This is a genomic window from Brachybacterium sp. 107 (assembly GCF_052379725.1).
Classification (GTDB): Bacteria; Actinomycetota; Actinomycetes; order Actinomycetales; family Dermabacteraceae; genus Brachybacterium.
Window position 1 is genome coordinate 172,644 of the sequence record NZ_JBQSYW010000001.1, and the last position, 56,528, is coordinate 229,171.

Genomic DNA, 56,528 nt, shown 5'->3' on the forward strand with positions numbered 1-56,528 from the left:
GAGCTTCGAGGTGAAGGTGGTGGTCTCCTCGGCGGAGAGGCCGATGAGCGCCTCGTCCAGACCCTCGAGCATGTTGCCCTCGCCGATCTGGTAGGACGTGCCCTCGACGGACTCGATCTCCTCGTCGCCGATCGTGGCGACGAGATCGAGGGAGACGAAGTCACCGTTCTGGGCGGGACGGTCGACGCCCACGAGGGTGCCGAAGCGCTCGCGCAGCTCGGTCAGGCGCACCTCGACGGCGTCGTCGTCGACGGTGGGCTCCTCGATCTCGACCTCGTAGGTCGAGAAGTCGGGCAGCTCGATCTCGGGGCGCACGTCCTGCTCGACGACGAACACGAGGTTGCCGTCCTCGGAGCCGTCCAGGCCCGGGATCTCGCTGACCTCGACCTCGGGGCGGCCGACGGGCTTGATCGCCGCTTCGGCAGCTGCCTGCTGGTAGAAGTCGGGAAGCGCGTCGTTGACGGCCTCCTGCATGATCGCGGGGCGGCCGAAGCGCTGCTCGACGAGGGTGGCGGGAACCTTGCCCTTGCGGAAGCCGGGGATCTCCACCTGCTCGGAGATCTTCGTGGTGGCGGCCGCGACGGCCGGCTTGAGCTCGTCGAAAGGCACCTCGACGGTGAGCTTCACCCGGGTGGGGCTGAGCTTCTCGGACTCGGTCTTCACTGGTCAGGTCTCCCTGTGGATCGTCGGTCTAGTGGTCAGTTCTCACGGTGCTCCGGAGCACGCACGCGGCGGCCACCCGAAGCGGAGTCGGGGTGACAGGATTTGAACCTGCGACTTCCCGCTCCCAAAGCGGGTGCTCTACCAAGCTGAGCTACACCCCGGAGGGCAACCCATGGGATATTACCCGGTACTGCTGGGGAGCGCTCGAATCATCCCGGCGCGCTGTGAGGAGATGCATGTCGCGTCCTCGGTCCTCCGATGTGCGACCGCACCGTTCATCTGATTCAATGGTGCAGTCCAGCGGGCGTAGCTCAATGGTAGAGCCTCAGTCTTCCAAACTGATTACGCGGGTTCGATTCCCGTCGCCCGCTCCAACCGCTGCAGAGCCGTGGTCCCCTCCGGGACCGCGGCTCTCTGCTTGCCGGCGTCCCGCCGCACCCTCACCACAGCGGTCTCCCCATCTCCCGCCACCTGATGACCGACAGCATCGAAGCACCCCTGCTCGCGGGCCTGCGCGAGGACGCCCGGCACCTGGTCCCGATGCATCTCCAGGAGCAGCACGCCACCGGGGGCGAGCCACCGCGGGGCCTCCCGGAGCAGCCGTCTCACCTCGTCGAGGCCGTCCGCCCCGGCGACCAGGGCGACTTCAGGTTCCTGCTCCCGGGCGTCCCGCGGCATCAGCTCCAGCTGCGCGGAGGGCACATACGGGGGTACCGCTGCGAGGAGATCGACGGCGCCTGCCAGCTGCGCCGGCAGGGCGTCGAGGCCGGACCCGCGATGCACCCCGGAACCGGCGGGAAGATTCGTGCGGGCATGGACCAGAGGCCGTTCGTCCCGGTCCGTGGCATGCACTCGGACCCCCGGCACCCGCCGGCCGACGAGCGCGGCGATGGGAGCCACCCCGCAGTACGCCTCGACCATCACGGGTGACCTCCGCGACCGGGCTTCCTGGACGGCCGCGTCGATGAGGGCGAGGGTGCGCTGGCGGGGCACGAAGCAGCCCGGGCCGACGGCCAGCAGCTCGCCGCCGATCTCGACCCTGCCGACCAGGTGCTCGAGGGCCTCGCCCGCCTCCCGACGCGCACACAGCTGCTCGAGCTCCGCCCCGTCCGACGCCTCGAGGAGGATGCGGGCCTCCTGCTCGGCGAACACGCATCCGGCGCGCCGGAGCCGCTCCACCAGGGCTCGGAGCCGGGGATCGTCCGTGGGGACCTGCTGGTCGGCCGGGTGGTCCGGCGGCATCGTCGTCATCACCGCCATTCTCCCCCGCGACCTCGGCGGGCACCAGAGGTCAGCAGTGCCGGACGGTACCTGCCCCGGACTGGACCGCCCCGATCCGACCACAGCCGAGCCGGGCCGACCACGCTGTCCGATTCCCGCTGGTGCCGCAGGCCCAAGCGCGGTTCACTGGAGTCATGACACGGACCGCGATGACCGACGACGAGCGCTATGCGGCGATCCGCGCCCGCGACACCCGGTTCGACGGCATGTTCTTCACCTGCGTGCGCTCCACCGGGATCTTCTGCCGGCCCTCGTGCCCGGCCCGCACCCCGCAGCGCGGCGGCGTCGACTTCGCCCCGTCGGCCGCAGCCGCCGTGGCCGGCGGTTTCCGTGCCTGCAAGCGCTGCGGGCCGACGGCCCCGCCGGGCAGCCCGGACGACGATCCGATGGGGTCGCTGTCGGGACGGGCGCTGCGACTGATCGACGAGGGGGCGCTGGACGAGGAGGGCACGGTCCCCGACCTCGCACGGCGGCTGGCCGTCTCCGAGCGCACCCTGCACCGTGCGCTCGTGGCGGTCACCGGGGCAGGAGCCCTCGCCCATGCGCGGATGCGCCGCGCCCGACGGGCTCATGAGCTGGTGATCGGGTCCGATCTGCCGCTGGCGCTGATCGCCCACGTCTCCGGGTTCGGCAGCGAGCGTCAGTTCCACGAGACGTTCACCCAGCTCTTCGGCCACTCCCCCTCGGCGGTCCGGGAGCGCTCGCACGGCCGCCCGGGAGGACCCTCCCGGGCGGCCGACGGAGGCTCCGTGGTGACCGCGCGGCTCGCGGTGCGCCGCCCCTTCGACGGCGCAGGGCTCGCCGCCTGGTTCGCGCATCGCGCCGTACCCGGCGTCGAGGACCTCTCGGGCTCGGTCTGGACCCGCGCGGTGCGACTGCCGCACGGACCGGGAGTGCTGCAGATCGACCTCGGCGCCGCCGGCGCGCTTCCGGTGAGCATGAGGCTGGCGGATCTGCGCGACCACGCGGCCGCGATCTCCCTGGCCCGACGGCTGCTGGACCTCGACGCGGACCCGGTGGGGATCGATGGCGGGCTCTCGACCTCGGTGCCCGCGCTCGCCCCGCTGGTCGACGCCCGGCCCGGGGTGCGGCTGCCGGGGACACCGAGCCTCGCGGAGGCCCTGCTGTGGGCGGTCACGGGGCAGCAGATCACCACGTCGCAGGCACGCGAGCAGATCACTCGGGCCACGGATCTGCTCACCGAGGAGCTGCCTGCTGATCTCCACCTGTCGGGGGTGCATCGCGCCCCCGTGGATCCCGGTATCGCCGCCGTTCACGCCGAGGAATGGTTCCGCGGGCCGGCGGCTCGGCGCAGAACCCTGATCTCCGCGATCGGCACGATCTCCACCGATCTGGATCTCGACGTCTCCAGGCCGGTCGACGAGCTCCGGGCCGACCTGCTCGCCCTGCGCGGCATCGGCCCCTGGACGGCCGATTACGTGCTGCTGCGCGGAGTGCGCGCCATCGACGTGGCCCCGGCGCGCGATGTCGCCCTGCTCGGTGCGGCGCGCGACCTCGGCCTCGCCGAGGACCACGCCTCCCTCCAGCAGGAGCTGGTCGCCGCGGCTCCCTGGCGCTCCTACGCCTCGATGCACCTGTGGCACCACCAGGCCTCGCTCCGTCGGGCCTCGCCCCGTCGGGCCTCCGCCCGCACCCGTCGCGGATCGACCGCGGCCGCGCCGCCCTCCGTCCACTCATCCCATTCCGCTCCGGAAGGACACCCGTCATGACCGACCACCGTCCCACGCACGCCGCTCCGACCACCACGCCAGCGTCTGCTCGTGCCGCGACACCTGCACCTGCACCTGCACCTGCACCTGCACCTGCGACGGTCGAGCCCCGGCACCGTCGGGTGGCCACCCCCCTGGGCACCTATCTGCTCGCCGCGGAGGCGGAGTCGCTCACCGGGGTCTGGCGCGAGGAGCAGAGCCACTTCCCCCGCCCGGAACGGCTCGGGCCGGCGGCTGCCGGCGACGACGCCCTCCTGGACGCCGCCGAGACACAGCTGCTCGCCTACCTGGCCGGGGAGCGCATGAGCTTCGACCTGCCGATCTCTCCGCGGGGCACCGAGTTCCAGCACGCCGTCTGGGACCGCCTGCAGGAGATCCCGCGGGGCGCGACGACGACCTACGGGACGATCGCCCAGGAGCTCGGGCGGCCCCGCGCCGCCCAGGCCGTCGGGGCCGCCGTCGGCTCGAACCCGATCTCGATCGTCGTCCCCTGTCATCGGGTGCTGGCCGGGAACGGCGCCCTCACCGGATACGCCGGCGGGATCGAGACGAAACAGGCATTGCTGGTCCTCGAGGGTGCTCTGCTCGCGTGACACGATAGAGCGATGAGCCTCCCCTCGTCGTCCGAGCCGTATCGCTTCCCCGTCGCCGCCCGCTACGCGGGCATGGAGTCCTCCCCGCTGAAGGACATCTTCGCGCTCGCAGCCCGCGAGGACGTCGTGTCCTTCGCCGGAGGCATCCCCGACCCGGAGCTGTTCGACTTCGAGGACATCGCCGCCAGCTACGAGTGGGTGCTGGCGAACCAGGGCCACCGCGCACTGCAGTACGGCGTGAGCGAGGGCGAGGTCGAGCTGCGCGAGCAGGCCGCCCGTCGCCTGTCGCGTGACCTGCCCACGGACGCCTCCCAGATCCGGGTCACCTCCGGTTCGCAGGAAGGGCTCTTCGTGGTGGCGCAGGCGATGCTCGAGCCGGGTGACGTCGTGCTCGTGGAATCCCCCACCTATCTCGCGGCCGTGCAGGCCTTCGCCGTGCACGGGGCGCGGATGATCGGGGTGGAGACCGACGACGACGGCGTGGTCCCCGAGGCGCTCGAGGAGGCGATCCGTACGCATCATCCGCGGATGGTCTACCTGATCCCGACCTTCCAGAACCCCACCGGGCGCACCATGCCGGTCGCCCGCCGGCAGGCCGTCGCCGACGTGCTGCTGCGCACGGACGTCCCCCTCATCGAGGACGACCCCTATGGTGCGCTGAACTTCACCGGGGGCACCTGGGCGCCGATAGCCGCCCTGCCGGGGATGAGCGAGCGCACCCTGCTGCTGAACTCGATGAGCAAGCTCATGAGCCCGGGCGTGCGCATCGGCTGGATGCGCGCCGAGGGCCCGATCCTGAACACCCTCGCCGTCGCCAAGGCCGCCATCTCGATGCAGTCCTCCGTGGTCGATCAGCTGACGGTCGCCCGCTACCTGGCCTCCGTCGATCTCGACGCCCACGTGGCCCGGGTCAGCGCCGTCTACCGCGAGCGGCGTGACGCGATGGCCGCCGCGATCGCTCCGGTGCTGCCGGCGGGCGCGCAGGTGACCCATCCTGACGGCGGCATGTTCCTGTGGGCCGCGCTCGGCGAGGGCTACGACGCGCAGGTCATGCTCGCCGACGCCGTCTCGGCCGGGGTCGCCTACCTGCCGGGGTGGTCGTTCTTCGCCGACGACCCCGATCGGTCCACGATGCGCTTGAGCTTCGTGACCCATGCCCCCGCCGTCATCGAGGACGCCATCGGCCGTCTCGGCGAGGTCATCGCACAGCACCCCCGGCGCTGACCTCCGCCGGCGCGCTGCCGGGCTTGCGCCAGCGCAGCGTCACGCGGAAGCCCTCCCGCCGACGGATCACCGCGCCGGGCAGGATCCTCGCGGCCTCCTGACGCAGCGTGTCGATCGGCCAGGCGGGGTCCTTCACCGGGATCGGACGCTCTTCCGGCGCCTCGCGCACCGGGCGCGGGTGCTTGACGAGACCGATCAGCGGATTGCTGAGCACACTGAGCACATCCCAGATCTGGTCGGCGGTGCTCACCGGGTCCGTGAGGGTGACGACGAGGAGCCGCCCGCCGGGGCGGAGCAGGGTCCGTGCGTCGAGGAGCGCCTCGGCGAGATCCATGTGGTGCAGCGAGGCGACCATCGTGAGGGCGTCATAGGTGCCATGGCGGCGCGGCTCGGCGACATGCTCGGAGAGCGTGCGGCGCCCGATCTGCACGGCCGGATCGTGCGCGAAACGTGTGGCGGCGAGATAGGCCATCTCCTGGTCGGGGTCGATCCCGTCGACCCGGCCCGCGAACCCGGCGAGCGCCGCGACGAGGTCCCCGCGGCCGCAGCCGACGTCGAGCGCACGACCGGTGCTCGGAGGCAGGGATCGCAGGATCCACGGATGGAAGTGGTTGTTGTGGCTCCACGGGTGACGGTCGTTGAACCGCGTCAGCCGCAGCCCGATCCAGCGGATCAGCGGATTCGGCGTGGTCCGGATGTTCATGAAGCGCTCCCTTCCTCGGTCATGAGACGAGTGCTCGCAGCCGCACCCGGGCCATCAGCCCCATCAGCGCCGACGCCACCGTGGCGACGACGACCATCCAGAGGGCTCCTGACGACGCAGTCGCCAGCAGGAGAGCCCCGACGACCAGGGCGAGCAGGATCGCGTCGGAGAGCCACAGGAGCATCGGCAGCACGGAGATGTCCCCCTGCGGGGTCGGCATCGGCGTGCTGAGCGAGAGCGGCATGGGGCCCTTCGCGGCATCCCGGGCCCGGCCGATGATCAGCACGGGGGCCAGGACAGCGGGCAGGAGCACCTCCAGGAGGACCGCCCCGGGCACGGCACCGGCGGCGATCCACGCGCCGAGCCCGCCGAGGGCTCCGAGCGCCGTGAGCAGGACCACCGGAGCGGTCAGGTGCAGGAGCACCTGGACGGCGGCGGACTGCCCGAACAGCTGAGGTGCACCCAGCGTGTGCACGCCGTGCCGGATGCCATCCACGAAGGTGCCGCTCGCGAGCCACAGGCCGAGCGTGCCCAGGAGCAGCACGAACCACGCCAGAGGCCCCGTGAAGAGCGTGGAGCCGGCCACCGCCGCGGCGGAGAGCAGGGAGGCGATGACGCCGACAACGGTCCGTTCCGGGCTCCGCAGCCACGCGACGAGATCGCGTCGCGCATAGAGCACGGCGAGCGGACCGGCCCCGATCGCCGGGAGGCGGCGGCCCGCTGCGGGAGCGGGCTGGAAGAAGCCCGCCGCCCCGGACAGGTCCATCGTGGTGGCGCTGATGGTGGCGGATTCCCAGCGCGCGGCCTGCTCCTGGAGCACGGCGCCCCGCAGGCGGTCCAGCAGCAGCATGACCGCACCGACCGCGAGGATCCCGGCGACGCACAGGACGACCGCCGAGAGGCCCGGTCGCTGCCCGCCCACCGGGTACGCCCCGCCGAGCCCGATCCCCCCGGGCAGCATCAGGGCGCCGACCCCGAGGAGGACGAGTGCGACGGCGAGCAGTCGGCGCCCGGCGGAGCCGAGCAGCTGACCCGCGAACCATGCCGCACACAGCAGCGATCCTGCCCCCGCGGCGGCGAGCGCGAACCAGCCCACGGCCCCCATCTCGACATGGCCCGCAGACTCCAGGGTGGCCGCGATCAGCACCGCGGGGATCACCGCGACCAGCACCGTCACCGCCAGCGACCGCAGGAGCGGCCTCCAGAGCACGGACCGGCGCGGGATCGCGCTGGAGGCGAGGCTCGCGGTGAAGAACGGGGAGAGCAGGGCCGGGCCGCGCACCGCCCCGAGCAGCACCAGGCCAGCACCTCCGACGAGGGTGATCGCCGTGCTGGTCTGCGGCGCCCCGGAGGCGATCAGGAACGGCACGACGTCGGGCCGGGACAGGGCGGTGCCCGCCGCCCGGATGACGGGCGCCCCGAAGATCAGCACGCTCAGCGCCAGGACGTACACCAGGTACAGGACATCGCCGCGGGTGCGGGCCTGCGACCTCTGCGCCCAGACCTCCCGGACCGCCGTGAGGGATCCGGACGCCGCCGCCGGGGCCGCGCTCACCGCTGCTCCTCGAGGTGCAGCCGCACATCGGCGAGCTCCTCGAGGAGTCGGGGGCTGTGGCTCGCCAGGATCACCGCACTGCCTGCCTCTGCCCGGGCCCGGACCGCGTCGATCACCAGTCCCAGCCGGTCGGCGTCCAGACGCTGCTCGGGCTCGTCCAGCAGCAGCACCTCGCTGGGGCGGGCGAGGGTGAGCGCGAGGGCGACCAGCTGGGACTGTCCGCTGGAGAGCTCGTGCGGGAATCGGTGGCCCAGGGTGCCGATCTGCAGCTCGTCCAGCAGCTCCTCTGCCTGGACGCGGGCAGCCTTCGCCCCGGTCCCCCAGGTGGCGGCGATGAATTGGAGGTGCTCGACGATGGTGAGGTCCCGCGCGGTCTGCGGGGGCCCGATGAGGGCGGCGAGCGCGGCGCGGAAGGTCCGGTCCCGGTCATCCGGGCGCCGACCCGCGATGAGCACGGTCCCCGCGGTCGGATCGGTCAGTCCGGCCAGCACGCGCAGAAGGGTGGTCTTCCCGGAGCCGTTGGCGCCGGTGAGGGCGAGGATCTCACCGGCCCGAGCACGGCCCGTGGCGTCCAGCAGCAGCACGTTGTCGTCGGAGACGACGCCGACGCCCTCGAACCGGACCATTTCGTCGGGTCGATCACCCTGATCGGTGTGCTGCGTCGCGTCTCGTCCCATGGACTCCATGAAACAGCATCGGTCCCGGGGACCGCGTCCGACTTCGGTCTGCACTCGGGCCCGCAGCCCTCGCGGTGTGACACAACCGGAAACGTCAACCTCTGGATATCGTGTCAGATCCATGAGACCATGGGGGTGCGCTGCCGTAGGCGCCGCCACCCTGTTCCTGCAGGTCGAGCGGCGCTCGAGCTGCCTCGATGTCCCCCGTCGCACTGCCCTGACCAGGCTCTGCGCGATGACCGAGCGCGGCCGCCCGGACCTTGGCCGGTCTTCGGTACCGACGGCGCACAGGCCCACCGAGGAGGTATCCCCTTGTCCGTTGCCACTCCGCCCGTCGACACCGCTGCTCCGAAGCCCGGCGACGTGCTCACCCACCCGGTCCATGGACCGGTGCGCATCGTCTCCACCTGCACCCGCAGCGTCCGCGGGACCGACCGCGAATACGTCGACATGGAGGTCATCGGCGACGAGATGCGGATCTCCGTGCCGTCCGACGGCAAGGACGTCATCGGACTGCGCGCGCTTCTCGAGGAGAAGGAGATCGCCGAGCTCATCGATCAGCTCTCGCAGCCGATCGAGCCGCCGGAGAAGAAGGCCTCCTGGGCCCACCGGATCAAGTCGCTCACGATGCAGCTGCAGTCCGGCCGCCTCACCGACCGCATCGACGTCATCCGTGGCATCCTCGGCGATTCCGGCGGCGCCCCGTCGAGCCTCGCGGAGCGCAACCTGCTCAAGCAGGCGATCGCACCGCTCGCCGCCGAGATCGCCATCGCCCGGGAGATCCCGCGCGACGATGCGGATCAGCTGCTGCAGGAGACCGCCGCGAGCGCGGTCGCAGCAGGTGCTGACACCGCCGCCTGACACCGGCTGACTCTCCGCCGCAGTCCCGCCCCCGCGCGGACAGCGCGGATCCACTGCCCCGCCTCACCTCCTCCGGGTACTCCCGGAGGGCGTGACGCGGGGCAGTGTGCGTGCCAGCCACGCTCCCCCGACCAGGCACAGCCCCCCGGTGGCCGCACCGGCGAGGGCGATCGGTGCCACCAGGGCGATGGCCGTGACCACCAGGGGCGCCGCCAGACGACCCGAACCGAGCATCGTGTTCCACCAGGCCAGGTACCGGGTGCGGTCGTGCACCGGGGACACGTCGATGCCCAGCGTCATGACGATCCCGGCCCCCATCCCGTTCCCCAGACCGATGAGCAGACTGGGCACCAGCAGAGCGACCACGGCGAGCGTGGTCCCCTGCCCGGCCAGGGTGGTCCCCAGGACCGCCAGCAGGATGAATCCGGCCCCCATGAGGAGAGCGCAGGGGACGGCGACGGCGGCGCGCCCGTAGCGGTCCATCAGCGTTCCGGCCGGGATCACCAACAGGATCTCGAGGGCCGCGCAGACCCCGAAGACGAGGGATATCCAGACCGAGTCGAGGCCGAGCGATGCGCCGAGGAGCGGCACGATCACCGGACGGTTCACACGGGCCATCATCACCGGGGCGATCCCGAGGCCGACCATCGCCATCCTGCTCAGCACGGCGCGGTCCAGCCGGGAGCGGGCGGTGCTGCGGGGGATCCGTTCACCGCGCGGACGCTTCGGGGAGGGCCGGACCTCCCCCGGCGGCAGGAAGATCGCGATCATCACGGTGCCGGCGGCAGCGGTCACCGCGAACAGGATGAACACCCCGGTGTCGGATCCCAGGGTCATCACGAGAGCGCCCAGCAGCGGGCCGATCACCTCTCCCAGACGGATCACGCCGCCGAACATGGTCATGCCGCGCGCCCGCATCGCGGGCGGCAGGGCAGTGCCCAGGTAGGCCTGCCTCCCCAGCTGCCAGACCTGTGTGCTGATCGCCATCACGAGCAGCAGCCCCAGGAAGGTGACCTGATGGCGCGGCCCGGGGTTCCCGTGGACTCCCGGGGTGAGCACCATGAAGGCGACGAGGTTGGAGAGCACCAGCAGGACCCCGGTGCTCACGAGCGCGCGGCGTGCCCCCACGCGGGAGATGAATCGACCGGCGGGGATGGGCCCGAGGAACGAGGTGAGCCCGAAGATGGTGGTGAGCGCGGCCGCCTGCCAGGCGGCGAACCCGAGGTCCAGAGCCAGCAGCGGGATCACCGGCATCAGTGCCGCGAGGCCGGAGAACTCCAGCAGGGTCGGGGCGTACACCGACGGGGCCAGCGACCACAGGACCTGCTTGGACGACTGCGCCCTGCTTCCCGAGGGGCTTCCCGGGGGGAGGCGCGCAGGGGTGGTCACCGAGGAAGTCTGTCACCCGATCGTGAGCCTGGGCAAACAGTTCCAGAGGGCGGACGCCCGAGTCGACGCCGTCCGCTCAGGTGCCGTAGGCGGCGTTCGTCTCGATCTCGGCGCGCCGCGCCGCGTCCTCGTCGACCCCTGCCGCGATCGCCTCCGCGGCCCAGCGCACGGACCACGCCCGGATGTAGGCGGCGCCTTCCTCGCCGGCGAGCCATGCCGAGGAGGGCCGTGGGACATCGTGCAGGCAGCTCGTGCGCCAGCCATCGGTCACCGCGGCGAGCGCGAGCAGGGCGATCTCCCAGTCCACGGCGCCGAGACCGGGCCCCACCAGGTCGAACTCGTCCTGGGGGATCAAGCGGGTATGGCGCAGGCGCAGCAGGGTGGTGCCGTCGTCCTCCGGGTCCAGACGGATCGACAGCGGATCCTCGGACCCGTCGTCCTCCCAGGTCAAGGAGATCTTGTGGGGTGCCTCCACCTGGAGGACGTGTCCGCGCGCCCCGCGGGGCGCCTCGAACCGTCCGCCCTCGCGGAGGTCACCGCAGATCGGTCCGAACCAGCGGGCCAGCTGATCCGGGCGCGTCAGCAGGGGCCAGAGCTGGGCCGGCGATCGGTCGATGTTGGTGGTGAGCGTCGCCGTGGTGCGCACCTGGGTGCGTCCATCATGGATCTGCTCGTCGATCTCGAGTTCGCGTCGCACCGCGTCGACCACGGGCAGCGACTCCGTGACAGCCATCTTCTCCTCGAAAAGGGTCGGAACCGCTCCGTGCCGGCGCGATTGCGCGGGCACGGACCCTCGCAGAGTATCCGACCCTCGTGCGGCGCGCCACGGCACATCACGGCACGCCGTCCGCTGTGAGCCGATGCTCCACGAGCATGCCCCCTCAGGGCACTGCCCGTAGCATGTGCCGCGTGACTGCCGAGACTCCTTTCCGACCGTCTGATTTCACGGTCCACCTCTTCGACCTCGACGGCGTGATCACGCCGACGGCCGAGGTCCACATGAGGGCCTGGGCCCGCATGTTCAGCGACTTCCTCGCGGGGCGGGGCATCGCCGAGCCCTATACCGACGAGGACTACTTCGCCCATGTCGACGGGCGCCCCCGCTATGACGGCGTGCGGGCCTTCCTCACCGCGCGCGGCATCTCGCTGCCGGAGGGCGAGGATGCGGACCCCGTCGACCAGTCCGCGGGGGCCGAGACCGTCCGCGGGCTCGGGACCCGGAAGAACCAACTCGTCCTGAGGATGATCCGTGAGGAGGGCGTCGTCCCGTACCCGGGGACGGTCACCTATCTGGACACGCTGCCCGCAGGAGCACGCCCGGCCATCGTCTCCTCCTCGCGCAACGCCGAGGAGGTGCTGCGCGGTGCCGGTCTGCTCGAGCGCTTCGAGCACATCGTCGACGGCAACGTCGCGGCGCGCGAGGGGCTCCCGGGCAAGCCCGCCCCGGACACCTTTCTCCACGCCGCCCGCCTGATGGGCGTCGACCCTTCCGACGCCGTGGTCTACGAGGACGCCGTCTCGGGCGTCCGGGCCGGGGCCGACGGCGCCTTCGGCGCGGTCATCGGCGTGGATCGTGGAGCGGGCGCGGAGGCCCTCGCGGCCGCCGGCGCCACCCTCGTCGTCCAGGATCTGGAGGAGCTCGCATGACCCGCCTGCGCTCCGTGCCCGAGGATCCCGTCGACCGCACCCATCTGCCCCTGGACGAATGGCGGCTCGTCGAGTCCCGTCCCGGCGGGGATCTGGGGCACCTCGAGACCCTGTTCGCGACCGCCAACGGTTACCTGGGGATGCGGGGGACGCCCTCCGAGGGCCGGGACGTGGACAGTCACGGGACCTTCCTCAACGGCTTCCACGAGACCTGGCGGATCAACCACGCCGAATCGGCCTTCGGCTTCGCCCGGACCGGCCAGACCATGATCTCGGTGCCCGATTCCACCGTCATGAAGCTGTACGTGGACGACGAGCCCCTGCTCCTGTCGATCGCGGACCTCCTGGAGTACGAGCGCTGGATCGACTTCCGCGAGGGCGTGCTGCGGCGCGAGCTGATCTGGCGCACGCCGTCGGGCAAGCGGGTGAAGGTGGCCACCTCCCGCATGGTGTCCTTCACGCAGCGCCATCTCGCCCTGATGACGCTCGAGGTCACGATGCTCGACGGGGCCGCACCCGTCGCCGTGTCCTCCCAGATCATCAACCGGCAGGACATCGCCGACGACTACGGCAAGGGGGTCGACGGCGGTCCGATCACGGACAAGGACGACCCCCGGCAGACCACCGCCTTCACGCATCGCGTGCTCGAGCCGCAGCAGGACTGGCACAGCGAGCGGCGCATGCTCCTGGGATACCGCGTGGCGAGCTCGGGCATGACCCTGGCCGTCGGTGCCGATCACACCGTCGAGTGCGACGCGGAGGTCGAGCAGCTGGTCGACACCAGTGCGGATCGCGGTCGCCAGGTGGTGCGCGCCCACCTCGAGGAGGGCAACACGCTGACCGTGCGCAAGGCGGTGGCGTACCACTCCTCCCGCTCGGTCCCCCACCGGGAGCTGTTCGACCGCTGCCGCCGCACGCTGGACCGGGTCCGGGCCGAGGGCTTCGAGGCGCAGCACCAGGACCAGCGCGACTACCTCGACGACTTCTGGACGCGCTCCGATGTCGAGCTGCCGGGGCAGCCCGCCGCCCAGCAGGCCACCCGCTGGTGCCTGTTCCAGCTCGCCCAGGCCGCGGCACGCTCGGACCAGTGGGGCATCCCGGCCAAGGGCCTGACCGGGTCCGGCTACGAGGGCCATTACTTCTGGGACACCGAGGTGTACGTCGTCCCCTTCCTGACGTTCACCGAGCCCCGCTGGGCCCGCAACGCCCTGCGATTCCGCAGCAACCTGCTGCCCAAGGCCCGCGAGCGCGCCCGCGAGCTGAATCAGCGGGGGGCGCTGTTCCCCTGGCGCACCATCAACGGCGACGAGGCCTCGGCCTATTACGCCGCCGGGACCGCGCAGTACCACATCAATGCCGACGTGGCCTATGCGTTCGCGCAGTACGTGGACGTCACGGGCGACCTGGACTTCCAGCACCGCGATGGCGTGCGGGTGCTGGTCGAGACCGCCCGTATGTGGGCCGATCTCGGTTTCTGGCGCACCACCGCCGACGGGACGGCGAGCTTCCACGTCCACGGCGTGACCGGCCCCGATGAGTACACGACGGTGGTCAACAACAACATGTTCACCAACGTCATGGCCCGCTTCAACCTGCGTCGCGCCGCCCGCGCCGTGCGGGAGCTGCACGACGCCGACGACGCCGCCTACCGGACCCTGCTGGTCGAGCTCGACCTGGATGAGCTGGAGCTCGAGCAGTGGGACGAATGCGCCGACGGGATGTACGTCGCCAAGGACGAGGCCCTGGGGATCCATCTGCAGGAGGATCGCTTCCTCGAGCGCGAGGTCTGGGATCTCGCGAGCACGCCGGCCGACGCCTTCCCCCTGCTGCTGAACTTCCACCCGCTGGTGATCTATCGCTTCCAGGTGCTCAAGCAGGCCGACGTGGTGCTCGCGCTGTTCCTGCGCGGCAGCGAGTTCACCGCCGCCGAGAAGCGCGCCGATTTCGAGTACTACGACCCGATCACCACCGGCGACTCCTCGCTGTCCGCCGTCGTCCAGTCGATCATGGCGGCCGAGGTCGGGCATCAGAAGGCCGCCCTGGACTACTTCCGGGCCGGGCTGTTCGTGGATCTGGGCAACCTGCACCACAACACCGCTGACGGCGCGCACATCGCCTCCGCCGGCGGCGTCTGGAACGCTCTGGTCCACGGCTTCGGGGGGATGCGCCATGACGACGGGCGTCTCTCCTTCGATCCGCGCCTCCCGGTCGACTGGCCGGAGCTGGTCTTCCCCCTGACGATGCGGGGCTCCCGGATCCGGGTGCGGCTGCGGCGCGAGGAGATCTCCTTCACGCTCGAGACCGGCCCCGAGATCGACGTCACCGTGCGCGGGACCACCGTGACGGTGACGGTGCTCGGTACCGTCGTGCCCCTCCCCGATCAGGGCCCCGTCCTCGATGACGCCGTGCTGGCCACGCCCGTCGGCCTCGGGGACCCCCGTGCGGACGGATCGATCGTGACCTCGCACGTTCCCAAGGATCCGGACGATCCGTGGGAATACCCGATCACGACGGATCCCGACGACCTCATCGAGGAGGGCTGACCTGCCCTGAGACGGCCGAGCCGGCTCCGGTGGCATAGGCTCCAGCCGCGCCCTCCTGGGCGTCCTCCCCCTGTCCCCTCCCCCGGAGCACGAGCACACGGTGTCCGCATCCCGCCCCCGTCGGCCGAAGCCGATGGTCGAGTACGCCCGACCACGGCTGAGCGTCCTGCATGTCCTGAACCGGGTGCGGATGCGCCTGCTGGACATCCAGGTCTGGGACGTCGCGGGCACCATGACGTTCTATCTGCTGCTCTCGGTGTTCCCGGGCGCGGTCGCCGCCGTCTCGATGCTGTCCCTGATCGGGGTCGAGGCCACGACCCTCAAGGCGTTCACCTCGATGACCGCCGAGATCTTCCCGACGCTGGATCCCCGCCCCTTCCTCTCGGCGATCCGCGCGGTCTCCTCCACGAGCGGCGGGCTGCTGGGGCTGACGCTGGGCACGATCGGTTCGCTGGTCTCCGCCTCCAACGGGGTCGCGGCCTTCCATCGGGCCATGCACCGCGTCTACGACACCCGCGAGGGCCGCCCCTTCCTGTGGTTCCGCACGATCGTCTTCGGCGAGACCGTGCTGATCGTCGCCGTGGTGCTGCTCGCGATCGGCATGATCGTCGTCGGCGGCGAGGCCTCGCAGCGGATCGGCGAGTTCATCGGCATCCCGCGGATCGCCTTCCTCGCCTGGAACCTCGTGAAGTGGCCGATCCTCCTGGTCATCCTGATCATCGGGGTGTCCCTGGCCTATTACTCGTTCCCGAACGTGCGCCTCCCCCGCTACCGGCTGATGACCCTCGGCTCGACGGTCACGGTGCTGGTGCTCTTCAGTGCCGCGCTCCTCACCGGCCGCCTGCTGGTGTACGCGACGCGCTTCGCCGAGGTGCTCACGGTGCTCAACGGACTGATCGCGATCCTGCTGCTGCTGTGGCTGGCCAACATCGTGGTCGTCTCCGGTGCCGCTCTCGATGCCGAGTTCCTGCGCGCGCGGCAGATCGCGAGCGGCCTCGACGCCTGGGACAGCATCGTGCTGGATCCCCACGCCACCCACACCCTGAACTTCCTCGCTGATGACGCCGCCGGAGCCGAGGAGATCGGGCGCGCTGTCGCGGGCTCCGCTCGCACCGGGGAGCCGCTGCGCCGCGCGCGCGGGCCCTGGATCGTCGATGCCGGCAACCTGCTCGCGGTGAACCCGCCGACGAAGTACAGCGTCGTCACCCGCTCCGACAACACCGATCACACCGGTCCCGCCGAGCCATCCGACCCCGCCGAGAACACCGACCCGCCCCACTCAGGAGATACCCCCGCATGAGCGTCCGCCCGATCACGATCGTCGGCCATCGCGCACTCGAGCAGCGCACCCGTCGGGTCCGCGAGATCACCGACGACATCCGCACCCTGGTCGCGGACATGTTCGAGACGAACGACGCCGCCGACGGTGCCGGGCTCGCCGCGCCACAGGTCGGTTCGCGCTGGCGCCTGTTCGTCTATTCCTGCGCCGACGCAGACGGCACCGTGCAGCGCGGCGTGGTCCTCAACCCGCGCCTGGAACGCTTCGGCGGGATCGAGCTCGACGAGGAGACCATCGAAGGCTGCCTCTCGGTGCCCGGCGAGGGATTCCCGACCGCCCGCCACCGTGGTGCCCGCGTCACCGGCATCGACCTCGAGGGAGAGCCCGTCGTCGTCGAGGACGAGGGCGGGGTGCTGGCCCGCGCCCTGCAGCACGAGGTCGACCATCTCGACGGCTCCCTGTACCTCGACCGCCTCTCCCCCGCCCGCAAGCGCGAGGCGCTGGACGCCGTGACCGACCGCGGCTGGCGCGCCCAGGGGATCCGCACCTGGGATCCCCGGGAGCTCGAGGCCGCCGACGTCTGACCCGCTGCCCGGCCCGGCCGCGGTCCTCCGGTGGTCCGGCGCGTCACAGCGGCGGTCCCCGCATCGCCCACGCCCAGCAACGCTGGCTATCCTGAGGCCATGGAACGCCCGTGCCTCTCCCGCCGTCATGCCCTCCTGCTGCCCGCCTCCGCCGCCGCGCTCGGCGGCCTCGCCGCCTGCGGCCCCCAGGACGAAGGCTTCGGCACGGCGGCACCGGTGCGGGCCGACGACGGCGCGATCTCCCTGGACGACGTCCCGGAGAACGAGAGCACGCTGGTGAACTTCGGCGGTGAGCAGCCCTTCGTGCTGCTGGTCCGCGGTGCCGGCGACGACCTCGCCGCCTACTCGGGGTACTGCACCCACAACGGCTGCGCCCTCGCCCAGAAGGAGGCCGAGCTCGACTGCCCGTGCCACGGCTCCAAGTTCGATGCGGCCACCGGTGAGGTCCTCGTGGGCCCTGCGACCCGGCAGCTCCCCGAGGTGTCCGTGGTCGTCGAGGACGGCCTCGTCCGTCGTGCGGGCTGAGCGCGCCATGGCGTCCGAGCCGTCCGAGCCCGAGCAGCCCGATCTCGAGCAGCCCGATCCCGAGCAGATCGATCCGGAGGAGAAGTCCCCGCGCGAGATCGTCTCCTTCGTGCGTCGTGGCGAGCGGCTGACCGCGAGCCGTCAGAGCGCCTGGGATCGCCTCTCGGACGACTACGTCCTGGATCCCTCCCGCGGCGATCGCGACACCGTCCCGGGCCCCGATGCGACCCTCGACCTCCTCGAGGTCTTCGGCCGGCGCGCCGAGCTCGTCGTCGAGGTGGGCAGCGGTCTGGGCGAGAACATCGTCGCCGCCGCCGCTGCGGATCCGGACCGTGATTTCCTCGCGGTCGAGGTGTACCGCCCCGGCCTCGCCCAGACCCTGAACCGGATCGACCGGGCCGGGCGTCCCCGGAACCTCCGTCTCCTGCCGCTCGATGCGCAGCGCAGCCTTCCCGTGCTGCTGTCCGAGGCGTCGATCCAGGAGCTCTGGGTCTATTTCGCCGATCCGTGGCCCAAGGCCCGCCACCACAAGCGCCGCCTCATCAACCCGCCGTTCCTGGACGCCGTGCTGCCGCTGCTCGCCGACGGCGCCGCGTTCCGACTGGCCACCGACTGGGCGCAGTACGCCCATCACATGCGTCACCATCTCGATGCTCGTCCCGAGCTCGAGAACCTCCATCCCGACGGTGCCCGGCCCGGGGAGGAGAGCAGCGACGCCATCTCCGAGAGCATGGCGCGCACAGGATGGGCACCTCGATTCGAGGGTCGTGTGAAGACCAGCTTCGAGAACAAGGGACGGGCCGCCGGACGCTTAGTATGGGATCTCGCGTACGTCAGGGTGCCTCGGCATTCGGGCGATGCCCCCGCCTAGACCCTCAGGACCTCCGTCGCGACCAGTGACGCCTGTTTGAGAGCGAGCCCCTATGAACGCCCCTGACGACGTCGAACTGCCCTCCGACTGGGAGGACGACGACCAGCCAGACCCTCGCCAGCGGCGCGGGCGCCGCATGGCCCTGATCGCTCTCGGACTCGTCGCCGTCCTGGTGCTCGGCGTCGGCCTCGTGGTCGCGAACTACCTGCGTGGCATCAACGACTCCTACGAGAAGCGCACGGTCGTGCAGATCACCCGCGGCGCCTCCGACGGCGAGCGCCCCGAGGCCGGAGCAGGCCGCAACTTCCTGCTGCTCGGCTCGGACAAGCGATCGGCCGAGGACGCGAAGGCGCAGGGCGTCAGCGGTCAGCGCTCGGACGTCATGATGCTGGTCCACGTCTCCGATGACAACAAGGAGGTCTACGTCACCTCCTTCCCGCGCGACCTCTACGTCGAGATCCCCGGCTACGGCAAGGACCGCATCAATGCCGCCCTCGCCTTCGGTGGGGTGGGCCTCGCGGTGACGACGGTCGAGAACTACGTCGGCGTCCCCATCGACCATGTCGCCCTCATCGACTTCGAGGGCATCCAAGGGCTGGTAGACACGCTCGGCGGCATCGACGTGAAGATCCCGCAGGACTTCGAGGCCGGCGGCCACCAGTTCACCGAGGGCGTCCAGACCCTGAACGGCGAGGAGGCACTCACCTTCGTGCGCGAGCGCAAGCAGTTCTCCGACGGCGACTTCCAGCGCAACCGGAACCAGCAGGCCGTGCTGGGCGGGATCGCGGCCAAGCTGATCAGCGCGGACACCCTCAGCGATCCGGGGAAGCTCGCGAGCACGGTCGAGTCGATCTCCCCGTTCCTCACCACCGACGAGGGCCTCAGCGGCACCGCGATGGTCCAGCTCGGGCTGTCGATGCGCTCGGTGCGCAGCAGCGACATCTACTACCTCTCGGTCCCCCATTCCGGACCCACCACCACCAGCGGTGGCGCGAGCGTCGTGGGCACCGACGAGGACGGGATGGACATCCTGCGCGATGCCCTGCGCACGGACGGCATGGGGACCTATTACGCTCAGTACGCAGGGGCCTACTGACCCGGGGCCCCGCCCAGTCCGCCGCATCACCCATCGCCTGGAGGAACCTCGTGGCCAATCCACTCGTCAAGATCGCCGTGCCGCTCGCCGGAATCGTCGCCTCCATCCTCGGCAACAAGGCTGCCTCCGCCGGCTGGGGCGCCGTGTTCGGGGAGGAAGCCCCGACCGTCAAGGCGACCAAGGCCGCGCAGAAGGACGCCCAGAAGCGCCGCAAGCAGGCCAAGAAGGAGGGGCAGTCGAAGGCGGAGATCGAGGCGATCAAGGACCCCGCCGACGATCAGCCGATCTGGAAGATGCTGCTGTGGGCAACAGTCTCCGGTGTGCTCCTGCAGGGCCTGAAGATGATGGCCAGGCGAGGAGCTCAGACGGGCGCCGAGCGCGTGGTCTCACGTCGGCCCCGCAGCAACCGCGGCTGATCCGGCCACCGCGCACAGCTCGCAGCACGCAGAGAAGGCCTCTCACGGAGTTCCGTGAGAGGCCTTCTCCGCATCGTCCGTGCCCCGGGACGCCGGGGCGGCGGCATGTCGGGACGGCGGCACGCCGGGGCTGCGGGATATCAGTACGGCAGGAGCGCGCTCAGAACTCGCTGACGTCGACGCGCTCGTTGAGCGTGTCCAGCGAGTCCCCGGTGACCAGGAACCCGACCCGGCGCACGAGGGACACGGCGTGGTCGCCGATCCGCTCGTAGAAGCGGATCAGCAGGGTGAGGTCGACGACCTGGCCGTTGGAGTAGCCCTCGCCGCGGGAGATCTCGCGGGAGACCTCGAGCATCAGGTCGTCGAGCTCCTCGTCGTCCTTCTCCACCTGGGCGGCCAGGGCGAGATCGCGATCGGCGATGACCTGGGCGGCCTCCTGCAGCGCGGCCCGACCCAGCTCGGACATCCGCGCGATCTGCTCGCGATGCCGCGCAGGGACGGCGAGCTCGGGATGGGAGCGGCGGGCGATCAGCGCCACGTGGGCGCACAGGTCGCCCATGCGCTCGAGCGAGGAGCTCATGCGCAGAGCCGCGACGAGCAGCCGCAGATCGCCCGCGACGGGTGCCTGGCGGGCGAGCAGCTCGACGGCCTTGGAATCGAGCTCGACCTGCCGCTCGTCGATGTGCGGGTCCGCCGCGATGACACGCTCGGCGAGGCCGAGATCGCCCTCGAGGAGAGAGCGCGTCGCCGCCTCCAGGGCGGTCCCGACAAGTTCTGCCATGTCCAGCAGGTCGTCGACGATATGACGCAGGTCGCTCTGGTACGCCTCGCGCATGGGTGTGCTCCTCAATCCGACGTGGGTGTTCTCCTCGAGTGTCGCAATCCCGGATGAACTTCGCCCGTCGGACGGTGAACTCCCGGAGACGTCGGCATGAACTCCTGCCTGCCCGGGTGCTCCACACCCTGGCCGCGGGCAGGACCGCAGAGCCCGGAGGCCTAGGCTGTCCCCGTGCCCCTGACTGTCCTCCTCCTGCTCGCCGGCGCGATCGGACTCGTGATCGGATGCGCCGCGACGCTGGCGTTCCTCCGCTCCGACCGTCGCCGCACGGCCGCGCCCGTGGCGACGCAGCAGGGCATCCCCGAGGCCACCGCCGAGGTGCTGGCGATCCTGTCGTCGGCGTACGTCGTGCTCGACGGCAGCGGCGACGTGCTGCGTGCCTCCCCTCTCGCCTACTCCTACGGCATCGTGCGAGCCGCCGAGGGCGACTACCCGCGCCTGGCCAACACCGAGCTCCTGGATCTCGCGGCGGACGTCGGCCGCAACGGCGGCTTCCGCGACGAGCGGCTTTCCCTGAAGCGCTCGAGCCAGGCCGCCACCGACACCGACGCCGTGATCGACGTGCGCATCGGTGCCCTCGGCGAGCACGGCGCCCTGCTCCTGGCCGACGACCTCACCCGCGCGGTGCGGGTCGAGGAGACCCGCCGGGACTTCGTCGCCAACGTGTCCCACGAGCTCAAGACTCCGGTCGGGGCGATCATCCTGCTGGCGGAGACCATGGAGGACGCGGCCGAGGACCCCGACGCGGTGCGTCGCTTCGCGGGGCGCATGCAGAGCGAATCACAGCGGCTCTCGCACTTGGTGCAGGAGATCATCGAGCTCTCCCGCGTGCAGGGGAACTCCTCGCTGCCCGACGCCGAACCCGTGGAGATCGACGATGTGGTCGACGACGCCGTGGCCCTGAACCACAACGTCGCGCTCGGCTCCCAGATCGAGGTCGCCGTGGGCGGGGCGAGCGGGCTGCGGGTCTACGGCTCCTCCTCGATGCTGACCACGGCGCTGTCGAACCTGATCTCCAACGCGATCTCCTACTCCGATCCGCAGACCCGCATCGGCATCTCGGTGCGGCGCGAGGGAGGCATGGTCGAGCTGTCCGTCAAGGACCAGGGCATCGGGATCTCGAAGGAGAACCTGGAACGGGTCTTCGAGCGGTTCTTCCGGGTGGACCGGGCGAGGTCTCGCAGCACCGGCGGCTCCGGCCTGGGGCTCGCGATCGTGAAGCACATCGCCACCGATCACGGCGGCGAGGTCACGGCCTGGTCGATGCGGGGCCAGGGCTCGACCTTCACGCTCCGTCTGCCGGAGATGGGCGAGACCGAGACGATATCCGCGCCATCGCCCCGTGCCCCGGAGCGCACGGGCTCGACGACTTCTGCCGGGGAGGGCCGCATCTCGTCGGCCGCCGGCACGACAGGGCCCACCGGGCCCGGAACCATCTCACGGACCGTGGCGAACGACCACCGGTCGGGAAAGGGAACCTGATATGACGCGCATCCTGATCGTGGAGGACGAGGAATCGTTCTCCGACCCGCTGTCCTACTCGCTCCGCAAGGAGGGCTACGAGGTCGCCGTGGCGGACAACGGCACGGACGGTCTGCGGATCTTCGCCACCCATGGCGCGGACCTGGTGCTCCTGGATCTCATGCTGCCCGGGATGAGCGGCACCGAGGTGTGCCGGGAGATCCGACGCACCTCGAGCGTCCCGGTCATCATGCTCACCGCGAAGGACGACGAGTTCGACAAGGTGCTGGGCCTCGAGCTCGGTGCCGACGACTACGTCACCAAGCCCTACTCCTCCCGCGAGCTGCTCGCCCGCATCAAGGCCGTGCTCCGGCGCGGGCAGGATTCGGCCGACGCCGACGAGGACGCGACCCTGCAGGCCGGCCACATCGTGATGGATGTGGAGCGCCATGTCGTGCAGGTCCGCGGCCAGGACGTCGCCCTGCCGCTCAAGGAGTTCGAGCTGCTGGAGATCCTGCTGCGCAACGTCGACCGGGTGCTCACCCGCGGCCAGCTCATCGATCGGGTGTGGGGGGCGAACTACGTGGGCGACACCAAGACCCTCGACGTCCACGTCAAGCGCCTGCGCGCCAAGATCGAGGACGACCCGAAGAACCCCGTGCAGCTGGTGACCGTGCGCGGCCTCGGCTACAAGTTCGAATCCGCGGGCGGATCCGGCAGCTGACCTGCCCGTGGTCATCGCCCGACGACGAACGCCCCGCAGCCTGGCTGCGGGGCGTTCGTCATGATGCGCTCGTGCGGAGCGGTCAGCCCTGGGCGGACGTGCTCAGGTGCCCGACGGATCCTTCGAGAACGGGGAGCGTGATCGTCGTGCTCTCGCCGCTGACGGAGACGTCGAGATCGATGAGGGCGCCGGGCTTGACCGGGACCTCCTCGAGGGGGACCTGCTGCTGCCCTTCATCGGGGCCGAGCGCCACCGTCTCGTGCGCGGGGACGGAGACGCTGGTCGAGAAGACGGCGGTGCCGTCGGCGGTTCCTTCGAGGTCGATCGAGATGGTCTCGTCGGAGTAGTTCACGGCCGTTCCGTAGAAGGTCGCAGACCCGTCCTCGCCCACCACGATGAGAGTGTTGCGCATGCCTGCATAGAGGGCGCCGGACTGCTCGAGGTTCGCGTTGGTGCCATCAGCGGCCTCATAGAAGTCGTGCGTCTGCACCGGACTGAGGTACGAGCAGCCGGATGCGGCGAGGGCGAGGCCCACGGCGGCTGCGGAGAGCACAAGACGGCGAGGACGGCGCACGGAGGACTCCTGTTCGATGCCGCTGAGGACGGCGGAAAGTTCTGGGACAGCCCTGACAGGTTACCTCATCGCGAGCACGGATCCGCTCCGCCCGGCGCGGGCTCGGGGCGAGCGTGCCGAACCATGGCCGGACGTCGCGCTCCTCACGTGCGCCACCCCGTCACCGACCCGGGTCATCCGGCCGCACACAACGGTGCGCACGGCACCCGGATTCTCGTCCCCGCACTCGGTGAACCGCCCGTGAACTGCACATTCGCAGAGGATCGCGGATCCTATCACGGCTCAGCGATGCTAGACTGGTCGGCGGAAAGGGGACCCACCACATGAATTTTGCCGTCGGCGAGACAGTCGTCTACCCGCACCATGGGGCCGCACTCATCGAAGAGGTCAAGACCCGCACCATCAAGGGCGAGGACCGCACCTACCTCAAGCTCAAGGTCGCTCAAGGCGATCTGACCATCGAGGTCCCCGCCGACAACGTCGACCTCGTCGGCGTGCGGGACGTGGTGGACAAGGAGGGCCTCGAGGAGGTCTTCGAGGTGCTTCGACTGCCCTACACCGAAGAGCCCACCAACTGGTCGCGCCGCTACAAGGCGAACGTCGAGAAGCTCGCGTCCGGTGACGTCAAGAAAGTCGCCGAGGTCGTCCGCGACCTGTGGCGGCGGGACCAGGACCGCGGCCTCTCGGCCGGGGAGAAGCGCATGCTCGCGAAGGCGCGCCAGATCCTGGTCTCCGAGCTCGCACTCGCGGAGAAGACCGACGAGGCCAACGCCGAGTCGATCCTCGACGAGGTCCTCGCGTCCTGACGCACGGACGAGACATGACAGCTCTCCCGGCCCGGCCGTCCGTCGCCTCCGTGCGACCGGTCGTCCTCGCCCTCGCGCCGCCCGCACCGGGCGTCTCCCACGGGACCACCCTTCCGTGCCTGGAGACGCTCGGCGGTTCGCGGCTCATCGAACGCCTCCTCGGCACGCTGGCCGAGGTCGGCCTGCCGAGCACGGTCGTCGTCGCCCCCCATGACGCCGTCACGGCGCTGCGCCTCCTCCTGGGCGATCGGTGCCGGGTGATCGGCAGCTCAGGCGATCGTCGCGAGGCGCTGACCGCCGCCCTGGGCGCCGCCGATGACGACCTCCTGCTCCTCCACGACGCCGAGCGCGCCCTCACCCCGGCCTCCACCGTCTCCGAGGTCCTCGCCGCCCTCGATGCGCAGACCGATGCCGTGCTCCCGGTCGTGGCGATGACCGATTCCGTGAAGGATGTCCGTCCGGACGGGCTGCGCAACATCGATCGCTCCACCGTGGTCGGTATGCAGAGCCCCCGGCTCCTGCGGCGCGAGGTGCTCGAGAGTGCTCTGGCCCGGCCGATGCCCGATCCCGGCTCCGACGCTCCGGGGACTCCGGGAGCTCCGCGTCCCACGGACACGGTCGCGGACTCACCCGGTATCAGTGGCGGTGTCGGTGGAGGTGGCGGCCAGCGCTTCGACGAGATCCTGGCGGCCCTCGGCAACGGAGCCGCCGTGCGCACGGTGCACGGATCGCACTCGGGTTTCGCCGTGGTGGATCGGCTCAGCCTCTGGCAGGCGCAGATCTCCCTCGGGCTGGCCCGGGACACCTCGCACTGTTACGGCCTCGCCCGCCGGGCCTGAGCCCCGCAGGCCGCGCGCCGGACCTCGCTCGCCTCAGCCCTCCCGGCCTCAGTCCTCCCGGTCTCAGTCCTCCCGGTCTCAGTCCTCCCGGCCTCAGTCCTCCCGGCGGCTGCGCCAGACCGTCCGGAACTCCTCGACCATCCGCAGAGGCTTCGACAGCGTCCGCTGCGGAAGACTGGTGGCGAGCTCGCCAGGGTCACGACGGAACCTGCGCATCAGCCGACCGGGCTTGCTGGAGATCCGCTGGCGGAGATCCGGGAGGTACTCGTCGGAGACGTCCAGACGGGTCACCGCCCCACAGCCGGTGCACTGGATCTCCGAGACGAACCGCCCCGCATACACGACCACGTGCTCCGCCTCCTGATCACAGGCGGTGCATCGCAGGAAGCTCTCCTCGACAGCCATCAGTTCCTCCTCACCCTGTCCTCAAACCTAGCGCGGTCACCACGTCCTGGGCCAGGAGCAGATCCTGCGCATAGGTGATCTTGAAGTTGGTCTCCTCGCCGCGCACCCAGGTCACCGGGATCGTCGTGTACTCCTCGGCGCACGAGGCGGTGTCGGTGCCGACGAATCCGTCGCGGGCCGCGGCCTCGTAGGCGTCCAGGATCGTCGCGGCGTCGAACCCCTGCGGGGTCTGCACCCTGACCAGCGTGTCCAGCGTGCTCGCCCCCTCCGCGGCGAGCTCGCCCGTCCCGGCGACCGGAGCGATCTCGGTGGCCGGGATCCCCGGCACCGCTCCCCCGGTCTCGCGGGCGGCATGCAGCACGGCGGCCGCCAGCCCATGGGAGACCAGGGGCCGCGCGGCATCGTGGATGAGCACGGTGTCGATCACCCCGGCATCGATGCGGTCGGCCAGGTGCCGCAGGGCGAGCAGCTCCGACTCCTGCCGGGTGTCGCCGCCGGTGATGATCTCGAGGCGGAGGTCCGTCTCGCGGCCGGCGAGGAAGCGCGCATGCTCGAGATCCTCAGGGCGCACGACGAAGACGAGGATGCCCACCCCTTCGACGGTGCCGAGGGTGTTGATCCCCCAGCTGGCGATGCTGCGTCCCGCCAGAGGCAGGAAAGCCTTGTTGATCCCGGCCCCTACACGGGTCCCCGATCCACCGGCCAGCACCACACCTGCGGCGCGGCCGCGGCGGCGGGAGGCACGGAGTCGACGGGTCTGGGTCACGCAGGCATCGTAGACGGCTGGGAGTCCCCCGTGCGCCGCCCGCCCTACTCGTGACAGAATCGACTGTTGCCGAGTGCGCTCACGATCCCTTGCTCCCGTCCGTCACGGAGCCGGTGACCGCCTCCCACCATCGACCTTCCAGGAGTCCGAATGCTGACCATCGCCATCGTGTGCGGCGCGGGGATCGCGACCTCCGCGCTGGTCGCGGAGCATGTGCGCGATCACATCGCCTCCCGCAGCCGCGAAGCCCATGTCGTGCAGGCCACCGTGATGGACCTGCTCTCGCCCGATTTCCACGCCGACCTCGTCGTCAGCACCGTCGACCTCCCCGCCGCCCTCGGCATCCCGCAGATCTCCGGGATGCCCCTGCTGCTGGGGACCAACCCCCAGGTGACCTACGACGACATCGATCGTCTGCTGGCACGGATCGACGAGCAGGGTACCGCTTGATGACGGCCCGATCCGGGCTGCCGCGCGTCGGTCTCGGAGTGGATGTCCACGCCTTCGCCGCCGAGGACGCCCCCCGCGAGCTCTGGGTCGCGGGGCTGCGATGGGAGGGCGAGCGCGGTCTGGCCGGGCACTCCGATGCGGACGTCGCCTGCCATGCGGCCTGCGATGCCCTGTTCTCGGCTGCGGGCCTCGGCGACCTCGGCACGCACTTCGGGGTCGACCGTCCGGAATGGGCCGGCGCCTCGGGGACGAGACTCCTGGAAGAGGCCGCACGGTCCGTCCGTGAGGCCGGATTCACCATCGGCAACATCTCGGTCCAGGTGATCGGCAACCGCCCCCGGCTGTCCGCCCGCCGCGACGAGGCCTGCGCCGCGATGTCCGCGGCCGTCGGCGCCCCGGTGTCGGTCTCCGGCAGCACGACGGACGCGCTCGGCCTGACCGGACGCGGCGAAGGTGTCGCCGCGATGGCGACCGCCCTGATCATCGCCGAGGAGGAGTGATGTCGATGCCCCTGGCCGATCTGTCGCTGCCCGACCTGCCCGTGACCGCCGCCGAGGTGGAGGCCGCTGCCGAGCGCCTCGCCCCGGTGCTCCGGCGCACCCCGTTGGAGTACAGCGAGCGGCTGAGCGCGCGTGCCGGGGTCCCCGTCTGGCTCAAGCGCGAGGATCTGCAATCGGTGCGCTCCTACAAGCTGCGCGGCGCGCACCTTTTCCTCGATTCCCTCGACGCGCAGGCCAGGGAGGCCGGTGTGGTCGCCGCGAGCGCCGGCAACCATGCCCAGGGTGTCGCCCGGGCCTGCCGAGCCCTCGGGATCCAGGGCCGCATCTACGTGCCGAGCACCACGCCGCGCCAGAAGCGCGAGCGGATCACCGCGATCGGCGCAGACCTCGTGCAGCTGATCCTCGTCGGGGACACCTTCGACGACGCGGCCGAGGCCGCGGCCGCGGATGCGGAGCGCACAGGGGCCACCCTGGTGCCGCCCTTCGATCATCCTCTGATCATGGCCGGTCAGGGCACCGTGGCGCTGGAGGCGGTGGACCAGCTGCGCAGCGAGCACGGCCGGGAGCCCGGCACGATGGTGCTCCCGATCGGTGGCGGCGGCCTGATCGGCGGCTGCGGTGCCTGGCTGCGGGAGCGCCTCCCGTCGGTGCGGATCGTCGGGGTCGAGCCCGCCGGCGCCGCGTCCATGGCTGCTGCCGTGCGCGTCGGACATCCGGTGACGCTGCAGGAGATGGATCGTTTCGTGGACGGCGCCGCCGTGCGTCGGGTCGGGTCGGAGCCGCTGCGCGTGGTCACGGCGATCCAGCCGGAGCTGGTGGGCGTCGACGAGGGTGCCGTGTGCACGGAGATGCTCTCGCTCTACCAGGTCGACGGGATCATCGCGGAGCCGGCGGGGGCGCTGGCCGCGACGGCCGTCGCCACCGGGACGATCCAGCATCTCGGATACCAGGACCAGGAGTCCGCGGATCGGGCGGCTGCCGCTCAGGCCGCCGCCGATCAGGACTCTGCACGTCGGGCGCTCGACCAGGACCCCGAGGACCCGGACTCCCTGGGACCGGATTCCCCGGATCGGGACTCCCGGGAACCGACCTCCCCGGCATCGGGCGCGGGTGACTCCCCCGACGGCTCCGGGACCGGTGACATCATCGTGGTGATCTCCGGCGGCAACAACGATGTCTCCCGGTATCACGAGGTCATCGAGCGCTCCCTCGTGCACGAGGGCTTCAAGCACTACTTCCTGGTCACCTTCCGGCAGGAGCCCGGAGCGCTGCGCCGATTCCTGGACCGGGTGCTGGGGCCGAACGACGACATCGTCCTGTTCGACTACATCAAGCGCAACAACCGTGAGCAGGGCCCTGCTCTGGTGGGGCTCGAGATCGGTGATCGCGCGGATCTCGAACCGCTCATGTCCCGCATGGCGGCCTCGAACATGGAGATCGAACGGGTCGACCCCAGCGACCCCATCTATCGCTACCTCACCTGAGTGCATGACGGGGCCCACGGACCGCCCGCCGACGCACGAGCCCACGAGCCCACGAGCCCACGAGCCCACGAGCCCACGAGCCCACGAGCCCACGAGCCCACGAGCCCACGAGCCCACGAAAAGTGTGGCCTGAGGACCGATGCTGAACCGCGCATCGATCCACAAACCGCATCACTCGACAGCCCGATCCATGGGCGGGACCCGGATCAGGCCTCGGGGTAGGCCTCCACGTCCGGGGCGATGCTCTGCGCGCGGGCCTCGACGGCGGAGCGCACGATGTCGTCCAGGCCATGCTCGGACTTCCACCCCAGCTGCTGGGCGATGCGGTCGCCGGAGCAGATCAGGCGGGCCGGGTCACCGGCGCGGCGCTCCCCGATCTCGGGGATGATCTCGGTCCCCTGGGCGCGGGCGATCGCGTCGATCACCTCGAGCACGCTGGAGCCCTCGCCGGTGCCGACGTTGAACACACGATGCGGGCGGTCCTCGCCCCGCAGGTAGTCCAGCGCCGCGATGTGCGCGTGGGCGAGGTCGAGCACGTGGACGTAGTCGCGGATGCACGTGCCGTCGGGGGTGTCGTAGTCGTCGCCGAAGACGATCGGAGCCTTGCCCTGCTCGAGGCGGTCCAGCACGATCGGCACGAGGTTCATCACGGCGGTATCCGCGAGCTCGGGCCAGCCGGCACCGGCCACGTTGAAGTAGCGCAGGGCGACGGTGCGCATGTCGTGGGCCCGCTCGGAATCGGCCAGCATCCACTCCCCGACGTACTTGGTCGCGCCGTAGGGGTTGATCGGCTGCGGGGTGAGGTCCTCGGTCACGAGGTCCACGTCCGGTACGCCGTAGACGGCCGCCGACGAGGAGAAGACCACGTCGCGCACCTCGGCGCTCGCGCAGGCGGCCAGCACGTTGGCCAGTCCTCCGATGTTGTCGTGCCAGTACATCTCGGGGTTCGCGACGGACTCGCCGACCTGCTTGTGCGCGGCGAAATGGATCACCGAATCGGCTCCGGACGCCCGCAGGTGGAAGGCGAGCTTCTCGCTCGCATCGGACCCGGTGATGTCGAGCTCGACCAGCTCGGCGCCCTTCGTGCGCTCCAGGATCCCCGTGGAGAGGTTGTCGACCACGACCACCTTCTGCCCCTGCTCCAGGAGGAGTCGCACCACGTGCGACCCGATGTATCCAGCGCCACCGATCACGAGAGTTGTCATACCCGGAATCCTACCGGGCCGGTGCAGGTCGGAGCCGCCGCGACCACGGCCCGCAGACGCCGACCGCGGTCGCTGTCCGCGGCCGCCGACCATGGTCGCTGACCGAGGTCCGCGACCGCGGCGGCTCCGAGAGGGATCTGCGTCCGTCAGCTCCAGGAGCTGGACACGGGCCGACCCTCGGCGTAGCCCGCTGCTCCCTGCAGGCCGATGACGGCCCGCTCGCGGAACTCGGGCGTGCTGCTCGCCCCGGCGTAGGTGTAGGACGAGCGCACGCCGGCCATGATCTCGTCGAGCAGGTCCTCGACGCCGCCCTTGCCCTCGGCGAGGAACATGCGTGAGGTGGAGATGCCCTCCTCGAACAGTCCCTTGCGGGCGCGCGCGAAAGCGTCCTCGTGCGCGGTGCGATGGGAGACGGCGCGCTTGGAGGCCATGCCGAAGTTCTCCTTGTAACGCCGCCCCTTCTCGTCCGTGCGCATCTGTCCCGGGGACTCGTAGGTGCCGGCGAACCAGGAGCCGATCATGACGTTGGAGGCCCCGGCGGCGAGCGCGAGCGCGACGTCGCGAGGATGGCGCACGCCGCCGTCGGCCCACACGTGGCCGCCCAGCCGGCGCGCCTCGGCGGCGCACTCCAGGACGGCGGAGAACTGGGGGCGGCCGACGCCCGTCATCATGCGGGTGGTGCACATGGCGCCCGGACCCACGCCGACCTTGACGATGTCGGCTCCGGCCTCGATGAGCTCGCGGGTGCCCTCTGCCGTGACGACGTTCCCGGCGGCCAGACGCACCGGCGTCGACGTGCGGTCCCCGATCACGCCGCGCGCGGTGCGCAGCGCCTCGATCATCTTGTCCTGGTGGCCGTGGGCGGTGTCGAGCACGATCACGTCGGCGCCCGCCCTGACCAGCTCCTCCACCCGGGCCGCGACGTCGGCGTTGATGCCGACCGCGACGGCGATCCGCAGGCCGCCGTCCGCGTCGACCGCGGGACGGTAGATGGTCGAGCGCAGCACGCCGGTGGCGGTCAGGACGCCCCGCAGGGCACCGCCCTCGCTCTCGTCGTCGACGACGATCGCGGCCTCGTGGTGGGTGGCGGCGATGCGGGCGTGCAGCTCAGCGGGGGTGACCTGCAGATCCGCAGGGCGCAGGACGGGCACATCGGCGCTCAGCACGTCACCGACGGCGGAGAAGGAGTCGCGTCCGGCGATCTCCTCGGCGGAGATCGTACCCAGCGGGCGGCGCTGGTCGTCGATCACGACGACGATGCCGTGGGGCCGCTTGGGCAGGAGGTCCGCGGCCTGGCCGAGGGTGCCGTCGGAGGTGAGGGTCAGCGGATGGTCGACGACGTGATCGCGCTGCTTCACGGATCGGATGATCGAGTCCAGTCGTTCCGGGGAGAGATCCTGGGGCAGGACGGCGAGGCCGCCCCGACGGGCCATGACCTCGGCCATACGTCGGCCGGAGACGGCCGTCATGTTCGCGGCGATCAGCGGGATCGTGGTGCCGGTGCCGTCATCGCTGGCGAGGTCGACATCGAATCGGGACGTGATCGCCGAGCGTGCGGGCAGGAAGAAGCAGTCGTCGTACGTGAGGTCCGTCGACGGAGTATGAATCAGGCGCATGGGTCCATGCTACGGATCTCCGGCAGCGGATCGACCTCCACGAGGTTCTCACAAGCGGATGGGGGACGATTCGTCCTCGAGAATCTAGAATGGAGCATATGACGGACCCTTCCTCGGCCTCTCGGCGACGACGCCGTCGATCCGGCAGACATCAGGAGCCGGTCCGACGCGTCCAGTCCACGCCCATGCCGCCAGATGAAGCACGCCGGAACCGCGAGAGCGCGTTCGGTGCTGCGAGCCCGAAGCGCACGTGGCCCGGTGGCGCGCCGTCGGCACCGTCAGCACAGTCGGCCTCGTCGGCAGAGCCTTCGGGGTCCGCCCCTCCCCTGCCGGCGGTCCCGCCGTCGGCCGGACGCTCCGCGACTTCTGCGCCTTCCGCATCCAGCACTCCTGCCGCACCTGCTGCACCTGCTGCACCTGCTGCCCCTAGCCGGACTGCTTCGCCTGGCTCGTCTGCCTCGCCTGGCGCACCCTCCGCGTCCGACATTCCCTCCGCGCGTCGTGACGACGCAGAGCCGGTCGTGCCTGCGCAGCCGCTGCAGCCTGCTCAGCCGCTGGAGCCCTCAGAGCCGGTGGGACCTGCCGCTCCGGTCGCGCCTGCAACAGCTGCCGCGCCTGTCGACCGACCGCCACGACGCCCGCGCGGCCGCCGTGCCGCGTTCCAGCTCCCCGAGGAGGGATCCGGGGCTGCATCTGCCCAGCACCCCTCGTTCGACGAGGACGCTGCACACCAGGATGCCTGGAGCACGCAGAGCCCCGCTCCTGCGAGTCCCGTGAGCCCTGCGGCGGCCCCGGAGCGCTCGTACTCCTTCTCCGAAGCGCGACCTTTCCCGTCGTCCGCACGTCGCGCCCGCCGGGCAGACCCTGCGCGGCCGACGGCGACCCCCGATTCACCCCCTTCCGGTACCCCAGCATCGGCGGCGAGCGGTCCCGACGACCATCGAGCACCGTCGGCCGCTGCGGCCGTCGGGGCAGCCGGCATGGTCGGAGCAGCTGGCGTGGCCGGGGCAACCGCGGCGTCCGGCGCCGAGGAATCGGCGCCCTCCGCGTCTGCGAGCAGGGGCGGCGAATCCTCTGGTCCCGATCCTGATCGCCGCGCCCCCGCAGGGGCTGAGGACGGCCCCACGGGTTCCGAGGTTCCCACCGGGCCCGACGACGCACTCGCTCCCACGGGATCCGGCGGCCCTGGCGGCCCCGGCGGCCCCGGCGGCCCCGGCGACGACGAGGATCGCCCCGACGGACCTGACGATGACGGCCACGTCCCGGAAGGCTCCGACGACGAGGGGTCGCTGCCGAAGGTGGCGATGTGGACCGTCCTGACGACGATCCTCCCGGGATCCGGACTGCTCACCACGCACCGTCGTCGCCTCGGCTGGATCCTGCTGGCCGTCCTCGTCCTCACCGTGGTGCTCGTGGCGGCGTTCCTCGTGATCGGCGACCCGCTGCGCACCGGCATGATGCTGCTGACCCATCGCACCGTCCTGATCGGGATCATGGCCACGATCGGCCTGGTCGGAGTGGTCTGGGCGCTGCAGATCGTGCTCGCGAACCTCGCGCACACCAAGCGGCAGCGGCTCGAGGGGACCAAGCGCTATATCGCCCTGGCGCTGGCCGCCCTGATGGTGGTCGCCGTGGCGATGCCGTTCGGTCGCGGGGTCCAGTCGCTCTGGGCCGCTCAAGGGCTGCTCGGCTCGAAGTCCGTGTTCGCGGGCGGCGAGGGTCGCGAACACCCCTTCGTCGAGGGCAAGGATCCCTGGGCGAACACGGAGCGCGTGAACATCCTGATGCTCGGCCAGGACTCCGGCGAGGACCGCACCGGCACCCGCCCGGACACGATCATGATGGCGTCGGTCGACACCGCCACCGGCAGGACCGCCCTGTTCTCCATCCCGCGCAACCTCGAGAAGGTCCGCTTCCCCAAGGGGACCACCGCGGCGAAGGAGTTCCCGGACGGTTTCGACTACTTCGGCAAGAACCAGGACCTCATCAACGCCGTATGGACCTGGGCGGAGGACCGCCCCGACCTCTTCCCGGGCGATCCCAATCCCGGACTGACCGCGACGACCTGGGCCGTCGAGGAGACCCTCGGGCTGGAGAGCGACTACTACGCGATGGTCAACCTCCAGGGCTTCGAGGACCTCGTCAACGCCATCGACGGGGTGGACCTCGTCGTGGAACGGCGGATCCCGATCGGCGGCGGCGTCAACCAGGCCACGGGCGGGAAGTACCCGGTGACGGGCTACATCGAACCCGGCGAGCAGAAGCTCGACGGATATCACGCCCTCTGGTACGCCCGTTCCCGCGAAGGATCCAACGACTTCAACCGCATGTGCCGCCAGCAGCGCATGGTGCGCGCGGTGACCGAGGAATCGGATCCCACGACCCTGGCCATGTCGATCCCCGGTCTGGTGACCGCCACCGAGGAGAACATCCAGACCGACATCCCGGTCGCGAACCTCAGTGCGTTCGTGGATCTCGCCCTGCGCATCAAGGATGGCGGCTTCGAGTCCTACCCGATCACCCCGGACGTGACGCCGTCCGGCAATCCGGACTGGGACTACCTCAAGGAGTGGACGGCCGCCTCGATCGAGGACTCCATGGCGAAGGACGAGCCGGAGTCCGTGCTCGGAGAGACGAAGCCCGGCTCGAGCGACCCCGCCGCGACGGCGGACGATCCCGAGGAGAGCAAGGTCGCAGACGGCGAGGGCGAGGCGCCGACCGAAGAGTCCCCGGACTCCTCGGCGACGACGGACGAAGCGGAGTCCGAGAAGGCGAAGCCCGGCAAGGGCCCCACGGTCGATCAGGACCCTCTGAAGTCCTGCCTGCCGGGCGCCGAGCAAGGCTGACCCGCAGCGCACGAGGACGGGGCCGGTTCCGCACCAGCGGATCCGGCCCCGTCCTCGTGCTCGTCAGTCCAGCAGCTGCAGCAGGGCGTTCTCGACCAGCTCCGGCATCGCCGGATGGATCCAGTACTGGGTGGTGGCGATGTCGCGGGCGGTCTGCCCGGTGCTCATCGCCTGGATCAGCAGCTGGACCAGCGTGGTGGCCTCGGGGCCGATCAGATGGGCGCCGAGGATCTCGGTCGTCTCCGCGTCCGCGATGATCTTCGCGAAGCCGCTGGTGTCCTCCATCGCCCAGCCGTAAGCGATCGAGGCGTACTCCTGGACGCCGACCTTCACCGTGCGTCCGCTCTCGCGGGCCGTGGCCTCGTCCATCCCCACCCATGCCACCTGTGGGTGGGTGAAGACGCCGCTGGGGATCGGCATCGTGTCGGAGCGCCGCAGATCCTCTGGGTGCAGGACGTTGTGGCGCACGATCCGCTGCTCGTGGTTGGCGACGTGCTTGAGCTGATGCGCGCTGGAGAGGTCCCCGAGCGCCCAGATGCCCTCGAGCGTCTCCCCGCCGCCCTGGACCCGCTGGAACTCGTCGACCACCACCCGGCCGTCCTCGGTGGTGTCGATCCCGGCGGCGTCGACGTCCAGCAGGTCGGAGTTGGGCCGACGGCCGACGGCCACCAGCAGCTCCTCGGCCTCCAGCACGACGTCCTCGCCGTCGCGACGGCCGCGCAGCTCCACCCCGGCCGCGGTGCGTCGCACGGAGGTCGTGCCGAATCCGGTCTCGAGGTGGAGGCGCTCGCCGAGGATCTCGGTGAGGCGGGCCGAGACGTCGGCGTCGGCCGCGCGCAGCACACGTTCGGAGCGGGCGATGAGCGTGACCTCGACCCCGAGGGAGGCGAACACGTGCGCCATCTCCACCGCGATCACGCCGGAGCCGAGGATGGCCAGAGACGCCGGCAGCTGGTCGATCCGCATGATCGTGTCCGAGGTGTGCGGGGCGGCGTCGGCCAGGCCGTCGATGGGTGGGAGGACGGGCCGGGAACCGGCACCGAGCACGATCGTGTCGGCGGTGATCGTGCGCTCGCCGCCGTCGGCGTCGAGCACGTGGAGCGTCTTCGCCCCGGTGAAGGAGGCGGTGCCGCGCACCAGTGTCAGGTTGGCGTTGTCCTCGTGATCACGGCGGTACTCCTCGCCGCCGTGGGTGATCGGGTCGATGCGGCCGAAGATGCGGTCGCGGATCGCCGGCCAGTCCACCGCCTGGAGCTGCTCGGTCAGGCCGAAGCGGCCGGACTCCGCCGGGGTCGCCGCCAGGTTCGCGGTGTGCACGAACATCTTGGTCGGGATGCAGCCGAGGTTCAGGCAGGTCCCGCCGAAGACATGGTCCGGGCCCACCCCTCGGTCGATCTGCACGATGCTGCGGTCGGAGAGGTCAGGGCCCGGGAACGAGTTCGAAGACCCGGAGCCGATCAGGGCGATGTCGTAATGCGTAGTGTCGGTCACCGCCCCAGGCTAGCCCTCCTCCAGGTCGATGCAGGCGGCCGGCGCCGAGGGTGCCCGCAGCAGCGTGAGGATATTATCGAGGACTGCAGGAACCGACCGGAAGCGATCCTCGGAGGACCGATGACCACCGTCACCCCTCGCAGCGCCCCCGCCGACGCCCACGACGTGATCCGCGTCCGGGGTGCTCGGGAGAACAACCTGCGCGGCATCTCCCTGGACATCCCCAAGCGACGCCTGACCGTGTTCACCGGCGTCTCGGGATCGGGCAAGAGCTCCCTGGTCTTCGGCACCATCGCCGCGGAGTCGCAGCGGATGATCAACGAGACCTACAGCTCGTTCATCCAAGGGTTCATGGCGTCGCTCGCCCGGCCCGACGTGGACGACCTGCAGGGTCTGACCACCGCGATCATCGTGGACCAGGAGCGGATGGGAGCGAACGTGCGCTCCACCGTCGGGACGGTCACCGACGCCAACGCCTACCTGCGCACCCTGTTCTCCACGCTCGCCGAGCCGCACGTCGGCGGTCCGGGCGCCTACTCCTTCAACGTCCCCAGCGTCACGGCCGCCGGAGCGATGACCGTGCAGAAGGGGGCGAAGACGATCGCGGAGAGGACGAGCTTCTCGCGGGTGGGCGGCATGTGCCCGCGCTGCGAGGGCATGGGACACATCTCCGACGTGGACCTCGCCGAGCTGTACGACGAGAACCTGTCGCTGGACGAGGGCCCCTTCACGATCCCCAACTACGCCGCCGGCGGCTGGTACGTGAAGATCTTCGCGTCCTCCGGGTTCTTCCCCTCCGACAAGCCCATCGCCTCCTTCACGAAGCGGCAGCTCCACGACTTCCTGTACAAGGAGCCCACGAAGGTCACGATCGACGGGGTGAACATGACCTATGAGGGCCTGATCCCGAAGATCCAGAAGTCGATCCTCAGCAAGGACCGCGACGCCCTCCAGCCCCATGTCCGGGCCTTCGTGGACCGTGCGGTGAAGTTCGTGACCTGCCCCGAGTGCGAAGGCTCCCGGCTCGCAGAGCATGCCCGCACGTCCCTGATCGACGGCGTCTCGATCGCGGACGTCACCGCCTGGCAGATCACCGATCTGGCCATCTGGGTCGAGGAGCTGCGCGAGCGTCATCAGGGGCCGACGGTCTCCCCGCTGCTGACGAACCTCTCCGCCCTGCTGTCCTCCTTCGTAACGATCGGGCTGGGCTACCTCTCCCTCGACCGCCCGTCGGGCACCCTGTCCGGCGGCGAGTCCCAGCGCACCAAGATGATCCGTCACCTCGGCTCCGCCCTGACCGACGTCACCTATGTCTTCGACGAGCCCACGATCGGGCTCCATCCCCATGACATCGCCACGATGAACCAGCTGCTGCTCGCACTGCGGGACAAGAGCAACACGGTGCTGGTGGTCGAGCACAAGCCCGAGACGATCGCGATCGCGGACCATGCCGTCGACCTCGGTCCGCGGGCGGGCTCCCACGGCGGCGAGCTCCAGTACGAGGGCGATGTGGCCGGGCTGCGCGCCTCGGACACCCTCACCGGACGCCACCTCGATCGCCGGGCGACCCTCAAGGAGCAGACCCGCGAGCGGACCGGTGCCCTCGAGATCCGGGGCGCGGACCAGCACAACCTCCGCGACGTCGACGTCGACATCCCGCTCGGCGTGCTCACCGTGATCACCGGCGTCGCCGGGTCCGGCAAGAGCTCTCTCGTGCACGGCTCGCTCCCCCGCGACGCGGAGGTCACCGTGGTCGACCAGGGGGCGATCCGCGGCTCCCGACGGTCCAACCCCGCGACCTACACGGGTCTGCTGGAGCCGATCCGCAAGGCCTTCGCGAAGGCCAACGGCGTGAAGCCCGCCCTGTTCTCGAACAACTCCGAGGGTGCCTGCCCGGTCTGCAAGGGCGCCGGGGTGATCTTCACGGAGCTGGGGTTCATGGAGACCGTCTCGACCCCCTGCGAGGAGTGCGAGGGCCGACGCTTCCAGGCGGCCGTCCTGCAGTACACGCTCGGCGACGCCCACGGCGGCGCGAGGAACATCGCCGATGTGCTGGAGATGTCCGTCGAACAGGCGCTCGCGTTCTTCTCCTCCCCGGGAGCGTCGGTGCCCGCGGCCGCGAAGATGCTGGGGCACCTGGACGAGGTGGGGCTCGGCTATCTGACCATCGGCCAGGCGCTGACCACGCTCTCGGGCGGGGAGCGCCAGCGTCTCAAGCTCGCCACCCACCTGGGTGAGAGGACCGGGATCCTCCTGCTCGACGAGCCGACGACGGGCCTGCATCTCGCGGACGTCGACGCCCTGCTCGCCCTGCTGGACCGACTCGTGGAGTCCGGGCGGAGCGTGATCGTCATCGAGCATCACCAGGCGGTGATGGCCCATGCGGACTGGATCATCGACCTCGGACCCGGGGCCGGGACCGAGGGCGGACGCATCGTGTTCGAGGGGACCCCGGCCCAGCTGGTCGAGTCCGGGAGCACCGTGACCGGTGAGCACCTGGCGCGCGCCGTGAGCGAGGCAGATCACCTCTGAGGCCCCTGCGTGGGCGGGGTGACGAAGCAGGTCGATGGGTGCTGGTAGGTTCCGAGGCGACCCATCGGTCGACGCCTGCGGCCTCGGCCTGCGTCGACCCGCACGCCGAACGCTCCGCGGACGTACGGCGACGATCATCTGAAGTCCAACTCATCGAAGAGGCACTCCATGACCGACACCACGCTCACCGGGACCTGGGACATCGACCCGTCCCACACCCGCATCGGGTTCGCCACCCGCCATGCGATGGTCACCCGCGTGCGGGGCGCCTTCAACGACGTCACCGGACAGATCGAGATCAATCTCGAGGATCCCTCCCTCAGCCGCGCTGAGCTCACCGTACAGATGACCAGCGTCGATACTCGCAGCCAGCAGCGCGACGACCACCTGCACAGCACGGACTTCTTCGACACCGAGACCTACCCCGAGATGGCCTTCTCCTCGACCCGCATCGAGGAGGTCGACGAGGACAGCTTCATCGTCACCGGGGATCTGACGATCAAGGACCGGACCCGCAGCATCGGGGTCCCGCTGCGCTTCATGGGCATCGACACCGATCCCTTCGGCAACGTGCGCGCCGGCTTCGAGGGCTCGCGCCGTATCGATCGCCGCGACTGGGGCATCTCCTGGAACACCCCGCTGGATTCCGGCGGACTCCTGGTCAGCGACCGCATCCAGCTCGAGTTCGAACTCTCCCTGATCAAGCAGGTCTGACCCTCAGGGCCGGACGGAGATGGCCTGACGAACCGCCCCGGCCGACAGGACCGGGCGAAGCGTAGCCCGCCCGCGGGAGAACGTACCCTTCTGAGATGTCCTCCCCCGTACCCCCGGCCCTGCTCGACGCCCTCGACGTGCTGCGCTGTCCCCAATGCGGTGACGGCCTCGAGCCGGCGGAGCACGCGCTGCGCTGCCCGCGACGGCACACCTTCGACGTGGCGCGCGCCGGGTACGTCTCGCTGCTCGGCGGCGGCGGGGCCATCAGCGGGGACGACGACGAGATGGCTCGCGCCCGGCAGCGCTTCCTCGACTCCGGAGCCTACGAACCGCTGCTCGCGGGGATCACGGACCTCGCCGCCGAGACCGTCCCGGCGCTCGAGGACAGCTCGACGATCCTCGACGCAGGCTGCGGGACGGGCTACTACCTCGGTGGATCGCTGGACCGTTTCCCGGCCGCACGGGGCCTCGGCTTCGACACGTCCTCGAGATCCCTGCGCTTCGCCGCCCGCGCCCACGAGCGCGCCGCCGCGTACAGCGGCGACGTCTTCGCCCGCTTCCCCCTCGCGGACGGCAGCGTGGACCTCCTCCTGGACGCCTTCGCGCCCCGCAACCCCGCCGAGTTCGCCCGGGTCCTGCGCCCGCAGGGCCGGCTCGTCGTCGTCCGCCCCACAGGCGCGCACCTCGCCGAGCTGCGCGAGATCGTCCCGCAGATGGTGACCGTGGACCCGCGCAAGGAGGAGCGCCTGCACGCCGCCCTGGACCCGCTCTTCGCCACCGCGGCGCAGCGCGAGGTGACCTACCAGGTGAGCGTGGACGAGGCGAGGATCCGCGATCTGATCGCCATGACGCCGAGCGCCCGTCACGTGGAGGAGGCGCAGCTGGCCGCAGCACTGGCCGCGGCTCTGGACGGGGCCCCCGGCGACACCCTCGACGAAGCCCTCGACGAAGCCCCTGACGCACAGCACTCCCCCGTGTTCTCGGTCACGGTCTCCGTCCTGGTCAGCGCGCACCGTCGGCTCTGATCCCACGGGGCACCGACTAGGCTGGTCTCTCCACATCACGACGTTCCTGAGGAGACCTCTGTGGCCGACCGCCGCTGCGTGTTCATCGATTTCGACGGCACCTTCGCCGACCAGGGCGTCGCCCCTCTCGAGCACGCCGAGGCAGTCGCCCGGGCGCGCGCGAACGGGCACCTCATCCTGCTCAGCACGGGCCGGCCGGCCTCGATCGTGGCCCCCGAGGTCGCCGCGCTCTTCGACGGCGTGATCTCCTCCGCCGGCGGCCACGTCCGCGTCGGGGACGAGGTGCTGCACGACGAGCGCTTCCCGGCCGCCCTGGGCCGACGCGCCGCCGAGGTGCTGGAGCGCCATGACGTGGCCTTCGCGCTCGAGGCCCCTGAGGCGCTGTGGTGCTCGTCGTCGGCCTCGAGGCGCATCCGTGCCCGGATGGCGGATCCCGCGCCTCACGCCGCTGCCGGCATCGGCAACGGCCCCCGCGACATCGTCGACGCCGTCCGTGTCCCCGAGGATCTCGGGGCCTGCTCCTTCGCGAAGATCTCACTGTGGGAGTCCCGGGTGCCCGTCGAGCAGCTGGCGGCGGAGATCGGTCCGGAGATCGGCGCCCTGCCCAACTCCATCACGTCCGAGGACACCAGCTCCGGTGAGCTGCATCTGCTCACGGTCGACAAGGCCGACGGGCTGCGCCGCACGGTCGAGCACCTCGGCCTGGACCTCGCCGCGACCGTCGCGATCGGGGACGGGCTGAACGACCTGGGCATGCTGCGTGCGGCCGGGACCGGGATCTCGATCGCGGGCGCCCGCGACGAGGTCCGCGACGCCGCCCTCTTCGAGGTCCCCGGCCCGTCGGAGCACGGGATCGTCACGGCCTTCGAGCGGCTCGGCCTCCTCTGACCCGACTCGTCTGACCCGGGCCCTCTGACGCGAGCTCTGGCGACCCCGCCCGAGGTGACCCGGCCCAAGGCGACCCGGCCCCTGGGACGGGAGGTGCGGGTATCGCCGCCCCTGGGACGGGAGGTGCGGGTGTCGCCGCCCCTGCTCGGCGGCACCTGTCCGTCCCTGCTCGTCCCGTCGGTCCCGCTCGTCCCCCTAGTCCCGGCGGTGCACGCCCACCAGCACGAGCCCGACGGTCGCGATGAGTGCGCCGACGCCGAGGATGATCACGCCCTGCGGCATCACGTCGGCGGCGAACTGCGTCTCGAAGGCCTGCACGATCGGCCCGAGGAAGTCCGCCTGATCGATGGAGTTCGGCACCAGCGTGCCGATCGTGCCGGCGAGCAGGCAGGTGAGCGCGCCGGCGATGATCCCCGCCACGCCGGCCAGCGCGAGCATTGCCCGACGATGGGCGGCGACGAGCAGCGCGAGCGCCGCGAGGACCAGCGCTGCGGGGCCGGCCCAGGAGAACCAGGGCGCGACCGTGTGCGCCGTGGTGAGCACGGGGACATCCGGGATCGTGGTCAGGGTGATGGTGGCGTTCTCGGGTCGAGGGATCTTGACCGGGAGCGACCCGTCGACGGCGTCGAGCATCTGCTCGATGACCGGGGAGAGATCCACCTCGAGGTCGCTCGCTCCGGGAGTGAACAGGCCCTCGTGCAGGTCTCGCATGGTGCCGTCCCACAGCGTCGCGTATCCCTGCGTGCCCGTGAGCTTCGGGGCCTGGTCCTGGATCAGCGGCGCGACCTGGTCCGCGACCCAGCCGGGGATCCTGTCGTCGTCCAGGACCTTCTCGACGGCGCTGTCGGAGATGTCGCGCTGGATCGCCTCATCGGCGGCGAGAGGCTCGGTGATGGCGAGGAAGCCGCTCTGCTCGACGACGTTCCGGTCGATCCAGGCACCGGAGAGCCAGAGGGCACCCAGGAGCAGGGCTCCGGTCAGCAGGAGGGCGGCGAGGAGATCACGGGCAGAAGACACCCTGACACGGTACCGGCGCCCTATGGGAGCGCACAGCATCCGGCCCGGAAATGGGAGCGACCCCGCACCACCTCAGTGGCACGGGGTCGCGATCAGTGCTGAACGGGTCAGCTGCCGACGCGGACGAAGGTCCAGCTGCCCGAGTAGATGTTGCGCTCGGTGGTGTCGACGCGGGAGTTCCCGGCGTCGACGAACTTGTTGCCGCCGGCGTAGATGCCGATGTGACCCGGCTTGTACACGAGGTCGCCGGGCTTCGCCTCGGAGCGCGGGATGACGGTGCCCGACGCGCCCTGGGCGTTGGCCCCGCGCGGCAGGTCGATGCCGTGCTGCGCGTAGACCCACTGCACGAAGCCGGAGCAGTCCCAGCCCGAGGTGGACGTGCCGCCGAAGACGTACGGCGTCCCGATGCCCGAACGGGCGGTGGCGAGGATGGAGCTGCCCTTGCTGGCGGAGGGTGCCGGAGCGGACTTCTCCTTCTTCTTCTCGGAGGAGCTATCGCTGGAGCTGCTGGACTCGCGGGAGCTGCTGGACTCGCCGGAGTTGTTCGAGCTGCTGGAGTCATTCGACTCGGTGGAGTCGTTCGAGGTGCCCGTGCGCTCGTTCGAGCGGTCGGCGCTGTCGTCCTCGTCGCGGGTCTCGGTCTGCTGCTGGTCCTGCGCCTCGGCTTCAGCGGCCTCGGCCTGAGCGGCCTCCTCAGCGGCGCGCTCCTCCTCGGCGGCTGCCTCAGCAGCGGCGATCTCCGCTTCCGTGGGACCGACCTCGACGGAGATCGATCCGCCGGCCGGGGCGAAGGAGGGAGCATCGGCCGTGGTCGTGGTCGTGGGCGCGGCCTCGGTCGTGGCGTCAGCGGTCGTGACGTCCGCAGCGACACCGGCGACGGGGATCTCGACGGCGGGAGCGGCCACCGGAGCGATGACGGCGGGGCCGGCCTGCGGGGCGACCGGGGCCTCGGCCTGCGGCTCGGCGGTGGCTGCAGCTGCGCCGCCGAAGAGCATCGCGGCGGCCATCGCAGCACCGGCGGTCGCGCGACCGGCGCGGACCACGGGGGTCACCGTCCGCATGCTGCGGCGGTGAGTGTTGTTCACAGTGTTCGACACGTTTCGGCTCCCAGCCCCTGGGCAGATGCCCCCGCGCTCAGCAGCGTCCCACTCCGAACCTGGTGCGCGGTGGGGCTCTCCAGGAGGAATGCCGCGGCTCGGACGCCTCGGCACGACTACGAGCGTAGGGGGAGCATGGCGGCCCGGTCAGCTCGACAGAAAGGTCTGGGGAAGAGCTTGACGCGCCCTTTACCCGGCGTCGAGCGGGGTCACATGGAGCTGACCGGCCACGATCTCGGAGACCGCCACCTCGCCTCCCGACGGGCCCCGCAGCACCACGGTCCCCGCGAGTCGCTCGGCATGCATCCGAGCTCCTGGAATCATGCCATGACGTGCAAGTTCTCCGAGCAGCTCGACGTCGCTCTGCACCCGTTCACCGATCCGTCGCAGCACGACCTCGACCGTCTCCCCGTCGGCCACCGACTCGATCAGCTCGCGGGGAGGATTGGTCGGCTCTTTACTGTCCGGGGTGTCCTGCGTCTCCTTGATGCCGAGCGCGGCGAGACCGGGGATCGGGTTCCCGTACGGGTCGATGTAGGGAGGCTCGAGCTGCTCCGCGAGCCGGCGCTCCACCTCGATGCTCATCACGTGCTCCCACCGACAGGCCTCCTCGTGGACCAGGGCGTAGTCGAGCCCGATCACGTCGAGGAGGTGCCGCTCGGCCAGCCGGTGCTTGCGCATCACGTCGGTCGCGACCTCGGTGCCCTCGGCGGTGAGCCGGATGCGGCGCTGCCCGTCGAGGTGGAGGAGCCCGTCGCGCTCCATGCGGGCCACCGTCTGGGACACCGTGGGACCGGAGTGCCCGAGTCGCTCGGCGATCCGAGCCCGCATCGGCGCGATCCCCGCCTCATGGAGCTCGAACACCGTCTTCAGATACATCTCGGTGGTGTCGATGAGATCTCCACTCACGGGGTCCCCTCCTTCGTAGGCATACGGCAGACTCCGACCAGCTTAGTCGGCGCGGCGAGGGTTCCGGGCCCTGGTCGCCGGACAGCCCCGGAATGCACAGCGCCCCGGACCCTGTGAGGGATCCGGGGCGCTGCATCAGACGGTGCGACCTCGGTCGACGTCGTCCGGGGCTCGATCTCTCAGGCCAGGCCCTTGACGATCTCGCGCATCAGGTCGGCGGTCTCGGTCGGCGTCTTGCCGACCTTGACGCCGGCGGCCTCGAGGGCCTCCTTCTTCGCCTGGGCGGTGCCCGCGGAGCCGGAGACGATGGCGCCGGCGTGTCCCATGGTCTTGCCCTCGGGGGCGGTGAAGCCCGCGACGTAGCCGACGACCGGCTTCGTCATGTTGTCCTTGATGTACGCGGCCGCGCGCTCCTCGGCGTCGCCGCCGATCTCACCGATCATCACGACGCCCACGGTCTCGGGATCGTTCTCGAACGCCTCGAGCGCATCGATGTGGGTGGTGCCGATGATCGGGTCGCCGCCGATGCCGATGGCGGTGGTGAAGCCGATGTCGGCCAGCTCGTACATCATCTGGTAGGTCAGCGTGCCGGACTTGGAGACCAGGCCCAGCTTGCCGGTGCCGGTGATGTTCGACGGGGTGATGCCCGCGTTCGAGACACCGGGGGTGATGACGCCCGGGCAGTTCGGACCGATGATCCGGGTCTCGCCCTTGGACTGCGCGTAGTTGAAGAACTCCGCGGCGTCCTTGACCGGGATGCCCTCGGTGATGATCACCAGGAGCTCGATCGCGGCGTCGATGGCCTCGAGCGCAGCATCCTTGGCGAACTTCGGCGGCACGAAGACCACGGAGACGTTCGCACCGGTGGCCTCCATGGCCTCCTTGACGGAGCCGAAGACGGGCACCTCGGTGCCACCCTCGAAGGAGACCGACTGGCCGGCCTTGCGGGGGTTCACGCCGCCCACGATGGCGGTGCCGGAGTCGAGCATGCGCTGGGAGTGCTTCATGCCCTCCGAGCCCGTCATGCCCTGGACGATGACCTTGCTGTTCTCATCGAGAAAGATAGACATGTCGGGTCCTGCTCACTTTCCTGCGGCGGCGAGCTCGGCAACCTTCGCGGCGCCGCCGTCCATGGTGTCGGCCTGGGTGACGAGGGGGTGGGCGAAGTCGGCGAGGATCTTGCGACCCTCCTCGACGTTGTTGCCGTCGAGACGGACCACGAGCGGCTTGGTCGCGGAGTCGCCGAGCTTCTTCAGCGCGCCGACGATGCCGTTGGCGACCGCATCGCATGCGGTGATGCCGCCGAAGACGTTCACGAACACTGCGGCGACCTGCTCGTCACCGAGGATCACGTCGAGGCCGTTGGCCATCACCTCGGCCGAGGCGCCACCACCGATGTCCAGGAAGTTGGCGGGCTTCACGCCGTGCGACTCACCGGCGTAGGCGACGACGTCGAGCGTGGACATGACCAGTCCCGCACCGTTGCCGATGATGCCGACCTCGCCGTCGAGCTTCACGTAGTTGAGGTCCAGTGCCTTCGCCTTGGTCTCCAGCGGGTCCTCGGAGGCGGTGTCCACGAGGGCCGCGTGGTCCTCATGACGGAAACCGGCGTTCTCGTCGATCGTGATCTTGCCGTCCAGCGCGACGATGTCTCCGGCGCCGGTCTTGACCAGCGGGTTGACCTCGACCAGGGAGGCGTCCTCCTCGCGGTAGACGTCCCAGAGCTTCTGCAGCACGGGGGCGACCTTCGCACCGGTCTCCGCGTCGAACTTCGCCGCGTCGACGATCTCCTTCGCCTTGGCCTCGTCGATCCCGACGTTGGGGTCGACAGCCACGCGGGCGAGCGCCTCGGGGCGCTCGACGGCGAGCTGCTCGATCTCCATGCCGCCCTCGACCGAGCACATGGCCAGGTAGTTGCGGTTGGCCCGGTCCAGCAGCAGCGAGAAGTAGTACTCCTCGGCGATGTCGGCGCCGGCGGCGACCATGACGCGATGCACGGTGTGGCCCTTGATGTCCATGCCGAGGATCTCGGAGGCCTTCTGCTCCGCCTCCTCAGGGGACTTGGCGATCTTCACGCCACCGGCCTTGCCGCGGCCACCGGTCTTCACCTGGGCCTTGACGACGACGACCGGGGTGCCGAGCTTCTCGGCTCCGGCCTTGGCAGTGGCAGGGTCCTCCGCGACGACTCCTCCGAGCACGGGCACGCCGTGCTTCTCGAAGAGATCGCGGGCCTGGTACTCATACAGGTCCACGGGGTTGCATTCCTCTCGATATCGGCAGAGGGCGGCAGGCCGTTGCGGCCACGATGCCACCCCTGGGAACGCAGTCAGGGTATCCCGTCCGCCACCGTTGTCGTCACCTGGCGACCTGGGTGCGCGCTGTCTCACGTCGCCGACCGGGGCGATGCGACATCCCACGGGTTGTTCAGCTCACACGGATAGGATGTCGGGATGAACCGACGATCCCGCAGCCTGGCCACGCGAGTGCGTGAGCACATCGGTTTCAGCGTCATCGCGATCGGGGTGCTGTTCATCGTGCTGCGTCTGCTCGGGGTGCGGTCCACGTTCGCCGGCTTCATGCTGTCGGTCGGGATCACCCTGGCTCTGAACGTGGGCCTGTCGTACTACAACGACCGGCGTGCTCGCAGCTCCCGCCCGCCCGCCGCCCCGCGAGGCGGCGGGGACATCCGTTGGCGCGAGGACGATCGTCCGCGCGACGACCGCTGAGGCGAGGAGACGCCATGGCCGATTGGAAGACCTACGCGAAGGCCGCTCGGAACACCGCGAAGAAGCAGGCCCCCGGTGCGCGGGAGGCCGCGCAGCGGGCCACATCCCGCGCCGGCGGCTATGCCCGGGCCGCGAGCAGGGCTCTGGATCAGGGGCGCAGCAGCGACGACACGTCACAGCCCGCCGCACGACGGGCCGACGACCGGCACCGTGATGACCGGTCTCCTGATGATCGATCTCGCGACGACCGGCCCCGGGACGACGGTCTCGGTGACCACCGTTCCCGAGCCGATGACCGGCCACGCGACGAGGAGCGTCGCCAGCCGTCGACGGCGACGCGCTCGTCCTCCCCGTCCGCGCCTCGTCCCGCACCTCGGACCGAGACCCCCACCCGATCCTTCCGCGACGAGGCCAAGATCTACGCCGTCGTCGCCAGCCGCACCGCCGAGCGTGCCGGCGCCCGCGCCAAGAAGGCCGGCGTCGGCGGCCGTATCGCGCGCGCCGTCCGCGACGCCCTGCTCATCGGCGGTTCGCTGCTCGTCATCTGGGGCGTCCTGTACGCGGCTGGCCTGCCGATCCCCTTCAGCGCCGTCCTCATCGTCGTGGGCATCATCGTGCTGATCGCTCTGGCGAGCGGCCTCTACGCCCAGTTCGCCCGGGACCGGCAGCACTCTGCGGCAGACGATCTCGAGGACCCGGACCTGCCCGAGGAGCGGCTGCCCCGCTGACGGCCGGACACGGGGCGCTCTGCCCTGCGGACATCCCGTGTCCGCGTCATGTCGCCGGGACCTCGGCCCTGCTGCGGACCTCCACCTCGTCGTAGCCTGAACGGGTGCCTGATTCCTCTCTCCCCTCCGTGACATCGCGGCCCCAGCGGCCTGCGACGGGACGCAGCGCATGGCATCGCCGAGCGAGCCGACCGATCATGTGGTGGATGCTCGCCCTGATCGTGGTGGTGCTCGTCCATCAGTGGATCCCGCAGGCGCGGTGGCTCCTGGTGCACATGGTGACCCTGGGCCTGATCACCACCTCGATCATGGTGTGGGGACAGCACTTCACCGAGGCGCTGCTGAAGACCCGGATGGCGGCTGAGTCCCGGGCTCGGCAGGTGGCGCGGAGCTACCTGCTCACCACCGGCGTGGTGGTGACGATCGCCGGGATGCTGCCGGGCTGGCCGTGGCTCGTGCTCCTCGGTGCCGTGATGGTCTCGGCGACGCTGGTCTGGTACGCCGCCTCCCTGGGTCTGCAGGTCAAGGCGGCCATCGCCCCGCGCTTCGAGTTCACGGTGAAGGCGTACATCGGGGCCGCCTCCCTGCTGCCGGTGGGGGCGGGGATCGGGGTGGCGCTAGCGTTCGGTCCCGGCGAGCCCTGGCAGGGTCGTCTGCTGCTCGCCCATCAGGTCGTCAACGTGCTCGGCTTCGTGGGGATCACGGTGTCCGGGACGCTGCTGACCCTGTGGCCGACGGTGCTGCGCACGCGCATCGAGCTGCCCCTCGCCCGCCGAGCAGCCGCGGGTCTGCTGGGGATGTTCGGCGGCGTCCTGGGTGCGGTCGCCGGGGCGCTCGTCGGCTCGACGCTCCTGGGGGTCTCGTTCCTGGGGGTCTACCTCGTCTCGTTCCTCTGGCTCGCCGCCGCGCTGGTGCGGGTGGCCGTGCGCTCGGCGCGGCAGGAGCGGCAGGTGCCCCTCCCCCGGTTCCCGATGCTCTCGATCGCCGCCGGCGTGCTCTGGTTCGCTCTGACCCTGCTCGCCCTGCTGGCCACGTGGTGGAGATCCGGCGGCGAGCTGCTGCCGAGCTCGCTGCTCGCCGCCGACATCCAGCAGTTCACCGTGCCCTTCGTGGCGGGATTCCTGCTGCAGGTGCTGCTGGGGGCGATGAGCTATCTGCTGCCGGTGACCATGGGCGGCGGACCGCGCGTGCTGAAGGCCTCGCTCGCCATCATGAGCAGGTTCGCGGTGCCGCGCGTGGCCGCCTACAACCTGGCGGTGGCGCTGCTCGTGCTCGCCCCGGCGGGCGGTGCGGGCGCCGACGCCCTCTTCTCCGCCCTGACCCTGGGCACCGCCCGGGCCGCGGACTTCGGGTCGCTGTCCCGGGTGCTGGTCGCGCTGCTGTCCTTCGCGGTGCTGGTCTGCTTCGTGGTGCTCATGATCCTGATGGTGCGCAGCAGCCTCCGGCTGCGCCACGAGCCGCTGCCGACGCCGGGCATCGGGGCACCGACGGGCGGCGCGGTCCCCGTCGGCCCGCCCACCACGGGAAGCGCACCGACGGGAGCCTCTGCGGGGTCGGTCCCCGTCGGCCGCTCGAGCGCGACCGGTTCCGGTGGGGCCGCGGCCGCCCGACCGGTGGATCGCCGGGCCCTGACCGGTGCGTTGATCGGGCTCGGCTCGGTGCTCGGCGTCACGGCGCTCGGCGGCTCCCTGGATCGACGCGACGCAGCAGTCGATGCGGAGACCGGGACACCACGGGCACCGCAGGGGCCCGTCGCGCCGACCGGCGAGACCACGACGATCGCCGTGAGCATGGCGGAGATGCGCTTCACGCCCGACGTGCTCGAGGTCCCGGCCGGGAACTCCCTGGTGATCGAGCTGCACAACGACGATGAGCACGACGTGCATGATCTGGTGCTCGCCTCGGGAGTCGGTTCCGGCCGCCTGCTCCCGGGCGAGACGGCCACGGTTGACGCCGGGGTGATCGGCCATGACGTCGACGGCTGGTGCTCGATCGTCGGGCATCGGGCGATGGGCATGGTCCTGCAGGTCACCGTGATCGACGGCTCGTCGTCGCCGGGTGATGCCGGGGCTCCGGCCGCCGCGGTCGACGACCTCACCCGGGTTCCCCTCGATCTGCAGGCATTCTCCGGCGCCGAGCATGCGGTGCGCGATGCCCGCCTTCCGGAGAGCAGCGGCGCCGCGCAGCGGCTCACCCTCGAGATCACCGAGGTCGCGGCCGAGATCGCCCCCGGCGTCGTCATGGATGCCATGACCTTCGGCGGCACGGTGCCGGGTCCGGTGATCCGTTCGGAGCTCGGTGCCGGCCTCACGGTCGACCTGGTCAACCGGGGGTCGATGGGGCATTCGCTGGATCTGCACGCCGGTCGGGTCTCCCCGGATGGGGTGATGCGCACGATCCTGCCGGGCGAGAGCCTGGAGTACGCGATCACCACCGATCATGCCGGGGCCTGGCTCTACCACTGCGCGACGATGCCGATGAGTGTGCACATGGCCGCCGGCATGATGGGCGCGCTCATCGTGCCGCCGTCGGATCTCGCGGCCGCGGACCGCGAGTACGTGCTCGTGCAGTCCGAGCACTATCTGGTTCCTCCCGGAGCCCCGGGAGCCGAGGCGGCGATGCATGAGGGTGCCCTCCCGGTGAGCTCGGCGAAGATCGCGGCGGAGCGTCCCGATGCGACCGTGTTCAACGGGCACGCGACCCAGTACGTGCAGGAGCCGCTCGTCGCGAAGGTCGGCGAACGGGTACGACTGTGGGTGGTGGCCGGCGGCCCGTCCCGGGGGATCTCGTTCCATGTGGTCGGCGCGGTGTTCGACACCGTGTTCGCGGAGGGCGAGTACCTGCTGCGCCCGGACTCCGAGACCGCCGGCGGCTCCCAGGTGCTGGACCTCTCGGCCGCCCAGGGCGGGTTCGTGGAGATGGTCTTCGAGGAGCCCGGCACCTACACGGCCGTCAACCACTCCGTGGTGGAGATGGAGCGCGGCGCACGGGCACTGATCCGGGTCTCCGCGTAGGCCTCTCCCGTCGAGCGGCCCGGCTGCCTATCCGCCGCTCCGCTCTAGACTGCCCGTATGCCCTTCACGATCCGACAGCTGACCGTGGATGATGCCGACGCTGTGCACGCGCTGCTGCTCCGCTCCCCCGAGTACACCCGTGCGGTGCGGGGACGGGAGGTGGCGGAGGGCGATGCGCGAGAGATCCTCACGGCCCGGCCGCCCCAGGTGGATCCCCTGGCGAAGTGGGTACTGGGTCTGTGCGACGGGGAGGGCACGGTGCGCGGGCTGTGCGACGTGATCGTCCACTGGCCGGAGCCGGCGACTGCCCATATCGGACTGCTGCTCGTGGATTCCACGGCGCACGGGCGCGGGCTGGGCCGCCTGCTGCACGACAGCGCCCTCGCCCAGCTTCGCGCCGAGGGCGGGATCCGACGCCTGCGAGCCGGTGTGGTCGCCACGAACGCGGACAGGGCGGGTGGATTCTGGGAACACCTCGGCTACCGTCCGACGGGCGTCACCGCTGCGTACTCTGCGGGAACCATCGAATCCACCACCGAGATCCTGGCCCGTGACCTGGTGGCCGAGGCGTCGCAGTCACCCCACGCCCTCGCCCCGGTCGCCGTTGCCGACACCCGCGCCGACGCCGGGCCTGGCACTGGCACTGGCGCTGCCGCTGGTGCCGGCGTGCATCATCTGGAGCTGTGGACCGCGGACCTCATTGCTGCCGAGCCCGCCTGGCACTGGCTGCTGACGACTCTCGGCTGGGCGGCGGAGCACGTGGAGGGGTGGGAGACCGGTCGCATCTGGCGCCACGGCGACGGCTCGTACATCGTGCTCGAGCAGTCCCCGGATGTGGTGGGACAACGCTCCGAGCGCCGTGCCCCGGGGATGAACCACATCGCGCTCTCTGTGCAGACCCGGGCCGCGCTCGAGGCGATCCGGGACAGCGCGGCGGAGCACGGCTGGCGCGAGCTGTTCAGCGACACTTTCCCGCATGCCGGAGGTCCGGACCACGCGGCCTGGTACGCCGAGGACCCGGAGGGGATCGAGGTCGAGCTGGTCGCGCCGTCCGCGCCTCCGAGCTCGTCAGACTCCCCTGACCCCCAAGGCAGCGCGGTGGCCCCGGTGTCCCCGGAAGCCCTGGGAGGCCCGGGAGGCCTGTGAGCCCCGCCTAGAGCTTCGTGAGCGGGGCATAGCGCAGCAGCAGCCTCTTCGTGCCGTGGGGCGGTTTGAACTGCACCTCCACCTGGGTCTTCTCCCCCTGGCCGGCGATCTCCGTGACCGAGCCCATTCCGAAGGAGTCATGCGTGACGCGGTCCCCGACGGTGAGCTGCGGGAGGTCCGATACCGCGGTGGGCTTGCGGCCGGATCCGAGGCTGGGACGCTTCACATCGCTGCGGCCTCCGCCGATGCCACCGCTGAACGACGGACCGCGCTGGCTCCCGGAGCGGTAGCCGCCCCCGAAGCTGCTCCCGCCGGATCCGGCGCCGTGTCCGTATCCGCCCAGACCCGCACCACTGAGGCTGGATCCCGCGCGGGCCACGTCGAGCACCCCCTCGGGGATCTCGTCGAGGAAACGACTCCCGGGCATGAACTGGGATTGGCCCCACATGGCGCGCATCTGGGCCCGTGTCAGGTAGAGCCGTTCGCGGGCACGGGTGATGCCCACGTAGGCCAGGCGTCGCTCCTCCTGCAGCTCATCCGGGTCCCCCAGGGTGCGGTTGTGGGGGAAGGTGCCGTCCTCCATACCGGTGAGGAAGACGACCGGGAACTCCAGTCCCTTCGCCGTGTGCAGGGTCATCAGCGTGACGAACTGGTCCTCGGAACCGGGGATCTGGTCGGCGTCGGCCACCAGGGCGACCTTCTCCAGGAACCGATCCACGAGGGTCGCCTCAGGATCCTCCGGGGCGGTGAGTGCCGCGTCCGGGGCGATGTCCCAGCCGGGGGGCGTCGGATCGGTCTCAGGAGCCGTGGCATCCTCGCCCGACGTGCCTGCTGGATCCTCCGCAGACTCTGCGTCGTCCGCGTCTTTCACACCCTCAGCGTCGTCCGCGTCGCCTGCGTCTTTCGCACCCTCCAAGCCCTCAGCGTCGTCCGCATCCTCGGAGAGAGCCTCGAACTCGCTGGCCGCGGCGTCGGCCGCCTCGGTCTGCGCCTCGAACTCGGCGGCGACGCTGACCAGCTCGGCGAGGTTCTCCAGCCGGGACTCGTCCTGCGGGTCATCGCTCCCCTGCAGCTCGGCGTAATAGCCCGAGCTCTGCAGGATCGCTTCGAGGAGCTCCGCCGGCCCGTCGCCGCGCCGGGCCATCTCCTGCAGATCATCGAGCATCGCGACGAAGGTGCGCACCGCGTTCAGGGAGCGGGTGGCGATGCCCGGGGCGTCATCCGCCCGGCGCAGCGCCTCGCCGAAGCTGAGGCGGTCGCGCTCGGCGAGCATGGCGATCGCGGCCTCGGCCCGGTCGCCGATGCCCCGCTTCGGGACGTTGAGGATCCGGCGCAGGTTGATCTCGTCGGCCGGATTGGCGAGCACCCGCAGGTACGCCATCGCGTCCTTGATCTCGCGGCGCTCGTAGAAGCGCGTGCCGCCCACCACCCGATAGGGCAGCCCGATCCGGATCAGCTGATCCTCGAGCGCCCGGGACTGGGCGTTGGCGCGGTAGAAGATCGCGATGTCCCCCGCGGAGCGGCCGTCATCGACCAGGGCATCGATCTGCCGGCCGATGTACCTGGCCTCGGCCTGCTCGTCGTCGGCGACGTAGAGGGTGATCTTGTCGCCCGCCCCCTGATCGGTCCACAGGTTCTTCTTGCGCCGCCCCTCGTTCTCCTCGATCACGGAGTTCGCCGCGCTGAGGATGTTCTGGGTGGAGCGGTAGTTCTGCTCGAGCACGATCGTCGCCGCCGAGGGGAAGTCCTTCTCGAACTCGACGATGTTGCGGATCGTCGCTCCGCGGAACGCATAGATCGACTGGTCGGAGTCGCCGACCACGGTGAGATCCGCCCGCGGGTCCTCCCCGATGAGCTCCCGCACCAGCTGGTACTGCGCGGTGTTGGTGTCCTGGTACTCGTCGACCAGGAGGTGGCGGAATCGGCGCCGGTAGCCCTCCCGGATCCCGGGATTGTCGCGCAGCAGCGTCACCGTCAGGCCGATCAGGTCGTCGAAGTCGACGGCGTTGGCCTGGCGCAGGCGCTCGGTGTAGTTCGTGTAGATCCGCGAGAGCGTCTTCTCGAAGGGGTTCTTCGAGCTCTCCGCCTGGTCGGCGAAGTCGATCGGATCGGTGAGGTCGTTCTTCAGCGAGGAGATGCGCGAGGCGATCCCCCGGGGCGCGTGCTTCTTCGTGTCGAGCTCGAGGTCCTTGGCGATCGTGGTGATCAGCCGGAGAGAATCGGCGCTGTCGTAGATCGTGAACGAGCTCTTCAGCCCGGCGGCCTGGGCGTCACGACGCAGGATCCGCACGCAGGCGCTGTGGAAGGTCGAGACCCACATGCTGCGGGCCACGGGGCCCACGAGCTCCTCCACGCGCTCGCGCATCTCGGCGGCCGCCTTGTTGGTGAAGGTGATCGCGAGGATCTCGCCGGGCATCGCCTCGCCGGCGCGCAGCAGATGCGCGATGCGACGGGTGAGCACTCGGGTCTTCCCCGATCCGGCGCCCGCGACGATCAGCAGCGGGCTTCCGCGATGCTCCACCGCCTCGCGCTGGGCGGGGTTGAGCCCGTCGGTCAGCTCGCTGAGCACCGCAGGATCCACGGCGGCCCATCCCCCGGTGCGCCGTGGCGCGACAGGTGGCTCGACCCGGTCGGCGGGATGCGGTGCGTCGTCGAGATCGGTCGGTGCCTGCGGCTCCCGCTGCGCGCCGTGGCCGGGCTCCTCCGCCGGTGGGGCGTCGTCCTCCTCCGGCGGGGCGTCGTCCTCCTCCGGCGGGGCGTCGTGGTCCTCCGGCGGGGCATCACCGTCGAGCGGCGGGCGCAGCCCGTCGGGGTCCGTGCTCGTCGGCCCCGCGCCGGGGGTCGAGGGCGTGACCGACACACCGTCGAGGCGGCGGAAGGAGTCGGGCAGCGAGAGGTCGTCGAAGAGTGAACTCATGAGATCCCCAGGATAGGCACGGGACCCGACAGCGCGACTGCTGCCGGGCCCCGTGTGGACAACGGCCACGGTGGGGAGGAGGAGCGGCGAGGTGCACCGCCCGACCTCGACCAGGCGTGGATCAGACGAAGACGGCGATGATGACGTTCACGACGATCGTGGTCGGGATGCCGAACCAGACGAGGGAGGACGTCTCCGGCCCCTTCTTCTTCGCGATGTACGCGAAGACGGTGGCGACCACGGCGACCAGCAGCTTGATGCCGAGCTTCATGTGGTTCGCATCGCCGACGATGGAGACCAGGACGGCGAGGACGATGCCGATCACCAGAGCGCCGGCGACGGCGTGGGCCATCCCCGGGTTCGGGACGCGGGTGCGGGCGGCCGCGACCCAGGTGCCGAGCGCCACGGCCCAGCAGAGGAGGTGCAGGACGACGAGGAGCGAGATCAGGAAGGACATGCCCCCACGATACGTGGAAGGGCCTGAGAGGTCGCTCCGGGGGGCATGCGAGAATCACCGCATGTCAGCGGCTTCCGACGGCTCCCCGACCACCCCGGAACCGGTCCCCGGTCACTCCCCGGACCCGGGATCCGACGACTCGTCCGTCTGGATCCCCGCGGACGTCGACCTCGATGTCCGGCCCGGCATCCCGATCGGGAAGATCATCACCGGGGCCCTGTCGCTGCTGCTGGTCGTCGTCGTGCTCGCCCTGGCGCTCCCCTGGGCCAGCGGAGCGAGCTGGCCGCAGATCCTGCGCACCCTGACCGCGGCCCCCGCCTGGGCGCTCCCGGCCGTCACCCTGCTGGGGCTGGGCGCCCTCGCCCTCGAGGCGCTCACGGTGCGCACAGCAGTGGTCGGCTCCCGCTATTCCTCCGCGCTGCTCGGCCATACGGCCTCGAACGGGCTGGGGCTCGCCCTGCCGGGCGGCTCCGTGCTGGGCCTGGGGCTGCTGGGATGGATCATGCGCCGCGCAGGCCTGGCGGTCCCCGTGATCCTCACCGGCATCATCGCCGCGTCCCTCGTCGAGATGGTGATCACCTCGCTCCTCGTCCCGCTGGTCGGGCTCGGCGCCTATGCCGCCGGTTCCGCGACGGGCATGGCAGGCGTCCCTCTGCCCGGCGCGATCACGGCCGCAGTGATCGCACTGGTGGGCGCGTTGATCGCGCTGACTCTGCTGTCGATCCTGCTGCGCAGGTCGGTCCTCGCCCGCCTCATCACGCGGCTCGGCGACCTCGTGCCGGAACGCATCGCCACCATGGTCCTGGTGCAGCGCGATGCTCTGGTGACGATGCAGCGACGCCATCCGATCGCGCTGCTGGCTCCGACCTGCGCGGCGCGCGTGCTGCAGTGGGCGGCCCTGCTGCTGGCCATCCGGGCGGTGGGCGCCGAGATGCCGCTGCTGCTGACTGTGGCGGTGTTCGCGCTGGGCCGCCTGATCGCCCTGGTCCCGATCACGCCGGGGGGCGCGGGGATCTCGGAGACCGTCGGAGCGGCGGCGCTGGTGGCGCTCGGCGTCGGCGCGGCGGACGCCGCCGCAGCGATGCTCCTGATGCTGGTCACCACCTTGGTGGTGCCGCTGCTCGCCGGCGCCGTGTCCACCGTCGTGTCCTTCTTGCTCCCCGAGGCCGCTCGCCCCGGGCGCTGACGCGCACGCTCCCGTGCGCCCCGCGCCCCGGCGCGCGGCCGCGGCTGCCCGGGTCAGTCCTCCCTGGGTCAGCTTTCCCCGGGTCAGTCCTCGTCGTCGTAGGCAGGGGTCTCGAGGCCGAGGGTGTGCGACGGGTGCGCAGGCGCCGCCTCGGCGAGCCCCGGCACCAGGGGGAAGCCCCCGATGCTGGCGCCGTGCGTCGTCCCCACGAAGTCGGACACTGCCTCGACGTGCCGGTGAGCCTCGTCGCCACGACCCAGGAAGCCGGCCCCGGAGTATCCGCCCAGCCGACGGCCGCTGGTGCGCTCCCCCTCCACGGCGACCGCGTCGAGCAGCTTCGCGGCGGCGCGCAGGGCGGTCGCGAGACGTCCGAGCTCCGTGTACTCCCGCCGCGACCACTGCTCGTGGATCCCGGCGCCGATGCGTCGGACGCGAGGGTCCTCCGCCCGGGTGGTCTCGACGATCGCCGTCGCGAGTCGGAGCCGGAGCAGGGTGAGACGATCGGCCCCATGGCGCAGTTCGCCCGCCTG

Annotated in this window: 51 protein-coding genes and 2 tRNA genes (2 of these 53 cut by a window edge); 30 read left to right on the forward strand and 23 right to left on the reverse strand. The window is 70.8% G+C overall.

Annotated elements, in window-relative coordinates; translation table 11 throughout:
• On the reverse strand, positions 1-663 hold the 5' portion of the coding sequence (tig, locus tag ACT3UL_RS00755; RefSeq protein ID WP_444576131.1) for a trigger factor. Its footprint begins 927 nt before the window's first position; only the first 663 of its 1,590 coding nucleotides appear in the window; it begins with the start codon at positions 661-663; its stop codon lies beyond the left edge, outside the window.
• Positions 664-750: 87 nt separating this feature from the next.
• Positions 751-824 (reverse strand) — tRNA-Pro (locus ACT3UL_RS00760).
• Between the two features lie 139 nt (positions 825-963).
• On the opposite strand from ACT3UL_RS00760, the gene ACT3UL_RS00765 reads away from it, so the two are divergent.
• Positions 964-1,037, forward strand: a tRNA-Gly gene (locus tag ACT3UL_RS00765).
• Here the strand turns inward: ACT3UL_RS00765 and ACT3UL_RS00770 are convergent.
• Positions 1,006-1,914, reverse strand: a complete 909-nt coding sequence (locus ACT3UL_RS00770; protein ID WP_444576133.1) for a N5-glutamine methyltransferase family protein — start codon at positions 1,912-1,914, stop codon at positions 1,006-1,008. The two genes, ACT3UL_RS00765 and ACT3UL_RS00770, sit on opposite strands and share 32 nt — an antisense overlap.
• 164 nt (positions 1,915-2,078) lie before the next feature.
• Here ACT3UL_RS00770 and ACT3UL_RS00775 point away from each other — a divergent pair, with 164 nt between their 5' ends.
• From ACT3UL_RS00775 to ACT3UL_RS00785, 3 genes are all read left to right on the forward strand, one after another.
• A complete protein-coding gene (locus ACT3UL_RS00775) occupies positions 2,079-3,674 on the forward strand; it encodes an Ada metal-binding domain-containing protein (RefSeq protein WP_444576134.1) in 1,596 nt (531 codons plus the stop codon).
• A 122-nt stretch (positions 3,675-3,796) separates the two neighbouring features.
• Positions 3,797-4,267 carry a methylated-DNA--[protein]-cysteine S-methyltransferase gene (locus tag ACT3UL_RS00780; RefSeq protein WP_444576136.1) on the forward strand — a complete coding sequence of 157 codons (471 nt, stop codon included), beginning with the start codon at positions 3,797-3,799 and terminating at the stop codon, positions 4,265-4,267.
• Between the two features lie 12 nt (positions 4,268-4,279).
• Positions 4,280-5,491, forward strand: a complete 1,212-nt coding sequence (locus tag ACT3UL_RS00785) for an aminotransferase-like domain-containing protein (protein ID WP_444576138.1) — start codon at positions 4,280-4,282, stop codon at positions 5,489-5,491.
• Here the strand turns inward: ACT3UL_RS00785 and ACT3UL_RS00790 are convergent.
• The 3 genes from ACT3UL_RS00790 to ACT3UL_RS00800 are packed head-to-tail and all read right to left on the reverse strand — an operon-like array spanning position 5,466 to position 8,426.
• Positions 5,466-6,194: a class I SAM-dependent methyltransferase gene (locus ACT3UL_RS00790; protein WP_444576140.1), complete on the reverse strand. Its 729-nt coding sequence runs from the start codon at positions 6,192-6,194 to the stop codon at positions 5,466-5,468. The genes ACT3UL_RS00785 and ACT3UL_RS00790 overlap by 26 nt on opposite strands.
• 19 nt (positions 6,195-6,213) lie before the next feature.
• Complete coding sequence (locus ACT3UL_RS00795; protein WP_444576141.1) at positions 6,214-7,749, reverse strand: hypothetical protein; 1,536 nt, start codon at positions 7,747-7,749, stop codon at positions 6,214-6,216.
• Positions 7,746-8,426: an ABC transporter ATP-binding protein gene (locus tag ACT3UL_RS00800; protein ID WP_444576143.1), complete on the reverse strand. Its 681-nt coding sequence runs from the start codon at positions 8,424-8,426 to the stop codon at positions 7,746-7,748. The genes ACT3UL_RS00795 and ACT3UL_RS00800 overlap by 4 nt, the downstream gene beginning before the upstream one ends.
• A gap of 312 nt (positions 8,427-8,738) precedes the next feature.
• On the opposite strand from ACT3UL_RS00800, the gene ACT3UL_RS00805 reads away from it, so the two are divergent.
• Positions 8,739-9,287 (forward strand): CarD family transcriptional regulator, encoded by a 549-nt coding sequence (locus ACT3UL_RS00805; protein ID WP_444576144.1) that lies wholly within the window; start codon positions 8,739-8,741, stop codon positions 9,285-9,287.
• A 63-nt stretch (positions 9,288-9,350) separates the two neighbouring features.
• On the opposite strand, the gene ACT3UL_RS00810 is transcribed toward ACT3UL_RS00805, so the two are convergent.
• Together ACT3UL_RS00810 and ACT3UL_RS00815 are read right to left on the reverse strand one after the other, a co-directional pair.
• Positions 9,351-10,676 (reverse strand): MFS transporter, encoded by a 1,326-nt coding sequence (locus ACT3UL_RS00810; protein WP_444576146.1) that lies wholly within the window; start codon positions 10,674-10,676, stop codon positions 9,351-9,353.
• 76 nt (positions 10,677-10,752) lie between these two features.
• The gene (locus ACT3UL_RS00815; RefSeq protein WP_444576148.1) at positions 10,753-11,409 is read right to left on the reverse strand and encodes an SRPBCC domain-containing protein; all 657 of its coding nucleotides are present in this window, start codon (positions 11,407-11,409) and stop codon (positions 10,753-10,755) included.
• 167 nt (positions 11,410-11,576) lie between these two features.
• Between ACT3UL_RS00815 and ACT3UL_RS00820 the strand changes: the two genes are divergently transcribed.
• From ACT3UL_RS00820 to ACT3UL_RS00855, 8 genes are all read left to right on the forward strand, one after another.
• Positions 11,577-12,323 carry an HAD family hydrolase gene (locus ACT3UL_RS00820; RefSeq protein ID WP_444576150.1) on the forward strand — a complete coding sequence of 249 codons (747 nt, stop codon included), beginning with the start codon at positions 11,577-11,579 and terminating at the stop codon, positions 12,321-12,323.
• Positions 12,320-14,866 carry a glycoside hydrolase family 65 protein gene (locus ACT3UL_RS00825; protein WP_444576152.1) on the forward strand — a complete coding sequence of 849 codons (2,547 nt, stop codon included), beginning with the start codon at positions 12,320-12,322 and terminating at the stop codon, positions 14,864-14,866. Before ACT3UL_RS00820 ends, ACT3UL_RS00825 begins: the two co-directional genes overlap by 4 nt.
• Before the next feature lie 100 nt (positions 14,867-14,966).
• Positions 14,967-16,166: a YihY/virulence factor BrkB family protein gene (locus ACT3UL_RS00830; protein ID WP_444576154.1), complete on the forward strand. Its 1,200-nt coding sequence runs from the start codon at positions 14,967-14,969 to the stop codon at positions 16,164-16,166.
• Positions 16,163-16,729 carry a peptide deformylase gene (gene def / locus ACT3UL_RS00835; RefSeq protein ID WP_444576156.1) on the forward strand — a complete coding sequence of 189 codons (567 nt, stop codon included), beginning with the start codon at positions 16,163-16,165 and terminating at the stop codon, positions 16,727-16,729. Before ACT3UL_RS00830 ends, def begins: the two co-directional genes overlap by 4 nt.
• Before the next feature lie 99 nt (positions 16,730-16,828).
• Positions 16,829-17,254, forward strand: coding sequence for a Rieske (2Fe-2S) protein (locus tag ACT3UL_RS00840; protein WP_444576158.1), 426 nt, complete (start codon positions 16,829-16,831; stop codon positions 17,252-17,254).
• Positions 17,255-17,261: 7 nt separating this feature from the next.
• Positions 17,262-18,125 (forward strand): tRNA (guanosine(46)-N7)-methyltransferase TrmB, encoded by an 864-nt coding sequence (gene trmB / locus ACT3UL_RS00845; protein WP_444576160.1) that lies wholly within the window; start codon positions 17,262-17,264, stop codon positions 18,123-18,125.
• A 52-nt stretch (positions 18,126-18,177) separates the two neighbouring features.
• Positions 18,178-19,221, forward strand: coding sequence for an LCP family protein (locus tag ACT3UL_RS00850; RefSeq protein WP_444576162.1), 1,044 nt, complete (start codon positions 18,178-18,180; stop codon positions 19,219-19,221).
• Between the two features lie 50 nt (positions 19,222-19,271).
• Positions 19,272-19,637: a DUF4235 domain-containing protein gene (locus tag ACT3UL_RS00855; protein WP_444576163.1), complete on the forward strand. Its 366-nt coding sequence runs from the start codon at positions 19,272-19,274 to the stop codon at positions 19,635-19,637.
• A gap of 160 nt (positions 19,638-19,797) precedes the next feature.
• On the opposite strand, the gene phoU is transcribed toward ACT3UL_RS00855, so the two are convergent.
• Positions 19,798-20,472, reverse strand: a complete 675-nt coding sequence (gene phoU, locus ACT3UL_RS00860) for a phosphate signaling complex protein PhoU (protein ID WP_444576164.1) — start codon at positions 20,470-20,472, stop codon at positions 19,798-19,800.
• A gap of 174 nt (positions 20,473-20,646) precedes the next feature.
• Between phoU and ACT3UL_RS00865 the strand changes: the two genes are divergently transcribed.
• Together ACT3UL_RS00865 and ACT3UL_RS00870 are read left to right on the forward strand one after the other, a co-directional pair.
• Positions 20,647-21,957: a sensor histidine kinase gene (locus ACT3UL_RS00865; protein ID WP_444576165.1), complete on the forward strand. Its 1,311-nt coding sequence runs from the start codon at positions 20,647-20,649 to the stop codon at positions 21,955-21,957.
• 1 nt (position 21,958) lies between these two features.
• Positions 21,959-22,660 (forward strand): response regulator, encoded by a 702-nt coding sequence (locus ACT3UL_RS00870; protein ID WP_444576166.1) that lies wholly within the window; start codon positions 21,959-21,961, stop codon positions 22,658-22,660.
• A gap of 82 nt (positions 22,661-22,742) precedes the next feature.
• Here the strand turns inward: ACT3UL_RS00870 and ACT3UL_RS00875 are convergent, their stop codons facing one another.
• A complete protein-coding gene (locus ACT3UL_RS00875; RefSeq protein WP_444576168.1) occupies positions 22,743-23,234 on the reverse strand; it encodes a hypothetical protein in 492 nt (163 codons plus the stop codon).
• 323 nt (positions 23,235-23,557) lie between these two features.
• On the opposite strand from ACT3UL_RS00875, the gene ACT3UL_RS00880 reads away from it, so the two are divergent.
• Both ACT3UL_RS00880 and ACT3UL_RS00885 read left to right on the forward strand, forming a co-directional pair.
• Positions 23,558-24,040, forward strand: a complete 483-nt coding sequence (locus ACT3UL_RS00880) for a CarD family transcriptional regulator (protein ID WP_444576170.1) — start codon at positions 23,558-23,560, stop codon at positions 24,038-24,040.
• A gap of 14 nt (positions 24,041-24,054) precedes the next feature.
• On the forward strand, positions 24,055-24,879 hold the full coding sequence (locus ACT3UL_RS00885) for a 2-C-methyl-D-erythritol 4-phosphate cytidylyltransferase (RefSeq protein WP_444576171.1): 825 nt from the start codon (positions 24,055-24,057) through the stop codon (positions 24,877-24,879).
• Between the two features lie 93 nt (positions 24,880-24,972).
• On the opposite strand, the gene ACT3UL_RS00890 is transcribed toward ACT3UL_RS00885, so the two are convergent.
• Complete coding sequence (locus ACT3UL_RS00890) at positions 24,973-25,284, reverse strand: hypothetical protein (protein WP_193117880.1); 312 nt, start codon at positions 25,282-25,284, stop codon at positions 24,973-24,975.
• Positions 25,285-25,294: 10 nt separating this feature from the next.
• Positions 25,295-26,050: an IspD/TarI family cytidylyltransferase gene (locus tag ACT3UL_RS00895; protein WP_444576173.1), complete on the reverse strand. Its 756-nt coding sequence runs from the start codon at positions 26,048-26,050 to the stop codon at positions 25,295-25,297.
• Between the two features lie 150 nt (positions 26,051-26,200).
• On the opposite strand from ACT3UL_RS00895, the gene ACT3UL_RS00900 reads away from it, so the two are divergent.
• Genes ACT3UL_RS00900 through ACT3UL_RS00910 form a run of 3 tightly spaced genes read left to right on the forward strand, consistent with a single transcriptional unit; the run spans position 26,201 to position 28,484 of the window.
• On the forward strand, positions 26,201-26,500 hold the full coding sequence (locus ACT3UL_RS00900; RefSeq protein ID WP_444576175.1) for a PTS sugar transporter subunit IIB: 300 nt from the start codon (positions 26,201-26,203) through the stop codon (positions 26,498-26,500).
• The gene (gene ispF / locus ACT3UL_RS00905) at positions 26,500-27,000 is read left to right on the forward strand and encodes a 2-C-methyl-D-erythritol 2,4-cyclodiphosphate synthase (protein ID WP_444576176.1); all 501 of its coding nucleotides are present in this window, start codon (positions 26,500-26,502) and stop codon (positions 26,998-27,000) included. Before ACT3UL_RS00900 ends, ispF begins: the two co-directional genes overlap by 1 nt.
• On the forward strand, positions 27,000-28,484 hold the full coding sequence (locus ACT3UL_RS00910; protein WP_444576178.1) for a pyridoxal-phosphate dependent enzyme: 1,485 nt from the start codon (positions 27,000-27,002) through the stop codon (positions 28,482-28,484). Before ispF ends, ACT3UL_RS00910 begins: the two co-directional genes overlap by 1 nt.
• 206 nt (positions 28,485-28,690) lie before the next feature.
• On the opposite strand, the gene galE is transcribed toward ACT3UL_RS00910, so the two are convergent.
• Together galE and ACT3UL_RS00920 are read right to left on the reverse strand one after the other, a co-directional pair.
• Complete coding sequence (gene galE, locus ACT3UL_RS00915; protein WP_444576179.1) at positions 28,691-29,689, reverse strand: UDP-glucose 4-epimerase GalE; 999 nt, start codon at positions 29,687-29,689, stop codon at positions 28,691-28,693.
• Between the two features lie 146 nt (positions 29,690-29,835).
• Entirely contained in the window at positions 29,836-31,305 is a 1,470-nt protein-coding gene (locus tag ACT3UL_RS00920) for a GuaB1 family IMP dehydrogenase-related protein (protein WP_444576181.1), read from the reverse strand.
• Positions 31,306-32,303: 998 nt separating this feature from the next.
• On the opposite strand from ACT3UL_RS00920, the gene ACT3UL_RS00925 reads away from it, so the two are divergent.
• Positions 32,304-34,151 carry an LCP family protein gene (locus ACT3UL_RS00925; RefSeq protein WP_444576182.1) on the forward strand — a complete coding sequence of 616 codons (1,848 nt, stop codon included), beginning with the start codon at positions 32,304-32,306 and terminating at the stop codon, positions 34,149-34,151.
• Positions 34,152-34,214: 63 nt separating this feature from the next.
• Here the strand turns inward: ACT3UL_RS00925 and ACT3UL_RS00930 are convergent, their stop codons facing one another.
• On the reverse strand, positions 34,215-35,642 hold the full coding sequence (locus tag ACT3UL_RS00930) for a mycothione reductase (protein ID WP_444576184.1): 1,428 nt from the start codon (positions 35,640-35,642) through the stop codon (positions 34,215-34,217).
• A gap of 120 nt (positions 35,643-35,762) precedes the next feature.
• On the opposite strand from ACT3UL_RS00930, the gene ACT3UL_RS00935 reads away from it, so the two are divergent.
• The 4 genes from ACT3UL_RS00935 (at position 35,763) to ACT3UL_RS00950 (ending at position 40,801) form a co-directional block, all read left to right on the forward strand.
• Positions 35,763-38,174: an ATP-binding cassette domain-containing protein gene (locus ACT3UL_RS00935; RefSeq protein ID WP_444576186.1), complete on the forward strand. Its 2,412-nt coding sequence runs from the start codon at positions 35,763-35,765 to the stop codon at positions 38,172-38,174.
• 168 nt (positions 38,175-38,342) lie between these two features.
• Positions 38,343-38,888 (forward strand): YceI family protein, encoded by a 546-nt coding sequence (locus ACT3UL_RS00940; protein WP_444576187.1) that lies wholly within the window; start codon positions 38,343-38,345, stop codon positions 38,886-38,888.
• 95 nt (positions 38,889-38,983) lie between these two features.
• Entirely contained in the window at positions 38,984-39,913 is a 930-nt protein-coding gene (locus ACT3UL_RS00945) for a putative RNA methyltransferase (RefSeq protein WP_444576189.1), read from the forward strand.
• 60 nt (positions 39,914-39,973) lie between these two features.
• Positions 39,974-40,801, forward strand: coding sequence for an HAD hydrolase family protein (locus ACT3UL_RS00950; RefSeq protein WP_444576191.1), 828 nt, complete (start codon positions 39,974-39,976; stop codon positions 40,799-40,801).
• A gap of 195 nt (positions 40,802-40,996) precedes the next feature.
• Here ACT3UL_RS00950 and ACT3UL_RS00955 read toward each other — a convergent pair whose 3' ends face one another.
• The 5 genes from ACT3UL_RS00955 to sucC all read right to left on the reverse strand — a co-directional run bounded on the left by ACT3UL_RS00955 (position 40,997) and on the right by sucC (position 46,076).
• Positions 40,997-41,818 carry a hypothetical protein gene (locus ACT3UL_RS00955; protein WP_444576193.1) on the reverse strand — a complete coding sequence of 274 codons (822 nt, stop codon included), beginning with the start codon at positions 41,816-41,818 and terminating at the stop codon, positions 40,997-40,999.
• 107 nt (positions 41,819-41,925) lie between these two features.
• On the reverse strand, positions 41,926-42,879 hold the full coding sequence (locus ACT3UL_RS00960; protein WP_444576551.1) for a C40 family peptidase: 954 nt from the start codon (positions 42,877-42,879) through the stop codon (positions 41,926-41,928).
• A 225-nt stretch (positions 42,880-43,104) separates the two neighbouring features.
• Entirely contained in the window at positions 43,105-43,824 is a 720-nt protein-coding gene (locus ACT3UL_RS00965; protein WP_441447878.1) for a metal-dependent transcriptional regulator, read from the reverse strand.
• Between the two features lie 179 nt (positions 43,825-44,003).
• A complete protein-coding gene (gene sucD / locus ACT3UL_RS00970; RefSeq protein ID WP_441447877.1) occupies positions 44,004-44,894 on the reverse strand; it encodes a succinate--CoA ligase subunit alpha in 891 nt (296 codons plus the stop codon).
• 12 nt (positions 44,895-44,906) lie between these two features.
• Entirely contained in the window at positions 44,907-46,076 is a 1,170-nt protein-coding gene (sucC, locus tag ACT3UL_RS00975) for an ADP-forming succinate--CoA ligase subunit beta (RefSeq protein WP_343925380.1), read from the reverse strand.
• A gap of 198 nt (positions 46,077-46,274) precedes the next feature.
• On the opposite strand from sucC, the gene ACT3UL_RS00980 reads away from it, so the two are divergent.
• The 4 genes from ACT3UL_RS00980 to ACT3UL_RS00995 all read left to right on the forward strand — a co-directional run bounded on the left by ACT3UL_RS00980 (position 46,275) and on the right by ACT3UL_RS00995 (position 51,438).
• Positions 46,275-46,550, forward strand: coding sequence for a hypothetical protein (locus tag ACT3UL_RS00980; protein ID WP_444576195.1), 276 nt, complete (start codon positions 46,275-46,277; stop codon positions 46,548-46,550).
• 14 nt (positions 46,551-46,564) lie between these two features.
• The gene (locus ACT3UL_RS00985; protein WP_444576197.1) at positions 46,565-47,278 is read left to right on the forward strand and encodes a hypothetical protein; all 714 of its coding nucleotides are present in this window, start codon (positions 46,565-46,567) and stop codon (positions 47,276-47,278) included.
• Between the two features lie 206 nt (positions 47,279-47,484).
• Positions 47,485-50,292 carry a multicopper oxidase domain-containing protein gene (locus tag ACT3UL_RS00990; RefSeq protein WP_319021584.1) on the forward strand — a complete coding sequence of 936 codons (2,808 nt, stop codon included), beginning with the start codon at positions 47,485-47,487 and terminating at the stop codon, positions 50,290-50,292.
• Positions 50,293-50,349: 57 nt separating this feature from the next.
• On the forward strand, positions 50,350-51,438 hold the full coding sequence (locus ACT3UL_RS00995) for a GNAT family N-acetyltransferase (protein ID WP_444576198.1): 1,089 nt from the start codon (positions 50,350-50,352) through the stop codon (positions 51,436-51,438).
• 7 nt (positions 51,439-51,445) lie between these two features.
• Here ACT3UL_RS00995 and ACT3UL_RS01000 read toward each other — a convergent pair whose 3' ends face one another.
• The gene (locus ACT3UL_RS01000; protein ID WP_444576200.1) at positions 51,446-54,355 is read right to left on the reverse strand and encodes a UvrD-helicase domain-containing protein; all 2,910 of its coding nucleotides are present in this window, start codon (positions 54,353-54,355) and stop codon (positions 51,446-51,448) included.
• A gap of 121 nt (positions 54,356-54,476) precedes the next feature.
• Complete coding sequence (locus tag ACT3UL_RS01005) at positions 54,477-54,812, reverse strand: hypothetical protein (RefSeq protein ID WP_444576202.1); 336 nt, start codon at positions 54,810-54,812, stop codon at positions 54,477-54,479.
• Positions 54,813-54,873: 61 nt separating this feature from the next.
• Between ACT3UL_RS01005 and ACT3UL_RS01010 the strand changes: the two genes are divergently transcribed.
• The gene (locus ACT3UL_RS01010) at positions 54,874-55,998 is read left to right on the forward strand and encodes a lysylphosphatidylglycerol synthase domain-containing protein (protein ID WP_444576204.1); all 1,125 of its coding nucleotides are present in this window, start codon (positions 54,874-54,876) and stop codon (positions 55,996-55,998) included.
• Between the two features lie 83 nt (positions 55,999-56,081).
• On the opposite strand, the gene ACT3UL_RS01015 is transcribed toward ACT3UL_RS01010, so the two are convergent.
• Positions 56,082-56,528, reverse strand: partial view of a hypothetical protein gene (locus ACT3UL_RS01015; protein WP_444576206.1) — the 3' portion only. Its footprint extends 30 nt past the window's final position; only the last 447 of its 477 coding nucleotides appear in the window; the start codon falls outside the window, past its right edge; it ends in the stop codon at positions 56,082-56,084.

Excerpts from the sequence above, each read along its gene's own strand:
- ACT3UL_RS00870 (WP_444576166.1), top strand. The coding sequence starts at position 21,959 with ATGACGCGCATCCTGATCGTGGAGGACGAGGAATCGTTCTCCGACCCG.
- ispF (WP_444576176.1), top strand. The coding sequence starts at position 26,500 with ATGACGGCCCGATCCGGGCTGCCGCGCGTCGGTCTCGGAGTGGATGTC.
- sucD (WP_441447877.1), bottom strand. The coding sequence starts at position 44,894 with ATGTCTATCTTTCTCGATGAGAACAGCAAGGTCATCGTCCAGGGCATG.
- ACT3UL_RS00995 (WP_444576198.1), top strand. The coding sequence starts at position 50,350 with ATGCCCTTCACGATCCGACAGCTGACCGTGGATGATGCCGACGCTGTG.
- ACT3UL_RS00985 (WP_444576197.1), top strand. The coding sequence starts at position 46,565 with ATGGCCGATTGGAAGACCTACGCGAAGGCCGCTCGGAACACCGCGAAG.
- ACT3UL_RS01000 (WP_444576200.1), bottom strand. The coding sequence starts at position 54,355 with ATGAGTTCACTCTTCGACGACCTCTCGCTGCCCGACTCCTTCCGCCGC.
- phoU (WP_444576164.1), bottom strand. The coding sequence starts at position 20,472 with ATGCGCGAGGCGTACCAGAGCGACCTGCGTCATATCGTCGACGACCTG.
- ACT3UL_RS00800 (WP_444576143.1), bottom strand. The coding sequence starts at position 8,426 with ATGGGACGAGACGCGACGCAGCACACCGATCAGGGTGATCGACCCGAC.
- ACT3UL_RS00980 (WP_444576195.1), top strand. The coding sequence starts at position 46,275 with ATGAACCGACGATCCCGCAGCCTGGCCACGCGAGTGCGTGAGCACATC.
- ACT3UL_RS00920 (WP_444576181.1), bottom strand. The coding sequence starts at position 31,305 with ATGCGCCTGATTCATACTCCGTCGACGGACCTCACGTACGACGACTGC.
- galE (WP_444576179.1), bottom strand. The coding sequence starts at position 29,689 with ATGACAACTCTCGTGATCGGTGGCGCTGGATACATCGGGTCGCACGTG.
- ACT3UL_RS00770 (WP_444576133.1), bottom strand. The coding sequence starts at position 1,914 with ATGACGACGATGCCGCCGGACCACCCGGCCGACCAGCAGGTCCCCACG.
- ACT3UL_RS00990 (WP_319021584.1), top strand. The coding sequence starts at position 47,485 with ATGCTCGCCCTGATCGTGGTGGTGCTCGTCCATCAGTGGATCCCGCAG.
- def (WP_444576156.1), top strand. The coding sequence starts at position 16,163 with ATGAGCGTCCGCCCGATCACGATCGTCGGCCATCGCGCACTCGAGCAG.
- ACT3UL_RS00775 (WP_444576134.1), top strand. The coding sequence starts at position 2,079 with ATGACACGGACCGCGATGACCGACGACGAGCGCTATGCGGCGATCCGC.
- ACT3UL_RS00890 (WP_193117880.1), bottom strand. The coding sequence starts at position 25,284 with ATGGCTGTCGAGGAGAGCTTCCTGCGATGCACCGCCTGTGATCAGGAG.
- ACT3UL_RS00840 (WP_444576158.1), top strand. The coding sequence starts at position 16,829 with ATGGAACGCCCGTGCCTCTCCCGCCGTCATGCCCTCCTGCTGCCCGCC.
- ACT3UL_RS00850 (WP_444576162.1), top strand. The coding sequence starts at position 18,178 with ATGAACGCCCCTGACGACGTCGAACTGCCCTCCGACTGGGAGGACGAC.
- ACT3UL_RS00820 (WP_444576150.1), top strand. The coding sequence starts at position 11,577 with ATGTGCCGCGTGACTGCCGAGACTCCTTTCCGACCGTCTGATTTCACG.
- ACT3UL_RS01010 (WP_444576204.1), top strand. The coding sequence starts at position 54,874 with ATGTCAGCGGCTTCCGACGGCTCCCCGACCACCCCGGAACCGGTCCCC.
- ACT3UL_RS00935 (WP_444576186.1), top strand. The coding sequence starts at position 35,763 with ATGACCACCGTCACCCCTCGCAGCGCCCCCGCCGACGCCCACGACGTG.
- ACT3UL_RS00910 (WP_444576178.1), top strand. The coding sequence starts at position 27,000 with ATGTCGATGCCCCTGGCCGATCTGTCGCTGCCCGACCTGCCCGTGACC.
- ACT3UL_RS00785 (WP_444576138.1), top strand. The coding sequence starts at position 4,280 with ATGAGCCTCCCCTCGTCGTCCGAGCCGTATCGCTTCCCCGTCGCCGCC.
- ACT3UL_RS00885 (WP_444576171.1), top strand. The coding sequence starts at position 24,055 with ATGACAGCTCTCCCGGCCCGGCCGTCCGTCGCCTCCGTGCGACCGGTC.
- ACT3UL_RS00940 (WP_444576187.1), top strand. The coding sequence starts at position 38,343 with ATGACCGACACCACGCTCACCGGGACCTGGGACATCGACCCGTCCCAC.
- ACT3UL_RS00900 (WP_444576175.1), top strand. The coding sequence starts at position 26,201 with ATGCTGACCATCGCCATCGTGTGCGGCGCGGGGATCGCGACCTCCGCG.
- ACT3UL_RS00960 (WP_444576551.1), bottom strand. The coding sequence starts at position 42,879 with ATGCGGACGGTGACCCCCGTGGTCCGCGCCGGTCGCGCGACCGCCGGT.
- ACT3UL_RS00790 (WP_444576140.1), bottom strand. The coding sequence starts at position 6,194 with ATGAACATCCGGACCACGCCGAATCCGCTGATCCGCTGGATCGGGCTG.
- ACT3UL_RS00945 (WP_444576189.1), top strand. The coding sequence starts at position 38,984 with ATGTCCTCCCCCGTACCCCCGGCCCTGCTCGACGCCCTCGACGTGCTG.
- trmB (WP_444576160.1), top strand. The coding sequence starts at position 17,262 with ATGGCGTCCGAGCCGTCCGAGCCCGAGCAGCCCGATCTCGAGCAGCCC.
- ACT3UL_RS00880 (WP_444576170.1), top strand. The coding sequence starts at position 23,558 with ATGAATTTTGCCGTCGGCGAGACAGTCGTCTACCCGCACCATGGGGCC.
- ACT3UL_RS00825 (WP_444576152.1), top strand. The coding sequence starts at position 12,320 with ATGACCCGCCTGCGCTCCGTGCCCGAGGATCCCGTCGACCGCACCCAT.
- ACT3UL_RS01005 (WP_444576202.1), bottom strand. The coding sequence starts at position 54,812 with ATGTCCTTCCTGATCTCGCTCCTCGTCGTCCTGCACCTCCTCTGCTGG.
- ACT3UL_RS00815 (WP_444576148.1), bottom strand. The coding sequence starts at position 11,409 with ATGGCTGTCACGGAGTCGCTGCCCGTGGTCGACGCGGTGCGACGCGAA.